Here is a 57,406-nt window from a genome sequence, read left to right on the forward strand (position 1 = left end):
GGCGAGGCCGCCTTCGATGATTCCGCCGAGACTCTTCCAGTCACTCCAGGTGCCGCGCCACGTTTTTTGGTAGACGACACCTCTCGGGCTGCGGGCGAACACGTCGTACTGGCCGTCGTGATACGTCACCGCCGGAGTACCGGCCACCGTCCCACCGAGCGACTCCCAACCGAGCCAGCCCCCGGGTCGCCACGTGTTCTGACTCAACTGACCACTCGGACTGACACCGAACAGGTGGTACTCACCCTCAGCACGAACCACAGCCGGACCACCGACGTCGGTGTTCAGCCACTGGGCGACGGTCTCTCCGCGCAGAACGCTCAGCAGCGCCCTCTTGTTCTCGTAGCTCTCCACCTTGTCGCGATCTTCGCTCAGGTGGATGTGCCACACATGCGACGGGTCATCAGTGGAGGACGGCTGCCGATACCTGAAGTCCCAGCTCTCAACCTCAAGGTCGTTGTCGGTTTGGCCGAAGAACTCGCGCCAACCATTCATACGAGGGTCGTCCGGGTCTCGCCCCGACGCCAGCAGCCGGTTCGAGAAGCGGGCGATGTTGGAGAAGTTGGAAACTTCTGCGGTGACAGTCGACGGAAGATGCTGATCGGCGTGCGGGTCGGTGTCAAGCGAGCGCAGTGCACGGCTCTGGGCCTCGGGGAAGGTCCAGTCGTACGCGGCGGCCTTGTCCGACGGGCCACCCCGGTCTTCGGCATCCTGGACGGAGTAATCGTCTGGTTTGTTAGCCGCGCGGGTGTTGTGGTAGCCGTCCTTGTTGTTGTAGATCCCGCCGTCCTTACTTCCCGGTTGCAGCTTCAGGAGTTCCTGCATCAACCACCAGGAAGCGTCGGTAATTCGCGCCGGGTTGGGGTTGGCGGCGGCTTCCGCCGGAGTGGTCACCACGACCGCACCGGCAACGAGCATCGCGGACGTGACAATGACAGCGCCACGGCGGAGGCGATGCTCAGAACCGGACGGCGGCAGTGCCGACGCCATGGCTGGGATCAGCGTCGTCAATCGACGACGCAAACGTAGTTGCATTTATTCCTCCCCGTCTGGTGCCTGGCCGTCCGCTAGGCACCGAAAGATGGACATGCTCTGTGCGTGACAGTCACTGGCGGCGCTACAGCGGCTTGCGGCTGGTCGGTGATGGCTGGTTGTCAGCCGAGGATTCCGCCGATGGTTTTCCAGTCGCTCCAGGTGCCTTGCCAGGTTTTTGGTAGACGGTGCCGCTTGGGCTGCGGGCGAAGACCTCGTACTGGCCGTCGTGGTAGGTGCCGGCGATCACAAGTCAGCAACGTAGTGAGTCTCGGCGGCGTATCGGTTGAGAGAATGTTGTGGGCCCTTGCGAAAGTCCTGCGGTGGCCACAACTGCCTGAACTCTGCGGCGCACACCGCCCGACAGCGCCTACCGGACGGTGGATCTACCCGTCGACCTCGAACCCACCGGCCGGACACCGGGGCTCGTGCTCATCACCGAGCAGCGGGCCGCCGACGCTCCGCCTCGGCCAACCGCTTCTCCACCTCGAAGCGTTCGGGCATGTCGAGCTCGATCAGGAGTTTCAGGGCTCGTTGCCACAGCACCCGGGCGCGGTGGGGCTCAGTGGCGGCCAGGCAGCAAGCGATGCCGTCGAGAGACATTGCGATCTCCCGACGGTGACCGGTTTCTCGCACCAACTCCAGAGCATGCTCGAAGTGCTCACGTGCCGCCTGCACGTCACCAGAGGCGAGAGCCGCCCGTCCGAGCCCGTTGTGGGCGGCGGATTCGATACCCGGGATTCGCTTGTCCCGCAGCGCGGGGATGACCTCGTGGTACTTCTGCGCGGCCAGGTCTGGCCTACCCTTAGCGAGCTCGTTGGAGGCGAGATCGTTGAGCACCTCGCCCTCGCCCCACCCGGTGTCGAGGCGTCGATAGAGCAGCAGCGATGCGGTGAGGAGACGCTTCGCGTACCTGTGGGCGCCTTGGCGGGAACGGATGGAACCAATGTTGCGGAGAACGCCGGCCACGACCGCCTGGTCACCGTTCTCGACTGCGAGGAACAGCGCACGCCGTAGGTGCAGAAGTCCCTCTTCGTATCGCCCGGTGATCGCGTAGATCTCCCCGAGGCCACTCAACAGACGGGGAACGTCGGGGTCGGGTTCAACCGTGTCACGCAACTCCCGCAGCGCCTGCAACGCGTGCTCGACAGCCTCCGGATGTCGTCCGGCGTTCAAGTAGGCGATGCTCATGTTGCCGTGCAGAACTGCGAGCCATGCCTTGTTCCCGAGCCGCTGCCCCGCTGCCATCGCAGGCTCCAGGAAATCCAGACACCGCTGCGTCCGTCCCTGGCGGAAGTAGGCGGACGCCAGATAGTTGCCGCTCGCCGTGAGCGCCTCGTCGTCGCCAAGCTTCCTCGCAGCAGCCAGCGCCTGCTCCTGCAGGGCGATGAGCTCATCCAGACTGCCGGCGTGGTACAGGTAGCGCCAGCACACTCGCGCCAAGCGCCACACATAGTGATAGCAGCCGGTGTCCATGGCAAGGGCGACGGCCGCGGCCAGGTTCCTGCGCTCCACGGCACACCAGCTGGATGGCAGCGCACCGAGTTCTTCGACGAGGTCGGGGCGGCGGGGGGAACCGGGCGCGAAGAAGCGGCGACTCCTGACCGACTCGATGGACCGGCGGGCGACGTCGGCTGCGTGTAGATAGAAGTCCAGCAGACCCTCGACGGCGGCGTGTCGCTCATCATCGGTGTCCGTGGCGGTGCACAGCTCGAAGGCGTATTCGCGTACGAGGTCGTGCAGCCGGTATCGCCCGACTGTGGGTTCCTCGACGAGGTAGCTGTCGACCAGTTCGTCAAGTAGGTGCTGCGTCCGAGGCAGGGGCAGCCCGACCAGCGCCGCCGCGGCGCAGGCGTCGAAGTCGGCGCCGGTGTGCAGGCTGAGCAGGCGGAACACCCGGTGGGCTGGCGGCGACAGCTGCGCGCACGACAGCGCGAAGGCCGCCGCCACGGTGCGGGTTTCCGCGGTCAGCTCGGGAAGAGTCGGCCCGTCACCTCTCAGCCGTGCGGCCAGGTCGCCGACCCGCCAGTTCGGGCGGTGCGCCAGCCGAGTTCCGGCCAGGCGGATGGCCAGTGGAAGGTAGCCACATCGGTGCACGACCTCGGACGTCGCCGCCGGCTCCGCGGCCACCCGGTCGGAGCCGGCGATACGGGCGAGCAGTTCGGTTGCCTCCGCTGCGGTCATCAGCGGTAACGGCTCGAGTTGTACGCTGTCGAGTCCCAGTCGCCGGCGGCTCGTGATCAGCGTCAGGGAGCCGGGCGCTGTGGGCAGCAGCGGCGCGATCTGCGCCGAGCTTCCGGCGTTGTCCAGCACCAGCACCAGACGACGGCCGGACAACAGGGTGCGCCAGTACGCAACCCGTCCCTCGAAGTCCACGGGCAAGCGGTCCGGCGGGACCTCCATCTGCTGCAGCAGTGCGGACAGTGCGGCCCGGGGATCCATCGGATCTCGTGCACTGTGGCCATGCAGGTCGATGAACAGCTGGCCATCCGGATAGTCGTCCTGGAGCATCACCGCCAGCTGCACGGCCAAGGTCGTCTTGCCGCTGCCGGGCATGCCGTCGATGAGTTGCACCATCGTGGATCGCCGGTCCCCGGCACGTACCGCAGCGGCGACGCGAGCAATGATCTCCGAACGGCCGGTGAAGTCAGGCGCCTGCCGTGGCAGTGTCCGTGGTCGGTGAGTCACGGCGACGTCGGAGCCGGCGATGGTAGTGGGGCCGGCAGCGGGGGCGGAGGTCCCGGTCGCGCGAGGAGCGGGGACTGAAGTGACGGCATCCGTATCGGCCTGTAGCGGCTCACCCCGAAGAATCGAGAGGTGGAGCCGTTGCAGTACCGGACTCGGGTCGACGCCCAGCCCTTCGGCCAACTGTCGGCGAAATCCGGCGTACCTGTCCAACGCCTCAGCGCTACGTCCTGTGGCGTGCAGGGCGCGCATGAACACCTCGACCAACGGTTCGACGAGCGGGTGTTCGGCGGTCAGGCCGGTCAGCTGGGCGAGGACCTCCTCCGGGTTGCCCTGCCGCAGTTCGATACGCGCCCACTCCACCACGGCGTCGACCCGCTCCGCAGTCCAGCCCGCGCGTACCTGGGCAGCCCATTCGCCGGGCACCCCGGCCAGCGGCTGCCCGCGCCACAGCGTCAACGCCTCCCGGATCAGCCGGGTGCGGTCGACGTCGTTCAATCCTTGCCGGTCGCGCGCGGACTGAAGCAGTAGTCGAAACCGATGCCCGTCGATCTGCTCCTCGTCCACCCTCAACAGATAGCCACCCGGCTCACGGGCCAGTCGCGCGGACGTCGACGGTTCCGCGTCTGCCTGTGACAGCAGGTGTCTGACCCGGGAAATGTGCGAGTGCAGCACTCGACGTGCGTGCTCGGGCTGTTCCTCGCCCCACACCCGGTCGATCAGGGTCTCCACCGGAACGACGCGTCCCGCGTCGACGAGCAGCGCGGCCAGAACTGCACGCTGGCGCGGCTGCCCCGTCTCCAGCCGGTGATCCGCCGCCCACAGTTCAATCGGGCCCAAGAGTCGAAACTCCACAGATACCCCACTCGCTGGTCCTAGCCCGGCACCCAACCGATGATCGGCAGCCGAGCCGCGCGGATCGCCCCTGTCCCAGGGCCGCATCGCTGCCCGCTGGCGGGGCGCGGAGCGCGACCGCGTGCGCGGTCAGACGAGGTCGTTTCGAAGGGTGCCCACATCGCCGGACGGGCGACCCGCGCCAGGGTAGGCGTCACATCGCCGGACGGCGGCAACGGGAGCCGCCCGTGTGCGTTGTCGCAGCCGACCGCCGATGCCACAGAGACAGATCTGGATCAAACAGATCGATCTCCGACATGAGGGGAGCCTAGCAGCGCGGGCCACGCGCTGCTGACCGTCGCGGCATGCCCTGCATTCCCCGGAGGGCAGCACGGGGGCCGACCTGGGTGCCCTTCGGTGGCGCTCGTTGTCACGGTCCCCGTCCCAGGTGGGTGCGCCCCGGGGCGGGGACCGTTCGTGACGGACCACGCGCCGGTGTGCGATTGCAGCCACATTGATCCGGCGCCTGCGAGACCCCGTCGACCCCCGTCTCGGCGAATTCTCGCTCGAGCCTCGGCGTCGCCCGTCGATCAGAGTCTGCCTCGCGTGACGGCGGCGATGTTGATATTCCGTGCCATCTGTGGAGGCGCCCAGTGCCAATCCTGCCGGTCCTCGTCACTATCGGGGACATCCGGGCGCTCGTGGTGACGTGCCGCCCGGGGTATACCGCTCAATGGCCGACCGGCTCGGGTCTGCGGGTCAGCCCTTGCCTCTTCACGTGCTCGACCAGCGCTACGAGGACGTCCTTTGACGACTGCCGCTGCCGCGCGTCGCACAACATGACAGGCACTTCGGGGTCGAGGTCCAGGGCTAACCGCACTTCGTCGAGGCTGTATCGGCGGGCATTCTCGAAGCAGTTGACGGCCACGATGAACGGCAGCCGCGCGCGCTCGAAGTAGTCGACGGATGGAAAGCAGTCGGCAAGCCGCCGGGTGTCCGCCAGGACCACGGCACCCAGGGCGCCGATGGTGAGTTCGTCCCAGACGAACCAGAAGCGGTCCTGGCCCGGGGTGCCGAACAGATAGAGGACCAGTTCCTCGCTGATGGTGATCCGGCCGAAGTCCATCGCCACGGTCGTCGTCGACTTGGCCTCGACGCCGGAGATGTCGTCGACACCCACGCCCTGCTCGGAGAGGACCTCTTCGGTCCGTAAGGGCTTGGTCTCGCTGACGGATCCCACGAGGGTGGTCTTGCCTACGCCGAAGCCACCCGCGATGAGTATTTTGATGGCGGTGGGAAGGGTCGCTTGGCCCGTCCGCTCAGAGTTGACGTAGTCCATTGATGAGCGCCTCGAATACGCTGTCGTCGGGAAGGGTGGCGGCTTGGCGAGGGTCGTTGACCTGGACGAATCCCTGAGCGATCAGTCCGTCCAGGAGCACTCGGACGGTGCCGAGGGGCAGGCTGAGATGCGCGGCCACTTCTGCCAGTGCAAGCGGACGTTGGCAGAGGTGAATGATCTTGGCCTGCTCCGGTGCTATCCCCACCTCGGAGGGCGGGGCCGATCGGGTCGACAGGACTAGAGCGACCACATTGAAGCTGTTCGCCGGTTTGGCCCGCCCGCCGGTAACGGCGTATGGCCGGACCACCGGCCCGGCGGCGTCGTCTAACCAGACCGGTTCTTCGTCGGGCATCGTCATGGCGGCCCCTAGTTGTTGGTGTGCTGGCTCGGCCGGGTCGGTGAGGCGAGGAACTTACCGGCTCGCGCAACGACCATCGCCATTTCGTATGCGACAAGTCCGACGTCGGTGTCATCTGCCGCGAGGACGGCCAGGCATGCGTTGCTTCCGGCTGCGGTGACGAATAGGAACGACGACTTCATCTCGATGATGGTCTGTTGAACAGGCCCGCCACCGAACCGCTTGCTGGCGCCCTTCGCGAGGCTCTGGATGCCCGACGCCATAGCGGCCAGATGTTCCGCGTCGTCTCGGCTGAGTTGGGCGGAGGAAGCCATGAGCAGCCCGTCAGCGGAGAGCACGATCGCATGCTCAGCCTGCTTCACACGCCCGACCAGGTCGTCGAGCAGCCAGGCCAGATCGCCCGTGGAATTCTGCTGCACTTGCCCGTTCCTCTTTCTTACCGGTCGGTTTCGGCCGCGGACGTGTTGTCGGCGGCGTTGGGCTGCCCTTCATCGTCGGCGTCGACGAGACGTGCGGCGTCATCGCGCCCGCGGCGGGTGCCGGATTGGTAGGAGGCCATCATCCTGCGAATGTCGTCGGGGGATCGCCCCGCCTCGTCGTCGTCCGGTGCCTGTGTCTGGCCGGGGGACGAGTCCCGCAGTTGTCGCGCGATGTTGGCCTGGCGGACTCTCATGGGCAGCCCGTGCTCAGTGTGCTCGGTGTGTTCGGCGGCAGGTCCGGGTCGTTGCCGGGCGCTGGGCGCGCTCTTGGCCGGTCCGTCGGTGACGGTGGCGGCCGCGTCAGCGGCGGCGCGCAGCGGACGCACCGCCGGCAGTTCCATTGTCTCGCCATGCACAGGGGCGGGCTCGGCCACGGCGACAGAGGACTGCCGCGCGGTGGTGACGCGCTGGGTGTCGCCGGCGGCAACCGTCTCCCTGGACCCGCCCGCGGTGGGTGAGGGCGTGGCGCCGATCGGGTCGGCGGTCGTGACCAGGTCCTTGGGAATGAGCACGACAGCCGTCGTTCCACCATACGGTGACGGCTTCAGCCGCACCGCGATGTGGTGCTTGGCGGCCAGGCGGCTGACCACGAACAGTCCCAGCTTCTTGGCATCGGCGAGGTTGAACTCGGCGGCGGTGGCCAGTTCTGCGTTGGCGGCGGCGACATCGTCCTCGGCCATGCCGAGACCTCTGTCCTCGATCTCGATGGCGAAGCCGTTGGCCACGAGCTGCCCGCGTACCTCGACAGGGGTGCTCTTTGGCGAGAAGGTCAGGGCGTTCTCGATCAGTTCGGCGAGCAGGTGGATGATGTCACCGGCGGCCCGGCCGGCGAGCGCGACGGACCCGAATGGCATCACCTTCACCCGCGTGTAGTCCTCCACCTCCTGCACCGCGGCGCGGGCAACGTCCACCATCGGTACGTTGCGGCGCCAGCCTCGGCCGGGCGTCGCGCCGGAGAGAACAATGAGGTTCTCGGCGTTTCGCCGCATGCGGGTGGCGAGGTGGTCGACGCGGAAGAGGTCTTCGAGCTCGTCGGCGTCCTCCTGCCGGCGCTCCATCTCATCGAGGAGGGTCACCTGGCGGTGGACGAGGGCCTGGGTGCGCCGGGCCAGGTTCAGGAACACATCGCGTACGTTGCGGCGTAGCTCCGCCTGCTCGACGGCGGTACGGACCGCCGTCTCCTGGACGGCGTTGAACGCCTGGCCGACCTGCCCGATCTCGTCGGAGCCGAAGTCGAGAGGTGGCGCTTCGGCGGCGACGTCCACCTTCTCGCCGCGCTGGAGGCGCTCGACCACTGCGGGAAGCCGTTCGTCGGCGAGTTGGTGGGCCGCGTCACGGAGCCGCTGTAGTTGCGCCACGAGCGCGCGGGCGGTGGTGACGGAGACGATGATCGACGCGATGACCGCGAGCAGGCCCAGGCCGGCGGCCAGGACCAGCCGGACGATCACCCCGACCGCGACAGGTACGGCACGCTGCACCAGATTGTCGCCGCTGCCGAGAACCATCTCCTGGAGATGGGCCAGCGCGGCGTCGGTGACTTCGTTCCACTCTTCGAGGGTGACGGCCGGACGATTCGATCCGCTGGCATTGATCACACGATCCTCGAGCTGACGCAGGCTCCTGAACGCCTCACCGTTGACGACCTGGTTGAAGGCGGCCTGATCGGAATCGTTGAGCTCAGTACGGTCCGCGACGAAGCGCTGCGAAATGACCAGCTCGGTGAACCGGAACTGTTCTCCGGCGGTGATCCGAGTGGTGGCGAGCGCCCCGGTGAGCAGGGCGTCCTCCTGCGAAATGATCTCGCGGAGACGGTACAGCTCGATCAGGTTCCGGGTGTCCTGCTGAATCTCGGTGTCATCGAGCGTGCCGACGACATCGTAGATCGCGAACAGCGACTCGACGAGCGTGCTGTAGGTGTTGATGGTGCTTGCCCGGTCGATCGACCGGACGTCAATTGATGTCCGGACGGCGGACAGTTGATCAAGTTCGGCAATTGCGTCGTCGACTCGTTGTTCGGCCTCGCTGCCTGCCGTCAGGCGAGCCAGCCAGCTACGTGCCGTCGATTTGAAGGCCGTGGCGTTCTCGTCGACAGCCTGACGGGCGGCGTCGAGTGCGTTCTTCCGGTCGGTACTGGGACCGCCGAGGTATTCGACAGCCAGGCGTCGCTCGACTTGGAGGTCCAGCAGCAGCGGCTCGCTGGGTGAGACGATCTGGCTGTCGATCGCCTGGACGCCAAGGAGGTTCACGCCGTCTCGGAGGGTGACCCAGGCGGCGAATGCCCAGAGAGCGACGAGCGAGGCGAGGAGCGCGATGACCTTGGTGCGCAGATTGGCGCTGCGAGACCGCATTGAACCGTCCGATGCCGAGCAGAGGAACTTGTCGGCAGAGGCATGCCGACCAAGCCGCCGGTGTAGGCAGACCGACGCACGCTAGCAGTTATCTGACTATTGACTCAAGACCGTGACTAAGGGTTACGTCCACAAGGGATCGTGTGTTACGAGTCGAGTGCGGTGAGGCGTCACCGTCAGCCAGGTAAACGCATTCGGACCGGGAGGTCAGCGGCCTGCCGACGCGATGTCGGGGGGCCGGAACCGTGGCCCGAACGGCTGCGGTCGTCGCTGGACGTCGACAGTTGTCACCGGGGACCCCAGAAGTCGGTGCCGTGATAGAAGCCGGCCGTGAAACCGAGCACCCGCCGCAGGTACATCACCTGTTGCGGGCTGACCTCAGCCAGCGGGTCGAGCAGCTTCTGGCACCTGTCGGCAAGGTCGACCGCCTGCTGACGTACCTCGCTCTCGTCGACGCCCAACATCAGGATGTTCAGGTCGCCGGCCTTGACGTCACGCTTGTAGCTGGCCAGGTCGTTGACCAGCCGCAGCACCTTCTCCACCTCGTAGCTGGCCGTGGCCAGCGTGGCCAGGTGCTCCTCGGACTCCACCGCGCCGGTGGCGATCCAATGGGAGATGTTGACCCAGGTGGCGCCGTAGCCGGCGGCGTTGGCCAGATAGTCACTGGCGGACGGCAGGTCGGCGAGGCTCGTGCTCCGGGCTGCTCTCCACCGCCACTCCTGTAGCTCGGCGTCGAGCATGCGACGCAACTCGTCGCGCCACAGGTGACCCAGACGTGGGAAGAGGGGCGTAGCTGCCAGGTCGTCGCGGATGTCCGCCAGGAACTGCCCGAGCTGGTCGTCGTCGGCTGGTGCGGCGCCCGCTGCCACCGCGAGGCAGGTGGTGACAGTGGCTGCCGCTTCCTCCAGAGAGTCGATCTCAGAGTCGATCCGCCAATCCTCAGCAGTCACCCACAGCGAGGTGCGGTTCGCGGTGCGGAGTTCGGCGGCGCTGCACCAGGGGGCGATGAACGCTGTCGACAGGGCCAGGGCGCTCAGCATCGTCGCATCGACGGGAGGGTCGGGAAACAGCGCGGGATAGGCGGCGACCCGGTCCTGCAGGTCGCGTTGCCCTCTCGCGGCCACAGCACAGATCCGTCCCTGTTCCGCGGTCTGCTCAAGCGTGGCGGCCAGGGTGTCTGGGTGCATCAGTGGCTCCTACCGGCAACAGAGTGGTCGCGACGGGACGGGGTCAGCTCGACTCGACGACGTGGACGCAGGGACGCGGCGACCCGCGGCGCGGGCACAGTGGGGTCGGTGAGTGTGAAACGGAACCTACTGATCAAGGTTGCCACGATCAACAGCGCCTCCACGTTGAACAGATGTTCGCCGAGGCATCTGTGCATGCCGAGCCCGAACGGGTAGTACGCCTGACGACGGCCGGCTTCCGCCTCGGCGCGGCCCGGGGCGAAGCGCTCCGGGTCGAAGGACTCGGCGGTCGGACCCCAGAACGCCTTCATCCGCTGAGTGGCGTACGGAGAGAGGATGACTGTCGCGCCCCGGTCTATCCGCACTCCTCCGAGCACGTCGGGCCCCAGTGCGCGCCGAGGGACGATCCAACCCGCAGGATACAGACGTAGGAGTTCGTTGAGCACCATCTGGGTGTAGGTGAGCTGACGCAGGTGCTCCGCCCGCACCGGCCCGGCCCCGACAACCTCATCGATCTCTGCGTAGAGCCGATCTGCGACGTCGGTGTGGTTGGCGAGGACGGGCCAGAGCCACGTCAACACGACGTAGCTCGTCTCCGTGGTGACGGCCACCATCGACACCAGGTCGTCGCGCATCTGCCGTTCGGTGAGTGGCTGGCCGTCGCGTTGCGCGCGCGCCAAAGTCGACAACACGTCGTCGCCGTCGCCGGGCTGACGCACCGCGGCGCGGAGGACCGGCAGCAGGATGCCGTCGATCGTCTGCACGGAGCGGTGGAAGCGGCGGTCGCCGGGCATCGGAATCCACCACGGCGCGAAGGGGGCCAGCAGACGTGGTGCCATCGAGGTGACGATGTCCTCCTGCGCCGCCATGATGCGCAGCGCGTCGTCGACCGAGACCCGGGAGTCGAAGAACACCCGCATGATGGCGGCGCAGACGAGGCGGGACAGTTCCGTGCCGATGTCGACGACGCTGCCCGCTGCCGCGGCCGTGTCCAGCCGATCGGTGGCCTCGTCGATGGCCGCCGCCATGGTGTCGACGAGCGCGTCGATGCGACCTCGCCGGAACAGTGGGGCCAGGGTCTTGCGGGAGGCCAGCCAGGTGTCACCTTCGGCGAGGATCCCGTCGCCGACGAGTTTGCGGACCGAGCGCCAGAGTGCTGTGTCATCGCCCCGGGGGTAGTTGGCAGCCCGGTCCTGCAACACCTGCCGTACGTGATCGGGATGGGTCACCAGGTACGGGCTGGAAACCCCGAGCCCGAGCCGTACGACCTCGCCACCAGCCGCCTCACCGGCGTCCACAAGGGACTGATGCGCGTCGCGGAGGAAGCTCGGCAACGCCTTCCAGGCGGGCACACTCACGGGTCTGCCGGCTGCCGCTGCCTTCGGTGCCCCCATCGTGGACCCCTCCCTGTGGCTTGCCTTCGAAGTTGTCGAGTGCGCAACTTCCAGGACTTAATCCAGCCTCAGTGTGCAAGTCGTGAAGGCGGACTCGCAATGGGTGACGGCTTTGTCACTCGGCCTTGCGTCATGGCCCTCCGTCTGCAGATCCGCTGCCACGGCGCCGTCACTGCCGAATGCCGGTTCGCGCGGCTCGCTCGACTCTTTCGATCAACCGGCTGTTGTGTGCGGCGTGGCCGAACCCGGGGGTGTGGTGCGTACCGCTGGCGATGTCGCGTGCCAGGCTGGCGTACACCTCGCCCACGTTGATGGACGCGCCGGCCCAGATTTCGGCGGCCGTCGGGCCAACGCCGGTGGCGACAGGTCTGTCCGGCGCGGCGAAGTCCACGCTCGACGACAGCTTCAGGTCGCCGACCTGAACGCCCGCCGGATGATTGCCGGTCAGCTTCAGCCAGCCGTCCGACCCGCGAACTTCGAGGCTGAAGTGCGCCTCGGTGGCGGGCACACCGGCCAAGATCTGCACCCCGACGGGGGCGCCCGACGAGGTCTTGACGATGGCGTCGAGGTGATCCGGCACCTCCCGGACGGAGACCGTTCCGGTGTCTACCAGCTTCACCTCCGGCCAGAGCAGTTCCGTGCGCGCGTCGATCTCGGTGATGTCGCCGAGGACTGCCTCGACTAAGTCCAGGACATGGCCGGCTGCGATCGTCAGGAAGCCGGCGCCCGCTGCCGCCTTGTCGAAGTACTCGTACGCGCTCACCGACTCCGGGCCGTTTCCGAACGTCGTAGCGGTGACCCGCGCCGAGAGCAGTCGCCCGAGTCGCCCCGCTGCGATGAGCTCCGTAGCCCGGCGGACCGACGGGGTGAGCCGGCCCTGAAGGCCGATCGCGGTGTGCCGGGAGCCGGCCGCGTCGGCCATCTCCTCGGTCTGCGCAACTGTCGCTCCCAGGGGCGACTCCGAATACACGGCCTTGTTCGCGGCCAGCGCCGGTAGGACCAACTCCCGGTGAGCCGGGACCTTGACGGCCACCGTGACGAGGTCGATCGACGGATCGTGGATGAGTTCGAGCGGATCGGCGTACCAACGCTTGGCGCCGAAGGTCTCCGCGGCCTCGCGGGCGCTCTGCTCATGACGTGTGGCCACGGCGGCCAGGACGAACTGCGGCTGTGCCGCCAGTGCGGGGATGTGTGCCGCCCCGGCCCAGCTCGCCTTCGTGTCCGCGCCGATGATGCCGACGCGAATCACATTGCTCTGCATGATGTAGGGCTCCTTCATCGACGTGCGACCGCGGCGCGGCCACTTCGTGGTGTCGTGCTCTCACCCGTCGATCGCGGCCATGTCGGGCTCGGCATGGCGATCACCGCTTGCCGGTGTCAGGTTGTTCAGCCGGTCGATCTGGCCGGAGGTGAGTCGGATGTTGTCGGCGGCGCAGTTCTCCTCAAGGCGGTGGACACGCTTGGTGCCCGGGATCGGCGCGATGCCCTCGCCCTGGGCGAGGAGCCAGGCCAGGGCGACCTGCGCGGGCGTGGCCGCCACCTCGTCGGCGACGGCGCGGACCTCGTCGACGATGCGCAGGTTGCGCGTGAGGTTGTCGCCGGTGAACCGGGGGTTGGTACGCCGCCAGTCGGTGGCGTCCAGGCCGTCGAGGGAGCGGATGTCACCTGTGAGAAATCCGTGTCCGAGCGGCGAGTAGGGCACGAAGCCGATACCGAGTTCGCGCAGCGCAGGCAGTACTTCGACCTCAGGGTCGCGGGTCCACAACGAGTACTCCGACTGGACGGCGGCCACCGGATGCACCGCGTGAGCCCGTCGGATCGTTGCTGCGGACGCCTCCGAGAGCCCGATGTGGCGTACCTTGCCCGCAGCCACCAACTCGCTCAACGCGCCTACCGTCTCCTCGATCGGGGTGCCGCGGTCGACCCGGTGTTGGTAGTACAGATCGATGTGATCGGTTCCGAGCCGCCGCAGCGATCCGTCGACAGCCGCGCGGATGTTGCCAGGGGTGCTGTCCGGACCTGGTCGGCCGGTGTGGGACACGAGGCCGAACTTGGTGGCGAGAACGACCTCGTCCCGGCGGCCCCTGATCGCGCGACCCACCAGCTCCTCGTTGACGTACGGCCCGTAGACCTCGGCGGTGTCCAGGTGCGTGACGCCGAGGTCCAGCGCCCGATGAATGGTGCGGATCGCCTCGGCGTCACCACGGTCGGCGCCGGTGTAGTACCCCGACATGCCCATGGCCCCGAGACCGATGCGGGAGACCGCGAGTGCTCCCAGCGGTGTGGATTGCACGCACTTGTCCTTCCTGAAACGGATCATCGATTCGTGCTTCGAGGAGCACGTCGAACTTGACGCATCAAGTTCTACTCCGACGAACTTGATGCGTCAACATGCTGCCCGGTAATGTGAGTCCCGTGACCGAGGAGGAGGTGGCGGGGAAGCCCACGACGGCCGTTGCCGGGACGCGATGGCTGAGCCAGGATGAGCGGGCGGCGTGGTTGGCCAACTCAGCGCTCATGATCAGCCTGCCGGCGGCCCTGGACGCCCGGATGCAGCGCGAGTCCCAGCTGACCTTCTTCGAGTACATGGTGCTCTCGGTGCTCTCCGAGGAGCCGGATCACACGATGCAGATGAGTCGTCTCGCCGCCCGAACGTCGGCCTCGCTGTCCCGGCTGTCGCATGTTGTCGGACGGCTGGAGAAACGCGGGCTGCTCGCGCGGGCCCGCATTCCCGGCCCCGGCAGGCGCACCAACACGACTCTGACCGAGGCCGGTTACGAGGTGGTCGTGGCGGCGGCGCCGGGACATGTCGCGGCCGTCCGCGAGTTCCTGATAGATGAGCTGGAGCCCCACGAACTGGCTACGCTGAACCGGATCGGCACTGCCGTCGAGGCGGCGATCAACCGGGCCGCGGGGTCGACTTCGGTCGAGACGTCCGTGCCGTGACCGCCGGTCCGGCCCGGGTATCGTGCCCCTGCGCCCTGGCCTGACCTGCCCTGTCGAGCGGGGACGTGGAATCGGGGGCCGATGGTGCTCCTGCCCCGGGTGGGTTGGCGGTCAAACGATGCCACCGTTTGTGTAGATGACCTGACCGTTGACCCAGCGCGCCGGCCCGGCGAGGAAGGCTACGGTTTCGGCGATGTCCTCGGGCCTGCCCAGTCGCTCCAGTGGCGGCAGCGAGGCGAGGTGGTCGATCGTCTCCTGGCTCTTCCCGTTCAGGAACAGCGGTGTGGCCGTCGGACCAGGCGCCACGGTGTTGACTGTCACGTCCCGGCCGCGCAACTCGCGGGCGAGGATCAACGTCATCGCCTCCACCGCCGCCTTGGTTGCCGCGTACGCGGCATAGGTGGGGTGGGCGAGCTTCGCCACGCTGGTCGAGAAGTTGATCAGCGCACCGCCCGGCCGCAGGCGTCTTGCTGCCTCCTGGCTGACCACGAATGTGCCCCGCACGTTCGTGCGATGCATCCGGTCGAAGTCCGCCAGGTCGAACTCGGCCACCGGCGCCAGCAACATGATTCCCGCGGTGTTGGCCACCACGTCGACCCCACCGAACCGCCGCTCCGCCTCTTCGAACAGCGTCCGCACCTGATCGGGCTCGGCCACGTCCGCCGGGTGCGCGACCGCCGATCCGCCGCGGCCGGTCACCGCCTTTGCCGTCTTCTCGGCACGCTCGGCGTTGCCCGCATAGTGCACGACCACACTCATGCCGTCGGCGGCGAGTCGTTCCGCGATCGCACGGCCGATACCTCCGGACCCTCCGGTGACGATCGCGACGCGCGGCTGTGAGCGGGTCATGGTGCCTCCTCTGGGCTCGTTGCCTCCTTACTACCCCCGCCCACCGGCTGTGCGGGGCCCATTGTTGCGCGATGAGCCCCGGAAATTGCGGCGGTCACTGACGGAAGAGCGCAGGCGGTAGGCCGTACTCGGCGCGGAAGGCCCGCGCGAACTGGCCGCTGCTCCGGTATCCGCAGCGCAGCGCGATCGACGCCACGCTGTGCGGGGTACGCCGGAGCAACTCCGCAGCCGCTTCGAGCCGCATCCTGCGCAGGTACTGGTACGGGGTGAGCCCGGTTGTCAGCGCGAAGGACCGGATGAAGTGGAACTTGCTAACCCGCACCACCGCAGCGAGATCACCGACTGTGAGGTTGTCCCCGAGGTGCGCACGCATGTGGTCGGCGACCCGCCGGACCTGGGCAACGCTCAACGGAAGGGCAGCCGCGCGCTCGTTCCGGTGCCGTCGCGTCGGCTGCCCGGCCAGGTGCGCCAGGTGGGCGGCCAGACCCTGCGCCAGCGCGTCGGCGTACAGGGCGGGCGCACCTGTGGTCAGTGCCTCACCGAGGGCACGGGCGGACGCGGTGACGTACGGGTCCTCCAGGCTCAGCGCGTCGGGGAAGGCCACCCCCGCCGCCGCAGCCGGATCCAGCTGAAGATGCAGCGACTCCATGGCCTCGGGACGGGCTCCGTGCCACCGCAGCACGCTGGCGTTGCCCGGGGCGGTCACCCCGATCGACCCCGGCCGGTAGGCGGCGGCCCGCCACGAGGATCCGTGCCGGCTCTCGATGTGGTATCGCCCGCTGGTGACGAGCACGACGAGCAGGCCCTCGGCGGTGGTGACGAACGGCTCGGCAACGACCGGATCGACATACGTCAGCGCGCGCACACTGCGCCACCCCAGCGCATCGCTGGAACGGATCAGCCGTGACGGCAGCCCAGCTTCGACCACGATGCGTCCTACGCCCACCGGGCCGTTGCCAGGGCCTGCGCCGCAGGGCTGCCGGGCTCGGCCTGGTAGACGATGAGCTGTTGGCCGGACGCGCCGTCGACGGTGAACGACTCGTACGTCAGGGTCAGTTCGCCGAACTCGGGGTGGTGGAGAAGCTTCGCTTCGTGAGATTTGCCCCGTACGTCGTGTCGGGCCCACAACCGGCGGAAGTCCGGGCTCTTGAGGGACAGTTCGCCGACGAGTTCGGTAAGCCGAGGGTCGTCGGGCATGTTTCCGGCGGCGGCGCGCAACGCACCGAGGCTGGACCGCGCGACCTGGTCCCACTCGGGGTAGAACGACCGGGCCGTCGAGCTGAGGAAGACGAAGCGCACGAGGTTGGGTTCGTCATGCGCCAACACCTCGGCAAAGAGGGCACGCCCCAGCCGGTTCCCAGCCAGCACCTCCATCGTGTGGTCGACGATCAGCGCGGGCGTGTGCGCCCAACCGTCCATCAGCCGGAGCAGACTCGGCCGCACGGTGGCCCGGGCACTCCGGCGAGCGGGACGATGACCGGTCCGGCCCAGCAGGTGCAGGTGCGCCACCTCCTCCGGATCGAGCCGCAGGGTGCGGGCCACCGCGTCCAGCACCTGGCCCGAGGGGTGCCGTTCGCGTCCCTGCTCCAGCCGGGCGTAGTAGTCGGTGCTGACCCCGGACAGCTGAGCAACCTCCTCCCGCCGCAGCCCTGGCGTCCGACGCCGCCCCGACAAGGTCACCCCTGCCCGCTCGGGGCTGGTCATCTCACGCCGTGCCCGTAGGTATTCGCCGAGTGGGCTGCCCATGCACCAAGCCTAGTTCGGTCAGATTCCCTCGGCCTGGCGCAGCTATCCAGGACGCATCGCACCCTGCCTGACCGTCCGCCCGGCGCGGAGGGTGGACCGCATGGAACCCACCACGAAGGTCGTCCTGGTCACCGGCGCGAGCAGCGGCATCGGGGAGGCGGTAGCGCTGCGCCTCGCCGAGGAGGGGCATCAGATCGTCGCGGGCGCCCGACGCCAGGAACGGTTGGACGCCCTCGCGCGGCACCACGACAACATTCGCGTACGGCGACTCGACGTGACCGAGCGTGCTGATGTCGCAGCTTTCGTCGGCAGCGCGGTCGACGAGTTCGGCCGGGTCGATGTGCTCGTGAACAATGCCGGCGTGATGCCGCTGTCCCGGCTCGACGCAATGCTCGTCGACGAGTGGGACCGGATGCTCGACGTCAACGTGCGCGGCCTGCTGCACGGCATCGCCGCCGCCCTTCCCGTCTTTCACCAGCAGCGCGGCGGCCACGTGGTGACCGTCGCGTCAGTCGGCGCGCACGAGGTGGTGCCGACCTCGGCGGTCTACTCGGCCACGAAGTTCGCCGCGTGGGCGATCACCGAGGGACTGCGCCTGGAGGCCGATCCGAGCCTGCGGGTCACCACCATCACCCCGGGGGTGGTCGAGTCCGAGCTGGCCGAAACGATAAGCGACCCGGGCGCCCGTGCGGCGATGAGGGAATACCGCAGGAACGCGATCCCGCCCGACGCGATCGCCCGCGCGGTCTCCTTCGCGATCGCCCAGCCGGCGGACGTCGACGTCAACGAGATCATCGTGCGCCCGACCCGGCAGCGGGCCTGACATGCCCGGAACTGGACGCGGAAAATTGTCCGTAGCGGCGGCCGCCCTGTCCGCGACTGTGGCGCTCGCCGCCTGCGCCGTGGACCGTACGTCTACGGCACAGCCCGTACGGTCCACGGCGCAGGCGCGACCGCCGAGTTCCGAGACCACCCACCCGTACGTCGGGATGTGGGTGACGGCCGACCACCACATCCGACAGGAACTGTTGCCCAACGGCCGGTACGACGAGGCGCGTGGCGAACTGTCGAGCGCCTACACCGGCCGGTACGAGGTGACCGGCGACCAGATCAACTACTGGGACGACAGCGGCTTCACCGCCGACGGTCGTTTTGACGGCGACGTCCTGCACCACGGCGGCTACCTGTTCTATCGCGAGGGCAGCGCGGCCCACCAGCGGGCACGTGCCGCGCGCGAATCCGCCGGACCCCTTCCCTCGTAGCTCCTGGGCGGCGGCCGAACACCCGGGTGGGCTGTGCGCACGGTGTGGGCGGGCTCGGTGGTGTCGAGCCCGCCCGTTTTCCGGTGTCTGGTGGGTTATGCGATGGGTGTGAGTCGGAACTGCTGGTTGGTTTGTCCGTGGCAGTCGTAGAGCTGGATCTGGGCGCCGTTGATTGTGCTCCAGACGTCGAGGCATCGGCCGGACTGGACGCCGGTGATGGTGCCGTTGGAGTTGACGTTCCACTGCTGGTTGGTTCCGCTGTGGCAGCTGTAGATCTGGACGGCGGCGCCGTTGCCGGAGCCGGCGGCGTCCAGGCACATGTTGCCGTACACCTGTAGTTGTCTGTTCGCGGTGTAGGTCCAGGCCTGGTTGGTTTGCCTGTTGCAGTCGTAGAGCTGGACCCGGGTGCCGTTGTTGCGGGAGGCGTTGGGTACGTCGATGCAGCGGTTGGACTGGGTACCGACGATCTCACTCGCCGAGCCGGGCGGAGCGGTGGGGGTGGGTCCCGGCGTGGTGGGGGTGGGTCCCGGCGTGGTCGGCGTCGGCGTCGGCCCGGGGTCGGCGCTGTTCAATGCGTCGAGGGTGGCGGTGTACGCCTGCTTCTTGTTGCCGTTGTTGTCGAACAGCAGCGGGGTGCCGTACGAGCGCCACGAGTCGCTGTCCCGGATGCCCCACACGGTGATGCCGTTGCAGCGGGGCACGGCGAGGCAGTCGTTGACCACGCTGCGGTAGGTGTTGGCCTGCGTGGTGCCGGAGCCCTCGATGTCCAGCTCGGTGATCTGCACGTCCACGCCGAGAGCGGCGAAGCTGGACAGCGTGGTGCGGTAGTTGCTGTTGTACGCCGACTGGGCGTTGAAGTGCGACTGGAAGCCGACGCAGTCGATCGGCACGCCGCGCTGCTTGAAGTCCTGCACCATCCGGTAGACGGCCTGGGTCTTGGCCCAGGTCCAGTTGTCGGTGTTGTAGTCGTTGTAGCAGAGCTTGGCGCCGGGGTCGGCGGCCCGGGCGGCCCGGAACGCGGCCTCGATCCAGTCGTTACCGGTGCGCTGCAGGTTCGAGTCCCGCCGCGCGCCACTGTTGCCGTCCTCGAACGCCTCGTTCACCACGTCCCACGAGTCGATCTTGCCGCGGTAGTAGGTCGCTACCCGGGTGACGTGGTTGAGCATCGCGTTGCGCAACGCGGTGCCCGACATGTTCCGCATCCACTCCGGCTGCTGCGAGTGCCAGGCCAGGGTGTGACCCCGCACCTTCCATCCCCGGGACAACGCGTGGTTGACGATCCGGTCCGCGTTACCGAAGGTGAAGTTGTTCTGCTGCGGTTCGGTCGCGTCGATCTTCATTTCGTTCTCAGGAGTGACGCTGTTGAACTCGCGGTTCAGGATCGTCGTGTACGCGCCGTCGCTGAGCTTGTTGGCCGCCACCGCCGCGCCGAAGTACCGGCCGGACTGGTTCGCGGCGGCAGCGAGGGTGGTTTCGGCCGCCTGGGCGAGACTGGGCAGCAGCGACACGACGAGGACCGCAACTATCGCGGCGGTTCCGGAGGCAGAGAGTGTTCGAAGTCGACGCCTGGGACGGGTTCGGGAGCTCATGCTGATCCTTCACTTGGGCGGTGTGAGTAGCTCGGTCGCTGATTGCGGTGGGAGGCCGTACACGGATGGCGGCGACAGTCGATGTCGGGTCGCCGACCGGGGTCAGAGCCCATGGCAGGCGTCCGCCCGGAGGTGAGTCGGCTCTGGTCACCTGATCAGCAGGTAAGGGATTGGCCCGGTCGCCCTCGGGGTGGTGGTGGCGGTGTTGGGCTCAAGGTGCTGGATGTGTCACCTGTCAGGTGGTACGGCCTGATGGTCGCGTGAGGCGCCTCCCAGGACTCGGCCATCATGTTAGCGATCACATCGATCGATGACTTTAGGCTGGCAGAAGTATCGAGGGTTTTCAGCCGGTAGTTTCAGGCAACGTCCGGTACTTTTCGGCCGACGTTCGGCCCAGGGGTCTGGGATGCCTGGCCAGGTGGTAGATCAGTCCCGGCCCGGGTCAGCTCCTCACCCGACGAGATGAGTGGACTGTCGAGGCTGCCGGCGGGCGGCCGGTGACGAGTTCGGCGCTGGCGTCAGGCCGGGGCGATCAGGGCGTCATCGCCGCCGCGCACGGTGATCGCCTCGACCGGGCACGACTCCGCGGCGTCGATCACCGCGTCGGTCGGCTCGACGACCACCGCGATCGGGACGGCCAGGCCCGACTCCAACCGGAAGTGGCCCGGTGCCATGCCGACGCAGCCCCCCGAGCCGATGCAGCGCCCGGCGTCGACCTCGACGCGCCAGCCGGTGCTCACCAGGCCACCGGCATCCGGGCCAGCCCTCGGACGATCATCCCGCTCTTCCAGGTGAGCTCCGGCTCGGGTACGGCGATCCGCAGCTGGGGCAACCGGGTGATCAGGGTGCCGATGCCGACCTGCAACTCCATCCGGGCGAGCTGGGCACCCAGGCAGTGATGCACACCGTGACCGAAGCCGATGTGCGGATTGGTCTCGCGGCCGAGATCGAGTCGATCGGGGTCGGCGAAGACGGTCTCGTCCCGGTTCGCCGAGGAGAGCGAACCGATCACCGGTTCACCGGCCCGCACCAGCACCCCACCTACCTCGATGTCCTCGGTGGCGTACCTGGCGAACGCGGACGCGACCCCGAGCGGGACGTACCGCATCAGTTCCTCGATCGCGGTCGGTACCCGGGCTGGCTCTGCCCGGAGCCAGGCCAGCTGCTCCGGATGCGTGAGCAGGACGTACGCGAAGTTCGGCAACTGGGTGACTGTGGTTTCGTGGCCGGCGGCGAGCAGCCCGGCGGCGAGCTGCACGACCTCCTGCTCGGTGAACCGGTCCCGGTGCTCGTCGCGTGCCTGCACCATCGCGCAGATCGGGTCGTCGGTGGGCTCCCGACGCCGCTGCTGGACGAGTTCGCCGATGTACCCGTACAGATTGTCGAGGTACTTCTGGATCTGCTCGGGTGACAGCGAAGTGGTCGAGACGATCGCCTCCGACCAGACGTGGAACAGGTGCCGGTCGGCGAAGGGCACCCCGAGCAGCTCACAGATCACCTGGATCGGCAGCGGGGTGGCGAAATGCTCGACCAGGTCCACCGGAGGCCCGGCCGCCACCATGGCGTCGATCAGTTCGTCGACGATCTGCCGGGTGCGGGGCCGGAGCTGCTCGACCCGGCGGGCGGTGAACGCCTTGGCGACCAGCCGCCGCAGTCGGGTGTGCTCCGGCGGGTCCATGGACAGGATGCCGCCCTCGATCTGCCTCGGGGTGAGCCGCGGCTCGTCCCGGCCTACGCTGGCGGCCCGACTGAACCTCGCGTCGCCCAGGACGGTCCGCACGTCGGCGTACCGGGTGGCCAGCCACACCTCCTCGCCGAAAGGCAGCCGTACCCGGGTGAGCGGCTCGACGCGCCGCAACTCGGCGTAGAGGGGGTCGAGGTTGAGCCGATCAGGCGGGCTGAACGGGTACGACCGCGCGACCCCGGCGACGTCTGGCATTGGTCGACCCCCAGAGCAGACCGAATCATCCGCGAAGCAGCAGGATGATCAACCCATTCTGACGCATCGATGGCCGATAGTAGTGGAGAACATTGATCCGTACCAGTGCCCTGCCGTGGCGTAGCGGCCGTTCCGTTCGGACGGGCTGGTAGCCGGAGGCCGAGCCCGCCCGGTGCCGGTGAGTAGCGGGCGTGACCGCGGGTAACCCCTGGACATGGCGCGGTACACGAAGCCCGAGCTGCGGGAACAGCTCAAGGAAGAGATCAAGTCATCCGACCGGGGTGGTCGACCGGGTCAGTGGTCGGCCCGGAAGTCGCAGCTGCTCACCAAGGAGTACCAGAAGCGCGGCGGCGGCTACCAGGGCCCGAAGGACGACCGCCAGAAGTCTCTGCAGCAGTGGGGCGACCAGAAGTGGCGGACCAGGCAGGGCACCACCCGGGCGCGACACGACGGCGAAACCGACCGTTACCTGCCTGACCAGGCATGGAAGCAGCTTTCCGCGGAGCAGCGGCAAGCCACCGACGCCAAGAAGCGGAAGGCGTCGAAATCCGGCAGACAGTACGTCGCCAACACCGGCCCGGCCAAGCGCGCACGCCGGAACGCCGCAGCGGCCGTCTCGCTCACGGATCTGCCGGTCGCCGAGGCGGCCCGCCAGGTCCGTGACCTCGACACCGGTCAGCTCAGGGCGGCGCTACGCGAGGAACGGGCCGGTAAGGGTCGTAAGACGCTCATCCAACGCCTCCAGTCAGCACTCGATCGCCGCTGACCGGGCACCGCACAGCGGACCCTGTGCCGGGCGGCGGATATCGTTTTGGCTCCGGCGCGAGCGGGACGGACAGCAGGGCGGGTACTGTCGGTGTCGGCGGGCAGTCGTCCGCGATCGGGAAACCGCAGCCGGGCTGGTAACGGACGTCGGAATTCACGACGGTGCCCAGCGGTTCATTCCCGCGCCGCACAGGCGCTTCTCCTCAGAAGGATTCGCATGGCATCGAACGGCAATGACGGTTCGGCGTTGTTTCTCGCCGCACCCACCCCCGACGAGCCCACGGGTTCGGGCACGAGTGTCGACGGAAGTGAGGAAGCGATGCGGGCGCTGCGCCACCCGTTCGCGGTGGGCCCCGCTTCGGCGCGGCGGTCCACGTCCACCGCGGGTGAGCGCCTGGAGCAGCGCCACTGATCATTGCTCGGGTTGAGCCGCGTTACGCCGCGAGAGCGTAGCGGTCACCACCGCGGGTACCCGCGAGCCGTGGCTGTGATCAGCGACTACGCGCTGCTCGGTGACTGTCATTGTGCCGCACTTGTCTCCTCGGACGGGTCCGTGGACTGGTGGTGCCCGCCCAGATTCGACGCGCCGAGTGTGTTCGCGCGGCTGCTCGGTGCCACAGGTGGCCACTGGTCGATTCGGCCGCTCGGGCCGTACACGACAGTCCGTCATTACCTCGACGGGACGATGGTGCTCCGTACCGAGTTCCACACCCCGGACGGTGTGCTGCGCCTGACGGACGCCCTCGCTCTCGGCACCGGCGAACGCGGGCACGGGATCGGCTACACGTCCCCACACGTCCTGTTGCGGCAGATCGAGACCGTGGCCGGCACGGTGGAGGTGACGACCGAGGTCGCGGCGCGGCCGGAGTACGGGCTGACAAGCCCCTCGATCGCCGAGACGCCACTGGGGATCGAGATATCCGGCGGCAGCGACCGGCTGGTGCTGACGAGCGATCGTGACCTGACCGTCGACGGTCCAGTGGTGACCGGACGGTTCACCCTCGCCGAGGGCGACAGCGCGGTGCTCGCACTGCATCACCGCCGCGCCGCTGACCAGCAGATCGTGCCGCTGGACGGCCGTGTCGCGCTGCGCGACACCATCGCGGCCTGGCAGTCGTGGGATCGCATCCACCAGGGTTATCAGGGGCCCTACCGGGCGCAGGTGCGGCGAAGCGCCCTGGTGTTGCAGGCGCTGACGTACCAGCCGACCGGTGCGGTGGTCGCTGCGGCCACCACCTCGCTGCCGGAGGAGGTCGGCGGCGCGGCGAACTGGGACTACCGGTTCGCCTGGTTGCGCGACGGCAGCTTCACCCTCAAGGCGCTGTGGGTCGCCGCCTGTCCCGACGAGGCGCGCAGGTTCTTCGACTGGATGGCCGCGTCGATGGGGTCGGTGCGCGGGGCCGACCACGTGCCGATCATGTTCGGTGCTGCCGGTGAGCGTGACCTGACCGAGCACACCCTGGAGCAGTTGGCGGGTCACCGCGGCAGCCAACCGGTGCGGGTCGGTAACGACGCCTGGCAGCAGAAGCAGCTCGACGTCCTCGGCGAGGTGCTGGAATGTGCGTGGGTTCTGCGGGATCAGATGGCGGACCTGTCGCCCGCTGCCGCCGCGCTGCTTCGATCACTTGCCGACCGGGCGGCCGACACGTGGCGGCAGCCGGATGCGGGCATCTGGGAAGGACGTGAGGGCGAGCGGCACTACCTGACCTCGAAGCTGATGTGCTGGGTGGCCCTGGACCGGGCGGTCAAACTGGCCGGGGCGATCGACGCCGAGGCAGCGGTCCCGCGGTGGTCGAAGGCCAGGGACGAGGTACGCGCGGCGATCCTCACCGAGGGTTGGCACCCGTCGAGCGGGGCGTTCACCGGCGCGTTCGGCTCCGACCATCTGGATGCCAGCGTGCTCGGCATGCCGATTCTCGGGTTCCTGCCCGGCGATGACGAGCGGGTCCTCGGCACGGTACGAGCCGTCGAACGCGACCTCACCCGGGACGGCCTCGTGCAGCGCTGGACGGGAGCGGGGGACGAGGGGGCCTTCATCGCCTGCTCGTACTGGTTGGCGTCGGCGCTGGCCCTGGCCGGGCAGATCGACGCGGCCCGGCGGATCTTCGACAGCGTGACCGCCCGGGCGAACGATCTCGGCCTGCTGTCGGAGGAGATCGACCGCCGCGACGGCAGCCAGATCGGGAACTTCCCCCAGGCGCTGTCCCACATCGGCCTCATCAACGCCGCCTGGGTCATCGACCAGGTGGAATCCGGGGTCGGACGGTAGGGCGACACTGCGGTCGCGAGCCGGGGCGGGTGCCTGCCCGCCGGCCCGCGTGCCACTGCGGAGGCGGTCCGATCCCGTTCGGTTAGGACCGGGGCGGGCGGGTAAGCGGCGGTCCGGCAGCGATGGAGGGAGCCCTGATGACCGGACGACTGGCGGGCAGGACCGCCTTGATCACCGGCTCGGACTCGGGAATTGGCCAGGCCACCGCTATCGAGTTCGGCCGCGAGGGCGCCGACGTCGTGGTGCACTACCTGCACGATCACGCGGGCGCCAACCACACGAAGGCCGAGATCGAGAAGGCTGGTCGGCGGGCCGTTGTGGTGCAGGGCGACATAAGCGTCGAGCATCAGGTGGAGGCGATGTTCGACGAGGCCCTCGCGGAGTTCGACAGGCTGGACATCCTGATGAACGACGCGGGCGTGGACGCCTCCGGCATTCCGGTGGCCGACCTGGACACCGAGACCTGGGACCGAGCGATCCGGACCAACCTGTACGGGATGTTCTTCTGCTGTCGACGGTTCGTCCGGCATCGCCGCGACCAGGGCGGACACGGCAAGATAATCAACATCACCTCGATCCACCAGGAGGTGGCCCGGGCCGGTGGCGCCGACTATGACGCCAGCAAGGGCGGCATGCTCGAGTTGGCCAAGAGCATCGCCCTGGAGGTCGCGCCGATGCACATGAACGTGAACAACATCGGTCCGGGCATGGTGCTCACCCCGTTCAACCAGCAGGCGATCGACGACCCGAAGTTCCTGGAGGAGCAGGTGCAGTCGATCCCGTGGAAGCGGGCCGCCCACCCGGAGGAGATCGCCAAGCTCGCCGTCTTCCTGGCCAGCGACGACGCCGACTACGTCACCGGGTCGACGTACTTCATGGACGGCGGACTGATGCAGAACCAGGGCCAGGGCGCGTAGCCGCCCCGGCCCGTCGGTACCCGGCGCCGTCGTCCGGCGACCTGGTGCCCCAGGTGGTGATGCAGTCTGGTGAGGTGAGTGCCCAGGAACCCGCCGACGACGTCCGAATTCCCCGGGCCCAGATCGGTTCCAGTCCGCAACATCTGCTGACGACCCTGCTCGGCGAGTACCTCGACTCGTCGGACGCGGACCTGCCGTCGACGGCTGTCATCGCGATCCTGCGCGAGTTCGGGGTCAGCGAGTCCAGTGCCCGCGCCGCGTTGTCCCGGCTGGTCAAACGCGGCCTGATCGCGACGCGAGGCAACGGGCGGCCACCCGTCTACCACCTCACCGCCCAGGCGATCGCCAAGCACCGCTCCCGGATGCAGTACTTCCTGAACTTCGGTGCCCATCCGCCGGAGTGGACCGGCGAATGGGTGATGGCCTCCTTCTCCATCCCAAGCTCCGGGCACACCTCCCGCCATGCGGTACGCAGGTCGTTGAGCGCCCTCAAGTTCGTGGGCCTGTACGACAGCGTGTGGATCCGGCCGGGATCCGACGCCGCCCCGGTGCGGGAGACGCTGGGTGAGCTGCTGCGACAGGTCGAGGGTGCGCGGTGGTCGGTCATGCACGTCCGCTTCGACGAGGAGTCGGGGCCGCACGGTCCGGCCTCCGCGTACGACCTGACCGTTCTCGCGTCGGCCTACTCGGCCTTCGTCGAGCAGTACGCGGAACTGCGGGTGGCCGCCCGCGCCGGCGAGGTGGACGCGGCCAGCGCGCTCGTCGCGCGAACCTCCGCCATGGACTCCTGGCGCAAGTTCCCGGACATCGACCCGGATCTGCCCCACCATCTGCTGCCGACGCCCTGGCCTCGGCAGCAGGCCAGGGACACCTTCCTGGAGATTCACTCCACGCTCGGTGCGCTCGCGCAGTCGCGCCTGATCCAGGTGGCGGCACCGTACTGGCCGGACGCCGCGTCGTGGATCACGCACTTCCAGGCTTCTGACGATCCCGCGCGGCCGGAGCCGACAGGCGGGAAGCGCGCCAGGCCGCCCGTCGCAGACTGACCGCGGGCGAGGTCCGTGGGGGCTTCGAACGCATTGACACTTTTCATTGCGGGAGTGATAGTAACTGCATACAGCTCCCCTTGGATCGTCTGTGGGGACCGCGGCCGGGCGGTCCACGCGCCCGCGCCGACCTGAGCCGTGGCCAGCGCTGACCACCGCCGTCGGGCGTGAGCGAACAGCCGCCACCGCCACCGCAGGGAGTTCCGTCCCGACATCCGTTGGAGGGTGCATGAGTAGGAGATCGAAGGTCTGCGCGGGCCTGGTGGCCGCCGTCGTCCCGGTCACCGCCGCGATCGTGGCGCTCGGCGCGAGCCCGGCCGGAGCCGCGATCGGTGGTTCCGGCCCTTACCCGGCCGACTACGAGACCTCGGCCAGCCTGGCCAACCACACCATCTTCCGACCGCAGACACTCCCCGCCGAGCGTCTTCCCATCCTCGTCTGGGGCAACGGCGGTTGCTCGGCCAACGGCCTGTCGCAGGGCAACTTCCTTCGCGAGATCGCCTCCCACGGCTTCCTCGCCATCGCCAACGGGGCACCGAACGGATCCGGCTCGACCAACTCCCAGATGCTCACCCAGTCCATCGACTGGGCGGTCGCGGAGAACGCCCGACAGGGCAGCAAGTACTACGGCAAGCTGGACACGACCAGGATCGCCGTCGCGGGGTTCTCCTGCGGCGGGCTGGAGGCCTACGCCGTCTCCAACGACCCACGCGTCACCACCACCGGCATCTTCAGCAGTGGCCTGTTGAATGATGCCGACGACTACCAGCTCAGGAGACTGACCAAGCCGATCGCCTACTTCATCGGTGGGCCAAGCGACATCGCGTACCCCAATGCCATCGACGACTGGGGCAAGTTGCCGGCCGGGCTACCCGCGTTCATGGGCAACCTGAACGTCGGGCACGGCGGCACCTACGACCAGCCCAACGGTGGCGAGTTCGGCCGGGTGGCGGTGCTCTACCTCAAATGGCGGCTGAAAGGCGACACCACCGCCGGAGCCAATTTCGTCGGCGCCAACTGCGGCCTGTGTCGCAGCCAGTGGAGCGTCCAGCAGAAGAACCTGACGCTCGATGGCGACCCGCCGCCCACCACCCCGCCGACCACGCCGCCCACGACCCCGCCGACCACGCCGCCCAGCACTCCGCCGACGACGCCGCCCGGCAGTGGGACTCCCACCTGCACGGCGGCCTACTCGGTGCAGGACCAGTGGAACGGCGGATTCGTCGCGAATGTCAACGTCACGGCGGGAGGCACGGCACTCACCGGCTGGCGGGTGACCCTCAACCTGCCGAGCGGAGCGTCGGTCAGCTCGATGTGGAACGGGGTGAACAGCGGCACCAGCGGCACCATCACCGTCGCGAACCAGAGCTACAACGGGCGACTGGGTGCCGGGCAGGCCACAAGTTTCGGATTCCAGGGCACCGGAAACGGCAGCGGAGCCACCGTCACCTGTACGGGAAGCTGACCCTCGTCGAACCAAGGCCACTCGCCGGGCCGGTGCTTCAAGCACCGGCCCGGCGAGAGTGCCTCCGACGGCTCCCGGTCAGAGGCCGCGGGCCTGCCGGGCCAGCGACCTGCCGACGAAGGCGATCGAGACCAGGGCGGCCACCGCGAGCATGAGCAGATACGGCAGCGCGGACGAGAACCCGTGCAGCAGCGCCTCGCGTAGCGCTGTCACCCCGTACGTCACCGGGTTGACAGCGGCCAGCCAGCGCTGTGGCGTACCCATCGCATCGATCGGGTAGAACGACGGACTGGCGAACAGCAGCACCGGCGCGAGCACGTTGATCAGGACGGTGAACCGCTGGAAATCCTGCACCAGGGTGGCCAGCAGCAGGTACATCCCGTTGAAGGCGCACGCCGCGACAAGCGCACCGCACAGCAGCGCGAGCCACCTGTCGGCCGCCCAGCGTCCCTGGAACAGCACCGCCGTCACCACGAGCGCGGACAGTGTCTGCGCGAGCACCAGCGCCGACCCGGCGAGCAGTTTGCCGAGCACGTACTGGCCGCGGGTAAGCGGATAGGACCACAGTTCCAGCGACATGCCGCTCATCCGCTCCTGAAAGAGGGCGGTGCCGGAGGTGGTGGCGGCGGCGAGCAGGGACGAGAACATCAGCGCCGGGACGGCGAAGTCGGCGTAGCCGATCTGCTGCCCCCGGTAGGTGACGGTGCCGATCAGGTCGGTAAGCGAGGTGGCGAAGAGCGTGATGTAGACAGCCGTCGGCACGATCGCCAGCAGAAGGTTCGTGCGGTTGCGGGTGAGCAGCAGGAACTCGCGGCGCAGGGTCGCGGTCAACCCGGTGCCGTGCCAGGTGGGCGTGCCCGGCCCGGTGGTCGTGGTCATCGGGACGACACCTCCGCGCGGGTCAGGGCCAGGAACGCGTCCTCAAGCGAGGAACTGGTCAACGCCACGCTCTCGATGGCCACCTGGCGTTCGGTGAGCGCGGCGATGAGCGTGGGCAGCCGTCGGCGCAGGTCGTCCCCGGTGAGCACGAACAGCTCGCCGCGGTACTCGGGGGTCAGTCCGGCGAGCCGGGCGCATTCGGCCACCGCCCCCCAGTCGTCCGGGGAGCCGGTACGCAGCTCGGCCGTGACCTGTCCCGCCTCGTCCTTGAGCTGCTCAGAGCTGCCGTCGCGGAGGATCCTGCCGTGCTGCACGACCAGGATCCGCTCGCAGTTCCGCTCCAACTCGTCCATGTGGTGGCTGGTCCACACCAATGTCAGCCCATGCGTCCGACGCAACTCGTCGAGCATGTCCCAGACCCGGCGCCTGCCCTCCACGTCGAGCCCGGCGGATGGCTCGTCCAACAGCAGCAGCTTCGGCACCCGCAGCAGTGCGCGTACCACCTGGAGCCGGCGTCGCTGGCCACCGGAGAGCGTGAAGACCAGGTCGTCGGTCTTGCCGGCGAGATCGAACTCTTCGAGCAAAGCGGCGGCGCGGGAGCGTATCCTGCGCCAGCTCAGCCCCCGGAACGCGGCGGCGATCCGCAGGTTGTCCTGCACCGTGAGCATCATGTCGAACGGGCCGGACTGGTGGACCACCGCGAGGTCCCGCTTCGCCACGCCACCGGGTGCGACGCCGTGCACGAGCAACTGGCCGGCGGTGGGCGGCGAGACACCGCAGATGAGCTTCAGCAGGGTGGTCTTGCCGGCACCGTTCGGGCCGAGCAGCCCGACGGACTGCCCGGTCGGCACGCTGAAGGTCATCTGATCGACGGCCGGCGTCGAAGCGCCCGGGTAGGTCTTGGTCAGGGCGGTCGCGGCAACTGCGTCCTCGTTCACCGGACCGCCCCCTCGCGCTGGCCGAGCGTCTCGGCGACGGCCCGGACCGCGTCCTCCGGGGCCACCTCGGACAGCGGGCTGCCGGCGCGTACGTGCAGGTGGACCGCTTCGGGCGGGAGCAGTGGCAGGCCGCCGGGGTCGTACCCGGTGCGGCTGGCGCCGGCATGGCCGAACCGGATGCCGATCACCACGGTCAGTGGGCCGGGAGAGACGGTACGGAGCGCGGAGAGCGGTCGTACGGCGGCGGCGGACAGCCCGGCGACCGTGCCGCTGACCGAGCGCAACGCGGCGGCGAGTTCGGTCGGCGCGACCTGGCGCAGGCGTACCCCCGGTGGCGCGGTCGGGGTCGGGTGGCCGACCACCCACACGGTCGCCTCGGCGGCGGCTGCCGGCGCGGACGCGGCCGGTGGCAGCGGATCGGGGATGCCGGTGACCCGGCCGAGGAGCGCGGTCGCGGCCACCGGTGGGTCGAACAGCGGCTTGTTGTCGCCGGCCGCGACCAGGTGGTCGCCACGCATCTCGATCACCCGGTGCACGATGACCGCGTCCTCATGCCGGTACGCGACCACGTCGCCGGGCCGGATCCGGGACCAGGCGGCCGGTTCGACAGTCACGACGGAGCCCGGCCGAATGGCCGGCCACATGCTCGACCCGGTGACCGGGATGCGCGCCGGCCGGCCGGCGGAGACGGTGTGTGCGATCAGGTCGGCGAACCCGGCGACAGCCGCCGTCATTGGCCCGGCTCCGAGGTCAAGCCGCTGTCGAGCATGCCCAGTTCGCTCAACTCGGCGACGAACTGCCGGACGTCGCGGTCGATCAACCGTCGGTCGTTGTCGTCCTGCGCCTCGAACTCGACGGCCAGGTCACGCACCACGTCGTCGATCGTGGCCCGGATGGCGATCTTGCGCCAGATCCGCGCCGCTGTCGCGTTCAAGGTCTGGAACTCCCCGGTGCCAGGGTGGTAGAGCCGCACCTCGTCGTCGTTGTCCACCCAGACCACGTCCGGATTCACGCTGAGCATGACGTCGCCCCCGTCTGCTTGGTGAGCACCGGCAGGGTCCGGCGGTGGACCGCTTCGGTCGGGTCGGTGTCGGTGCGCCAGTCGTCGTACACCGGGTGCACGGTGCCGTCCCGGATCAGCCGAGGAACCGTCATGCTTGCCTCGTTCTCCAGCAGGTCGGTACCGGAGAAGCCGTTCGAGCGCCAGATGTTGGTGATCATCGAGTGCCGGAGGATCCGGCAGTGGTGCCGGCTGTTGCGGGTGATCGACCCGGATTCCGCAGCGTGGTAGGCGCGACAACCACCGCCGCACGCGGCCCGGATGTAGCAGCGCCGGCAGTCAGCCAGGTTGTCACCCTCGAACACGGTGCCCGCACGTAGCTGAGCCAGCGCCGGGGTGTCGAAGATGTCGGCCAGGCGCTGTGCACGTACGTTGCCGGCCTTGTGCAGCGGGCCGGTGACCAGCTTGCACGGGTACACGTCACCAAGTGAGTTGATGTATATCTCGGTGCCGCCGAGCCCACAGTTGCCCCGGATCGAACACGGCTTCACCGCCTTGGGGCCCTCGGTGAGGATCTTCCGCGCCACCGGGTTGGTCCAGGTGAACCGTTGCACCTCGCGGTGGTGTTCCCAGGCGAAGTGCACCCCGTCCTCGGCGCCGCGGCCGATGCCTGTGTGGTTCATCAGCCGCACGTTGCCGAACTCGATGCCGTCCAGGAACGTCATGAGCTGGTCCAGGGCGTGGATGTTCTCCGGCGACACGACGTGGTTGATGTCGGGCCTGACCCCGGCGGCGTTGAGGAGCGCGAGGGCGTTCGCGGTACGTGCGAAGGTGCCCTTGCCCCGGGTCCGCTCGTGGACCTCCGCGACACCGCCGTCCAGGCTCACCGTGATCTTGCGGAAGGTGTCGGCCATCCGTCGGGCGGTCTTCTCGTCCGGGATGCGGGTGCCGTTCGTGATGCAGTTGACCCGAAGCCCTCGCGACCGGGCGTGGTCGGCCACGGCGAAGAAGTCCCGCCGCAGCATCGGCTCGCCGCCGGTCAGGATGAGCAGCTCAGCGCCCATGTCGGCGATCTGGTCGACCAGGTCGAGCGACTCGGCTGGCTCAAGCTCGCCCGGCAGCTTGCGGGTGGATGAGGCGTAGCAGTACGGACACCGCAGGTTGCACCCGTCGGTGATCGCGTAATAGACCATTCGCAGCGCTGGCTCGGCCGACCGCACCCGGGGTTGCTGCCCCGGGAGATAGACAAGCCAGTTGAGGACCAGCGTGGCCAGTGCCCGTTCGGTGGCGGCCGGGTCGGCCGGGGGCTCTGAGCCGGACGCGAGCGCTCGGAGCACGTCCATTTCTCCGTCGCCGACGACCGCCCACGCGGCGATGCCGGGGTTCTCCACGAGATAGCGGTCCCGGCACTGAAAGTAGACAAGGTCGTCCGGGACGACCAGCGCTGACCACATCCCCGACAGCTGCATGACAAGATCCCCCTTCCGCGTTCCGAGCGGGAGCCACGGCAGCCGTGGCCCCCGCCACTGGTGTCGGCTGTTGTCAGTTGGCGTGCCCGGAGCCCGCTCCGGCCAGCGCCCCACAGGCGCAGGCGCAGCCGAGCTGCGCCGCGAAGTCGGCCTTACGGATGCTGGGCTTCTCCCACTTGAGCATGTGGGCCCTCCTTTCGCGCGTCGCGGCCGGGCAACGGGCCACTCCCGTGAGACGCCCCGACCACGCGCAGAGGGTTGCTCAGAGTGTCGGCGCGCTTCCAGAGGGCAAAATTGACGTCTTGACAGGACAGTCGCACCGGGAGACGGTGACGCACGTGCGTCCCGAGATCTCGGTTTCCGTGATCGACGATGACCGGATGCTGCTGGACGGCATCAGGGCGTGGCTGGCCGAGGCCCCCGACCTGCGGCTGGTCTGCACCGCCGGTACCGTCGACGAGTTCCTCGCGTCCGAACCGGCTCCGGCCGACGTGGTCGTGCTGGACCTGCTGCTCGCGGACCGCACCGAGCCGGCCGACAACGTGCGCCGGCTGGCCGTCCGAAACCGGCAGGTGCTTGTCGTGAGCGCCGTCCCGTACGTGACGCACGGCGTCGACGTGCTGCGGGCGGGCGCGCTCGGCTACCTGACGAAGGACAACGACCTGGCCACCCTCGCCGCAGCCGTCCGCGACGTCGCGCAGGGCCGCGTCGCCCATTCGCCGGAGCTGGCGTACGCCTGGTCGCACGATTCCCGGCCGGACCGGCCGAAACTGTCGCCGCAGGAACAGGCCGTGCTGGTGGCGTACGCCTCCGGCATGACACTTACCGCTGCGGCGCGACGGGTCGGCATCCAGCCGGCCACCGCCCGGCGTTACCTGGACCGGGTGAAGGCCAAGTACGGCGAAGCGGGCCGACCCACCTACACGAAACTCGACTTGGCCAACCGTGCCCGGGAGGACGAACTTATCCGGTAGCCGGTAAGCGGTCGTGCCACACCAACTCGACGCAGGTGCCCTCGCCGGGATCGGAGAAGACCTGAGCCGAGCCACCGACCTCGCCCATCCGCTGCTTGATCGAGCGGCGCAGCCCGGAGCCGGAGATGACCCGGTCGGGGGTGAACCCCAGCCCCCGGTCGACGATCCGGACGGTGAGCGTCCGGTCGGTCCAGTCCGTGGACACCCAGGCCCGCTCGGTCCCGGCGTGCCGCGCCACGTTGTTGAGGGCCTCTCCGGTCGCGTCGCCGATCCCGTCGAGGACCCGGTCGGGAATCTCGTCCGGCAGCTCGCCGATGAGCAGGTGCACCCGGAGGCCGAGCGCGTCCGCCGCGTCCGCCGCCTCGGCCAGCCGGGCGCCGAGCGAGGTGGTCTGCTCCGGGCGTTCCTCGGCGATCAGCCGCCGCACGTAGTCGGCATCGCGACCGCACCGGGCCCGCACCGCCTCGGTGCGATGGTCGAGACCGCCACGGGAGATCGCGGTGAGGGTGGCCAGCACGGTGTCGTGCAGGTGGCGGAACTGCCGGAGCCGTTCGGCGAACCGGGCCTGGCCGGCAGCGGCCGCGGTCTCGGCGGCGATCCGCCGGGAGGTCGCCGCGTCCACCGCGTCCGCCTGGGCGGTGAGATAGCGGCGCATGAAATGCAGCAGCAGGGCGAACCACAGGCTGGAGTTGACGTGGTTGAGGAACCCGGATTCCAGCGGTGGCAGTCCTCCGGTGCGCAGCGCGATCGCCGCGACGGCCGACAGCACCAGTACCGCCAACGCGACGAACAGTCGGGACACACTCAACACCGCACCGGCCAGCGCCGCGGTGCCGAGCGCGAACTTCGCCATCCAGTTGGCGGCGCTGATCTCGAAGCCGTCGCGTAGGTTGGCGTTCGCCACGAACAGCAGCACACAGGTCACGACGATGTCGATGACGACGTGCCGGATGGTGAACCAACCGCGCCGCCAGACCGCGACCGCCAGGATGGCGTTCCAGGTCACCACCACCGTCACCATCGTCAGGTTGAGCCCCGGACTGCGGTAGTGGGTGGCACCTGTGGCTCCCAGGCTCGACGCGGCGGGCAGCAGGTAGCTGGCGCGATGGGCGAACAGCAGCACGGCGACGAACCGGAGGGCACGGTCGAGGCCGGGCAGCGTGGCCATGGCCCGAGCGTCGATCCAGCCCTGCCAGGTCTCGACGAAGCGCCGGGTCAGCCGGTCGGACAGCCCGGGTACGCGAGGGGCGGCAGCGTCGGAGTGGGCGCTTTCCTCATCACTCGCCGCCTCGTCGCCGGGGCGCGAGCCTGTGTCGCGCAGCGATGTGGGGCGACGGCCGATGCTCATGCGAGAAATCCTCGATGAACGGGGGAGGGCCCACAACGCTCCACAGTGTCGGGTGTCGGTCTGCCGATCGGGGTTTCGAACTCAGGGCAGCCAGCCGGGGCGGACCAGTCCCGCCTCGTACGCGAACACCACAAGCTGGGCGCGGTCCCGGGCAGCGAGCTTGACCATCGCCCGGGACACGTGCGTCTTGGCGGTCGCCGGACTGACCACCAGGCGCGCGGCGATCTCGTCGTTGGACAGCCCGGTGCCGACCAGGGCCACCACCTCCCGTTCCCGTTCGGTCAGCTCGGCCAACCGCCGAGGTGCGGCAGGTGTGGCGGTACCGGCGGCGAACTGCTCGATCACCCGCCGGGTCACACTCGGCGACAGCAGCCCGTCCCCGGCGGCCACCACCCGTACTCCCTGGATCAGGTCGGCCGGCTGGGTGTTCTTCACCAGGAACCCGGCGGCACCGGCGCGCAACGCCGCACCGACGTACTCGTCCAACTCGAACGTGGTGAGCACGACGATCCGCACCCCGGACAGCTCCGGATCGGCGGTGATCTGCCGGGTGGCGGCCAACCCGTCGACACCGGGCATCCGGATGTCCATCAGGACCACGTCCGGAACGGTCTGCCGGGTCAACCGGACCGCCTGTGCACCGTCGCCGGCCTCGCCGACGACTGTGATATCGGGCTCGGCGTCCAGCAACGCGCGAAAACCGGCCCGGACCAGCACCTGGTCGTCGACGAGCAGAACCCGGATCACGATGTAGCCTCCCGCGTCTGGTCGCGCCCCAGCGGCAGGGTTGCGCGCACCCGCCAGCCGCCGCTGCCGTCCGGCGCTGGCCCGGCGGTCAGCTCACCGCCCAACGCGGCAGCTCGCTCCCGCATCCCCGTGATGCCGTTCCCCGCCGGGGCAGGTTCCGGCTGGCGAACGCCGCCACCATCGTCGTCGACCTCGACCACCAACGCATCCTGCCGATATCCGATGGTGACGGTGGCGGCGACCCCCGTCCCGGCGTGCCGGCGGATGTTGGTCAGCCCCTCCTGCACGATCCGGTACGCCGCCCGGTCCACGGCTGCGGGGAGCGGCCGGACCGTACCGTCGATCACCGTCCGGGTCGGCAGTGCGGCGTCGTCGGTCAGCTCGGCGAGCCGGTCCAGCCCGGGCGCGGGGGCTCGCGGAGCGGCCTCGCCGGTCGGGTAGAGCGTGTTGAGCACCGCCTGCACCTCGCGCAGCGCCTCCGCGCTGGACTGCGCTATCGCGTCGAGCGCCGCCCGGGCCTGCTCCGGGTCGCGATCCATCAGGTGCAGACCGACGCCGGCCCTCATGTTGATCAGCGAGAGGTGGTGACCGAGTACGTCGTGCAGTTCGGCGGCGATCAGCAGCCGCTGCTCGCTGGCCCGGCGGCGCTGCCGCTCCTCGGAGAGTCGGCGCTGCTCCGCGATGCCGTCGTGGACCCTGGCGGCGACGAGGCTGCCGAACTCGGTGACCAGGCCGGCACCGGCGATCAGCGCCAACGCCGCCAGCGCCTGGCGCAGGGTGGGGCCGCTGACCAGCACCCAGGTGGCGTACGCCCCGGCGGACGTCGCCGCCACCAGCCACCGGTGCCCGGCGGCCAGCACCGCCGCCGCGCCGATCATCGGTGCCAGCAACGTCACCCCGACCGGCCCGTCCAGCAGGTGGTACGCCACTGTCGCGGCGACCACGATCAGGAAGTTCCGCCTCGGCGACCGGTGCCGGTCGGCAAGCGCCAGCCCACTGAACACCAGCAGCACGTACCCGATGATCCCGACACTGGCGTGCTGCCAACCGGCGATGATCGCGGTGCCGGCCGGCTGCACGAGCGCGGTGAGCACCGCCAGGCCGGGCCCGCGCCGCGCCGGCACCGGCCCGCTGGGCGATGCCAGTTCGGCATCGGCGCTCGACCCGCTCATGCCCGCACTGTAGGCCGACCGGACTCGACAGCGGCAGCCCCGAGGGAGGCATCCCGGCGTACTCCCGGCGGAGTATTCCTGCCGTCCCGCTGCCGCGCGGGGAGTAGCGGCGGTGCCGCCGTCACGGCGACGCGTCGCCAGGTCCGTGCCGACAGGCTCTGTCACAGCGCATCAGACACGTGACGGCGAGGAGATCCTGATGAAAGCGATCGTGCAGCACCGGTACGGCTCCCCCGACGTACTGCGGTTGGGTGAGATCGACACCCCCACACCTGGCGACGGCGAGGTGCTGGTCCGGGTGCGGGCGAGCTCGGTCAACGCGTACGACTGGCATGCCATGCGCGGCGACCCGTACCTGGCCCGGCTGTCGTTCGGGCTCCGCCGGCCCACCGCGATGGTCCGGGGGCAGGACTTCGCCGGCCGGGTCGAGGCGGTCGGCCGCGCGGTTACCCGGTTCCGGCCGGGCGACGAGGTGTACGGCGAGGCAGGCCCGGCCGGTGGAGCGTTCGCCGAGTACGTGTCCGTGGCCGAGAACCTGGTCGAGGCGAAACCGGCGAACCTGAGCTTCGAGCAGGCGGCGGCGATCCCGCTGGCCGCCACCACCGCCCTGGTCTGCCTGTGTGACGCCGCCGGACTTCAGGCCGGTCAGCACGTCCTGATCAACGGGGCGTCCGGCGGGGTGGGCACCTTCGCCGTGCAGTTGGCCAAGGCGTACGGGGCTCAGGTGACGGCGGTGTGCCGGACCCGCAACGTCGACCTGGTCCGGTCGCTCGGTGCGGATCACGTCGTCGACTACACCAGGGAGGACTTCACCCGCACCGACGCGGTAAGTGCCGGCCGTCGCTACGAGGTGCTGCTCGACCTGGTCGGCAACCGGTCGTTGACCGACCTCCGTCGGGTGCTTACCCCGGACGGGACGCTGCTGCTGTCCGGCGGGGGCGTGTTCACCGGCGGCAGTGTCTTCGGGCCGATGAGCCTGCTGGTCCGGGGGCCGATCGTGGCGCGTTTCCTCAGACACCGCATCCTCGCGCCCTCGGCGACGGCGGGTCGTGGGCACCTGGCCACCCTGCGGGAACTGGCCGAGTCCGGCCGGCTGACGCCGGTCATCGACCGGACCTACCGGCTGAGCGAGGTCCCCGAGGCGATCCGGTACGTGGAGAGCGAGCATGCCCGCGCCAAGGTTGTCGTCACGGTGTGAGCCCGGCTCCTGTCGCGGTCCGTCCGCATACCCCCCGCCGCGCGGATCGCCATCCCCGACCTGACCAGGGGGAGGATTCCTGCACAACTCACGGTGATACAGCCCTCGTTTCACCGCCGATCGGTGTTGATGCTGCAACGATGCAAGATGTGGGAACTGTGGAGACCAAGACGCCTGCCATCTCGCCTTTGGCCGGCGAACCGATCAAGCCTGCCGATGCCGAGCGCCTCGCGGGCGTGCTGAAGGCGTTCGCCGACCCGGCCCGGCTGCGACTGCTCAGTCTGATCCAGTCGTCTCCGGACGGGGAGGCGTCAGTGAGTGACCTCACGGCACCGCTCGGGCTTTCTCAGCCGACCGTGAGCCATCACCTTCGGATCCTGACCGAGGCCGGCCTGCTGGAGCGGGACAAGCGTGGCGTGTGGGCGTACTACCGCCTGGTGCCGTCCGCCATCGCGGCGATCGCCGATCTGCTGACGCCGCCCCGCAAGCGGGCCGCGAAGCGGAACCGCTGATCACGCTGGTGCACCTGGATCAGTAGACGCTTCGGGCTTCGGCCCGACGTCGTCGAGCCGATGGCCATTCTCCTGGGCCATCGGCCGCCGGCGTTTGCGGTCGTTGCCGGAGCCATGGCCACAGTGTGGGCGATCGACCCGAATGCCATCGACATTCATCTATAGTGGCGAACGCGTGGATCCCGTCCCATCGATCCAAGTCAGGACAGAGCCATGAAACGCATCCCGCTGAGAGCCATTCTCCCCGTCGGGCTCGCGGTCGCACTGATCGCCGGCCCGCTGGGCGCACCGGCCACCGCGCAGGCGACAGTCCCCATCACGCTCACCGGTGCCAGTGCCACCAGCCCCAGCGCCGACGTCACAGTCTCCGGGCGAGCCGTGACGATCACCGCTCCGGGCACCTACGAGATCAGCGGCACCCTCAACGACGGCTACCTCAACGTCGACACCGCCGCCTCGGGTGACGTGAATCTGATCCTCAACGGCGCCACCATCACCAACTCCAGCAACGCGCCGTTGCAGGTCTCCGACGCCGATCAGGTCGTGATCACGCTGGCCGCCGGCACCACCAACCGGCTTTCCGACGCGACAAGATACGTCTACCCGGATCCGAGCACCGACGAGCCGAACGCCGCCCTGTTCAGCAAGGCCGACCTGCGGATCAACGGAACCGGCGGGTTGACCGTGCAGGGCAACGCGTACGACGGCATCACCAGCAAGGACGGCCTGGTCATCGAGTCCGGCACGATCACGGTGAACGCGGTCGACGATGGAGTCCGGGGCAAGGACTTCCTCGACATCACCGGAGGAAGCCTCGACGTCACCGCCGGTGGCGACGGCATCAAGTCCGACGACACCGAGGCGGACCGGGGCCGGCTGGCCATCACGAACGGCACCGTACGGGTGAACGCGGGTGACGACGCCATCAAGGGTGAGAACACCGTGGCCATCTCCGGCGGTACCGTCACCGTGACCAACTCCTTCGAGGCGATCGAGAGCCGGCAGGTCACCATCAGCGGCGGCACCGTCAACGTCACAGCCCGCGACGACGCGATAAACGCAGTCGAGGACGGGTACGGCGACTTCGACGTGGCACCTAACGCGTTCGTCCGGTTCACCGGCGGGACCACCCTCGTCAACTCCAGCATCGACGGCATCGACTCCAACGGATCGGTGACCTTCGCCGCCGGCACGGTCGTGGTCAGCGGGCCGAGCACCGGCAGCCCCGGCGAGGGCGCGCTCGACTCGAACGGGCCTGTCTACTTCAACGGCGGCACGGTGCTCGGGGCGGGATCGACCTCGATGGCGGTGCTGAGCCTGCCGCCGACCTCGGGCCAGGGTTGGGTCGCCCCGCAGCTGTCCAGCAGCCAGCCGGCCGGCACCCTGCTCCACCTGGTCTCCGGCGGCCAGGTGCTCGCCTCCTACCGGGCCCCCAAGAACTTCCGGGAGGTGGTCTTCTCCTCCAACCGGATCCAGCACGGGCAGACGTATGAGGTCTACCTGGGTGGCAGCCTCACCGGCACGACCGTCGGCGGCATGGCCACCAGCGGCGGCAGCATCGCCGGTGCCACCCGGCTGATGACCGTCACCGCCGGGCAGTACCGGGGCGGCCTCGTCGGCTGGCCGCCCGGCGGGCCGGGTTGGCCGCCGCCGACCACCCCACCGCCCACCACCCCGCCGCCGAACCCGACCACGCCGCCGCCGAACCCGACGACCCCGCCGCCGAGCACTGGCGGCTGTACGGCGACATACAGCGTCGTCGGCCAGTGGCAGGGCGGCTTCCAGGGCGAGGTACGGGTCACCGCCGGCTCCGCCGCGATCAGGGGTTGGCGGGTGACCTGGACCTTCGCCAACGGTCAGACGATCACCCAGTCGTGGAACGCGACGATCAACGCCAGTGGCTCGGCGGTGACGGCCACGAACGTCTCCTTCAACGGCTCCCTCGCCGCGGGTACCAGCGCCACATTCGGCTTCCTCGGCAACTGGAACGGCAGCAACACGGTTCCGACGCTTACCTGCACCGCGACCTGAGCAGGCCCGTCCACCGTCTGATCGGGGGTCCGGCACCCATTCGGTGCCGGGCTCCCGGCTGCCAGACTGCTCGCATGCTGCCCCCGCGCTGCCACGTCTGCCATCTCGAACCAGGTCAGTCACCGTCCGACGGTGCTCGTGGCAAGTTCGTCCTGGTGTACTTCGCGGACGCGGTCAACCCCCCGCCCGGCTGGGTCGGGCATCCCGCCGGCGCTGTCTGGTTCTGCCCGGAGCACGCCCCACTCGGCGCGGAACGGGAGCATCTGGCCAGCGACACCGCACTGCGCGACATCGACGCGGTGCTCGGCCGCCTGCCGAGACGACTGCCCGAGGCATACCGATAACGAGCCCTGGCGTCCTCGGTCAGGCCGGGAATCGCTGTACGGCAGGTGTTCGCCTGACCGATGACCCAGCTTGGTGGCATTGTCAGGTAGAGACATGTTCATGTTTGCCTATGAGTGCACATCATCCCCACCACTGTCACCACGACCACCGATCCGACGACGAGGTGCCGTACGGTCAGGTGAACGTCGCGCCGACCCTGGGCCGGCGGGCGCTGCTTGCCGGCACCGGCGGCGCGTTGATGCTGGCCGCGCTGCCGACCTCGGCCCGAGCGTCCCACACCACGACGGCCAGTGCCCCGACCGCGACCGCCGGTGCCGCCCGGACCTCCCTGGTCAGCCAGGGCACGATGCTGGTCCACGCCGACATGCACAACCACACGGTCGCCTCGGATGGCGACGGCAGCCCCGAGGCCGCGTTCGCCTCGATGCGTGAGGCAGGTCTGGACGTCGCCGCGCTCACCGACCACGCCACGCTCTTCGCCATCGAGGGCCTCAGCTCGTCCGAGTGGCGGACCACCGGCGACCTCGCCAATGCCGCAAACGATCCGGGTCAGTTCACGGCGATCCGTGGGTTCGAGTGGTCGCACCCGTTGCAGGGGCATATCAACGTGTGGAACACCTCCGACTTCGCCGACCTGCTGCGCGCCGGCAGCCCCGGGAGCCTGTACAACTGGCTCACCGGGCGGCCCGGCGGTCTGGCCAGCTTCAACCATCCCGGCCGGGAGCTGGGCCGGTTCAACAACTTCTCGTTCAGCGCCTCGGCCCGTGACCAACTGGTCGGGTTGGAGATGTTCAACCGCACCGACGACTACCTGTTCGAGGGCTTGTCGTCCGGGCTGACGTCGCCGTTGGTGGCCTGCCTCAACGCCGGCTGGCGGCCGGGCCTCACGGGCGTCACCGACGAGCACGGCACCACCTGGGGCTTCCACGAGGGCAAGGGCCGTAGCGGGCTGTGGGTCACCGAGAACACCCGGGCGGCGGTGTTCGAGGCGATGGCGGCTCGTCGTTCCTTCGCCACCCGCGTCTCAGGGCTACGGGTGGACGCGACGGCCAACGGCGTACGCATGGGCGGCGTGCTGAACGTGACCTCCGGCGACGTACGGTTCCTGCTGGACCTCGACCGTGGTCCGGTCTGGGACGGCAAGCCGCTGCGGATCCAGGTCCTGCGGCCCGGAACGTCAGTGCCGACGGTCGTCGACGTCATCGACACGGTGAACGGTCGGGTCACCGACTTCACGGTGCCGCTCAACGTCGCCGACGGCGACTGGGTGGTGCTCCGGATCTCCGACCCGTCGCTGACCAACGGCACACCCGGACCGGCCGGTCATCCGTGCAACGACTTCGGAGTGGCCTACACCAGCCCGTGGTGGCTACGCTCCTGAGCCGATCCGTCCCGACGCGGGTCACAAGTGGTGGGCCGACGACGAGGTCGCCGGCCCACCACATCGCGTGTCAGCGGACCCGTAGCTGCTGGTGGACCCCAGCGGCGGGCGCGTAGTTCCGGTCACCGGAGTAGGCGACGTGGACCGGGTACACACCCGCCGACAAGCCGGTGGTCGGCAGCTTCACCATGGCCTTTCCGCCGGCCAGCGGCACCACGTGAGTGCCGCCACCGAAGGTGACGGTGATTTCGCCAGTCACCGTCGGCGCCTTCTTGTGCCGGGTCTGTGCCCGCACGTCGACGTGCAGCTTGAAGGTGCCACCACTGGCGATCGACGCCGGCGTGGCCTTCGCCTTGATTACTGTCCGCGCCGTGCCCACGGTGTCGACCTCCGACCACAGGTGGTCGCGGGCGAAGATCGTGAACAGTTGGCTCGCCGTCATGCCGTCGTGCGCGCCGGGGACCTGGGTCGTCCGCGCGGCGTATCCCCGAGCCCGGAAGTTGTCCGCGATGGCGTTCTGGGCGTTGAGGTTGCCTTCGAAGACACCGTTGCCGAGGAACACGAAGAGGTCGTCGTCCCCGACCGCGGCGGCGACGTTGTCGTAGTCCTGAGCGGACAGGGACGGGTTACCGGAGAAGTGACCGTAGTAGGCGAACGTGGTCGGGTAGCCCCTGATGACGTGGGCGCCCGTCATGCCGCCGTAGGAGAACCCGGCGTAGGCGCGACCTTCCCGCTCGGTCGAGACGTTGTACTTCTCCTCGATGAGCGGAAGGATCGTCTGGACCAGGTTGTTGGCGGCGTTCGTCTGGTTGTAGGAACCGAAGCCGAGGCTGGTGCCGGTGAAGTGGTTCCCCATGGTGACCACCACGGTGGGCTCGATCTCGCCCTTGGCCGTCATGTTGTCCAGGATGTTGGGGACGTTCGCCGGGACCATGAAGTCGGTCTCGTCACCGAAGATGCCGTGGGCGAGGTACGCCACCTTGTACGGCTCGGCCCGCTTGGGGTTGTAGTTGGCCGGCAGGTAGACACCAAGGTAGTGGCCGCTGTCGCCGAGGATCGTGGTGTAGGGGATGTAGCTGACGGTGCCCCGCTTCTTGCGGTCCGCGATCGGGAGCTCGTACTCCGCACGCCCCTTCAGCACCGGGTCGTTCTGCTTCTTGGCGTACGGCACGTACACCGCGTCGAGGACGTCGTTGTTCCGCACCCGGAACGACGATTCGCCAGGCGGGCGAGGGTTCGTCGAGGCGGGATCCCAGATCCGCTTGTTCTCCCAGCCCTGCGTCGGGTCCCAGACCCGGTACCAGTAGCTGATCCCACCGGCGTGCAGCGGCAGGGAGACCGACCAGTTCCCCTTCGAGTCCTTCGTCATGTCCCGGAGGAACTCGGTACCTCCGGCGTGGTAGCGCCCCGGCTGCCACTCCTCCGGCTGGTACCGGGTGTTCCCCGTGGCGATGTCGAGCAGAGTCAGGTCTCCGGCGAGGCGGACCTGGGTCGCGTTGGGGTTGCGGTAGACGAACGTGACTGTGTAGCCGGTCGGTGAACCGCGATCCGCCTTGACGGTCGCGCCTTCCACAATCGGGCGCTTGCCCGCGATGGCGGCCGGTGCGGAGATGGCGGCGCTGGCCCCCGCGCCGAGTGACATGATCGCGAGTAACGAGATCGCGCGGCTGAGCCGGCGTCTTCCGGTCGCTTTCCTCATCTGGGACTACTCCTCTGTGGTCTCTCGCGGCCTCGTGGGGATCTACGGTCTTTTTCGGACATTGGCCACCGAAGGGCTTTCGACGTCACCTCCAGCCGGATTGCCGCAGGGCGCGGCCGAGTGCCGGTCCGGCGCGGGTGGAGCATCTGTGGTGCATGTCAGCTAAATCGAATTAGCATCCGTAGTGTGGCCGGGCTCACCTTTGGGTGTCAAGGGTGTTGCGACGGTGTTACGGGATCGGCTCTCCTGGTCACGGCCCCGTCGGGGGCCTACGCCCCGCGCCTCGGTGTGCTCGACGCGACCGGCCCGCCACGGCCCTCCGCGCCGCCGGATCGACAACCTTCACGGCCGGCCCGGTCGGGTGCGGCCACCCGCGTGCTCGGGTTTTCGGCTGCCCGTAGTGGCGGGCGTCACCCGGTCACGGAGGCGCTGTGAAAAGGGCGTTAATAATCGCCGGCTCGCTGTGATGGTTGCGTGATAGCCCCTGTCGGCTGAGCACGCGCCCGGATGTGATTGCGCGGCGTGGCCCATCGGCTGCGTGACGAGGTGTCCCGAATCAAGGAGTCAGACGTGTCTGACGTGGTGTTCGTGGTGTTGACGGTGGCGCTGTTCGCGGCGCTGGCCCTGCTGGTGAGGGGCGTGGAGAAGCTGTGAGCGCCGTCAACGCCGTCGGTCTGCTGCTGGCGATCGGCCTGGCCGTGTTCCTGGTGGTCGCCCTGTTGTTCCCGGAGCGGTTCTGATGACCGCGACGACAGCCGGGGTGCTGTTCATCCTGTCACTGGTGGCCGCGCTGGTCGCCGTGCACAAGCCGTTCGGCGACTACATCTACCGGGTGGTCTCCGGGTCCGAGCAGTCCCGCATGGAGCGGGGCATCTACCGCCTGGTCGGGGTCAACCCTGCCGCCGAGCAGTCCTGGGGCGTGTACGCCCGCAGCGTGCTGGCCTTCTCGGCAGTGTCGATCCTGTTCCTGTACGGGTTCATGCGGTTGCAGAACCATCTGTGGCTCTCGCTCGGACTCGATCCGGTGATGACACATGGCGCGTGGAACACGGCGGTGTCGTTCGTGACCAACACGAACTGGCAGTGGTACTCGGGTGAGTCGACCATGGGTCACCTGGTGCAGATGGCCGGTCTGGCGGTACAGAACTTCGTCTCCGCCGCCGTGGGCATCGCGGTGGCCGTCGCGCTGGTCCGGGGGTTCGCCCGCAGCCGGACCGGCGATCTGGGCAACTTCTGGGTCGATCTGACCCGGATCACGTTGCGGATCCTGCTGCCGATCTCGGTGCTCGGCGCGCTCGTGCTGATGGCCGGCGGGGTGGTGCAGAACCTGTCGGCGGGCACCGAGATCACCACCCTGACCGGTGGCAGCCAGACCATCACCGGCGGGCCGGTGGCCAGCCAGGAGGTCATCAAGGAACTGGGCACCAACGGTGGCGGTTTCTACAACGCCAACAGCTCCCACCCATTCGAGAACCCGACGACCTGGACGAACTGGCTGGAGATCTTCCTGCTGCTGGTGATCCCGTTCTCCCTGCCCCGGGTCTTCGGCCGGATGGTCGGCCAGGTGCGGCAGGGCTACGCGATAGCCGCGGTCATGGCGGTCCTGGCGCTGGCCAGCATCACCTTGACGAACATGTTCGAGTTGACAGGCAACGGCACCGTGCCGCAGGCCGTGGGCGCGGCGCTGGAGGGCAAGGAGGTCCGGTTCGACGTGTCGAACTCGGCCACCTTCGCCGCCGCCACCACGCTCACCTCCACCGGCGCGGTGAACTCGTTCCACGACTCGTACACCGCGCTGGGCGGCATGATGCCCCTGGTCAACATGATGCTCGGCGAGGTCGCCCCCGGTGGGGTCGGTGCCGGCCTGTACGGCCTGCTGATCCTCGCGGTGATCACGGTGTTCGTGGCCGGACTGATGGTCGGTCGGACCCCCGAGTACGTCGGTAAGAAGATCGGCTCCCGCGAGATCAAGCTCGCGTCGCTGTACTTCCTGATCACCCCGGCGCTGGTGCTGATCGGAACAGCCGCGGCGTTCGCCACCGGCAACAACTCGACGGCGCTCAACGTCGGGCCGCACGCGATGTCCGAGGTGCTCTACGCGTTCACCTCGGCGAGCAACAACAACGGATCCGCGTTCGCCGGCATCACCGTGAGCACGCCGTGGTGGAACACCGCGCTGGGCCTGTGCATGCTGCTCGGCCGCTTCCTGCCGATCATCTTCGTGCTCGCCCTGGCCGGCTCACTGGCTCGCCAACAACCCACCCCCGCCTCCGAGGGCACCCTGCCCACGCACCGACCCCTGTTCGTCGGGATGGTCGTCGGCGTCACGGTGATCCTCGTCGCGCTGACCTTCCTGCCCGCCCTCGCGCTCGGTCCCCTGGCTGAGGGGCTGTGACCATCATGAGAGAGAAGGACATGACCACCTCCACGTCGGCACCGCACGGCACCGCCGACGCGGCGACCGCCGGCACCCCCGCCACCCAGGGCAACCGGGGCGGCGGCCTGCTCGATCCGCGGCAACTGCTCCGGTCGCTGCCCGACGCGGTACGCAAGCTCGACCCGCGCATCCTGTGGCGCAACCCGGTCATGCTGATCGTCGAGATCGGAGCGCTCTTCACCACCGTCCTCGCGGTGGCGGACCCGTCGGTGTTCGCGGTCGCGATCACCGTCGTGCTGTGGCTCACTGTGGTTTTCGCGAACCTGGCCGAGGCCGTGGCCGAGGGTCGGGGCAAGGCTCAGGCCGCCGCCCTGCGCCGGGCGAAGACGGACACAGTCGCCCTTCGTGCTCTGGGCTGGACCGCGGGCGCCGCCCCCGGCACCTACCGCACCGAGTCGGTGCCCGCTCCACAGTTGAAGCAGGGCGATGTGGTCGTCGTCGAGGCCGGCGAGATCATCCCCGGTGACGGCGACGTGGTCGAGGGCATCGCCAGCGTCGACGAGTCGGCGATCACCGGTGAGTCCGCCCCGGTGATCCGGGAGTCCGGCGGCGACCGTAGCGCGGTCACCGGCGGCACGAAGGTCCTCTCCGACCGGATCGTCGTGATGATCACGCAGAAGCCGGGGGAGAGCTTCATCGATCGGATGATCAATCTGGTCGAGGGGGCAAACCGGCAGAAGACGCCGAACGAGATCGCGCTGAACATCCTGCTCGCCGCGCTCACGATCGTCTTCCTGCTGGCCGTCGTCACCCTTCAGCCACTTGCCATCTTCTCGAAGGACTACCAGGGCGCGGCCCCGGACACGCAGGCGATCACCGACGCCGGTGTCAGCGGAATAGTGCTGGTGTCGCTGCTAGTCTGTCTCATCCCGACGACGATCGGGGCGCTGCTGTCGGCGATCGGCATCGCCGGCATGGACCGCCTCGTCCAGCGCAACGTGCTCGCCATGAGCGGGCGTGCTGTCGAGGCCGCCGGCGACGTGAACACCCTGCTGCTGGACAAGACCGGCACCATCACCCTGGGCAACCGGCAGGCCGCCGAGTTCCTGCCCGCCGACGGCCTCGACGCCGCAACGGTCGCCGACGCCGCGCAGCTGTCCAGCCTCGCCGACGAGACCCCCGAAGGGCGCTCGGTCGTGGTGCTCGCCAAGAACGAGTACGGGCTGCGCGAGCGGGAGCCCGGCCTGATCCCGCACGCCACATTCGTGCCCTTTACCGCTCAGTCCCGGATGAGTGGCGTCGACCTGACCCCGGACGCGACCGTGGACGGGGGCATCGCCGGGCCGGCGCGCCGCATCCGCAAGGGCGCCGCCGCCGCGGTGATGAAGTGGGTACGCGAGAACGGCGGCCACCCGACCGAGCAGGTCGGCCAGCTCGTCGACGAGATCAGTGGCACCGGCGGCACCCCACTTGTGGTCGCCGAGCACGTCGACGGCGAGCTAGCCCGCGCCCTGGGCGTCATCCACCTCAAGGATGTGGTGAAGGCCGGCATGCGGGAGCGTTTCGACGAGATGCGCGCGATGGGCATCCGTACCGTGATGATCACAGGTGACAACCCGCGGACCGCCAAGGCCATCGCGGACGAGGCGGGAGTGGACGACTTCCTCGCCGAGGCCACCCCGGAGGACAAGCTCGCCCTGATCCGTAAGGAGCAGGAGGGTGGCCGCCTGGTCGCGATGACCGGCGACGGCACCAACGACGCCCCGGCGCTCGCCCAGGCCGACGTCGGCGTCGCCATGAACACCGGCACGTCGGCCGCCAAGGAGGCCGGCAACATGGTCGACCTCGACTCCGACCCGACCAAGCTGATCGAGATCGTTGAGATCGGCAAACAGTTACTGATCACCCGAGGCGCACTCACCACCTTCTCGATCTCCAACGACATCGCGAAGTACTTCGCGATCATCCCGGCCATGTTCGCCGGCATCTATCCCGGTCTGGACACGCTCAATGTCATGCGGCTGTCCAGCCCGGAGTCGGCGATCCTGTCCGCTGTCGTCTTCAACGCGATCATCATCGTCGCGCTGATTCCACTCGCCCTGCGCGGCGTGCGTTACCGACCCGCCGCTGCATCCAAACTGCTCAGCCGCAACCTGCTTGTCTACGGCCTCGGCGGCATCGTCGTGCCGTTCCTCGGCATCAAACTCATCGATCTGCTCCTCCAGCTCATCCCCGGGATCTCCTGATGCGCCTACCGAACTGGCTCGCCCAGCACCTGGCCGCCCTGCGCGCGCTGCTCGTCTTCACCGTTCTGCTCGGCCTCGCCTATCCGCTCGCTCTCGTCGCGGTCGGTCGGGTCCCCGGTCTCGCCGAGAAGGCGGACGGGTCGCTCGTCGCCGCAGACGGGCGGACCGTCGGCAGTGCGCTGATCGGTCAATCCTTCACCGACCCGGACGGCAACCCCGTCCCGCGTTACTTCCAGTCCCGTCCGTCCGCCGCCGGCGACGGTTACGACCCCACCGCGACCGCCGCCAGCAACCTCGGCCCGGAAAGCGTCGTCGACACCATCTCCAACGACCCCGAGGAGTCGACGCGGAGCCTGCTCACCCAGGTCTGCGCGCGCAGCAGGGCGGTCGGGGAACTGGACGGTGTCGATGGACGCCGTCCGTACTGCACAGTCGACGGGGTCGGCGCGGTGCTCGCGGTGTTCCGCGCCGACGGACTGAGTGGTCCGGTCACCCGGGTCGTCAGCGTCAACCAGGTCGCTCCGGCCACGCCGTTCCTCACCAGCTACGAAGGGGTGCCTGTGGAACTGGCCCAGCCCGGTGAGGACTACGTGGCAGCCGGTGGGCTGGTCACCCCGATCCGGGGCGACGCACCGGCCGACCCCGCAGTCCCCGCCGACGCCGTCACCGCCAGCGGCAGCGGTCTCGACCCACACATCTCCCCGGCGTACGCCGAACTGCAGGTGAACCGGGTGGCGCGCGAGCGCGACGCGGACCCGGCGGAGATCCGCCGCCTCGTCGGAGAGCACACCACCGGCCGGTCGCTCGGCTTCATGGGCGAGCCCGGCGTCAATGTGCTGGAACTCAACCTCGCGCTCGATCGGGAATTCCCCGCCCGCTGACCGAGGCCGGGGCTGGACCATCGAAACGGTTGGTCCAGCCTGGCCCGGTCCGGCCGCCGGATGCCTGGCGGCCATGTCACCAGAGAGGATGTTCGGGTGCCACGAGGCGAGCTCCGCATCTACCTCGGCGCCGCTCCCGGCGTGGGGAAGACGTACGCGATGCTGGAGGAGGCGCACCGACGCGCGGAGCGCGGCACCGACGTCGTGATCGGGTTCGTCGAGACCCACGGCCGCCGGCACACCGCCGCCATGATCGGTGAGCTGGAGCAGGTGCCCCGGCGCACCATCGCCTACCGAGGCGCCGAGTTCACCGAGATGGACCTGGACGGGGTGCTCGCCCGGCGGCCCGAGGTGGCGGTCGTCGACGAGCTGGCCCACACGAACGTCCCCGGATCCCGCAACGAGAAGCGCTGGCAGGACGTCCAGGAACTGCTGGACGCGGGGACGACTGTGCTCACCACTGTCAACATCCAGCACCTGGAGTCGCTGAACGACGTCGTCGCCCAGATCACCGGCACCATCCAGCGGGAAACCGTCCCGGATGCCGCGGTCCGCGCCGCCGAACAGGTCGAACTCGTCGACATGACGCCCGAGGCGCTGCGCCGACGGATGGCGCACGGCAACATCTACCGCCCAGACAAGATCGACGCCGCGCTCGGCAACTACTTCCGCGTCGGCAACCTCACCGCTCTGCGGGAGCTCGCGCTGCTCTGGCTCGCTGACAAGGTCGACGAGCAACTCGACGCGTACCGCGCTCAACAGGGCATCTCCGCCACCTGGGAGGCCCGTGAACGGGTCGTCGTCGCGTTGACCGGTGGGCCCGAGGGGGAGACGCTGATCCGGCGGGCGGCCCGCGTCGCCGCCCGCAGCAAGGGCGCCGACCTGCTCGCCGTACATGTCGCCCGCAGCGACGGGCTGGCCGGCGCCGACCCCGCGCAGCTCGCCCGGCAGCGAGTGCTGGCCGAGAGCCTCGGCGGCACCTACCACCAGGTTCTCGGCACCGACATTCCCGCCGCGCTGCTGGACTTCGCCCGGGGCGTCAACGCGACCCAACTCGTGCTCGGTGCCAGCCGTCGGGGGCGTTTCGCCCAACTGTTCTCCCGTGGCGTCGGGGTCACCACCACCGCGCTGTCCGGCCCCATCGACGTACACCTGGTCACCCACGCCGAGGCCGGTCGTGGTCGGCGCGGTCGGGCGGTGCCGGCCGCGCTGTCCCGGCGGCGCAGGCTGTACGGATTCGCGCTCACCGTCGTGGGCATGCCCGCTCTGACAGCACTGCTCAAGGCGTTGCCGGACCTGACCCTCACCAACGACATTCTGATCTTTCTCGCCGCTGTCGTCGGCGTCGCGCTCGTCGGCGGACTCTGGCCGGCGCTGCTCGCCGCTCTCGGTGGCTCCCTCCTGCTGAACTGGTTCTTCACCGCGCCCTTCCACACGCTGACCATCGCCGAGGCGGACAATCTGCTCGCCCTCGGCGTCTTCGTCGCGGTCGCCGTCGCGGTGAGCTGGGTGGTGGACGTGGCGGCGCGGCGCACCCGCGAGGCGGCCCGCGCGTCCGCCGACGCGCAGACCCTCGCCACCGTCGCCGGCAGCGTCCTGCGCGGACAACGCCCGCTGCCGGCGCTGCTGGAGCGGCTCCGGGAGACCTTCGCGCTGCGGGCGGTGAGCGTCCTGGAACAGGCCGCCGAAGCTGCCGGGCGCCCCGGCCGGGACCGGGAGGAAGGCGCCTGGCGGCTCGTCGCCAGCGTCGGTGCGGCACCAGCCCGCACCCCGAGCGCCGGCGAAACGGCGGTACCCGTCGATGAGCGGCTCACCGTCGTGCTCTCCGGCCGACGGTTGGCGGCCGCCGACCGGCGCATCGTCGAGGCGTTCGCCGCGCAGGCCGCTGTCGCGCTCCGGCAGGAACGTCTCACCGAGGAGGCCGCCGCCGCCCGACCGCTCGCCGAGGCGGACCGGATGCGCACCGCGTTGCTCGCCGCGGTCAGCCACGACCTGCGCACACCGCTCGCCTCGGCGAAGGCCGCCGTGTCCAGCCTGCGCAGTCCGGACGTCGAGTTCGACATCGAGGATCGGGAGGAACTGCTGGCCACCGCGGACGAGTCCCTCGACCGGCTCGGCCGGCTGGTGGCCAACCTGCTCGACATGAGCCGACTACAGGCCGGGGCACTCGGCATCACCGTCGCGTCGATCGGTCTGGAGGACGTCGTACCCCGGGCCCTGGACGAACTCGGTAAGCCCGCCGCCGACGTCACCACCGACATCCCCACCGACCTGCCCGCGGTCGCCGCCGACCCGGGCCTGCTGGAGCGGGTGCTCGTCAACCTCGTCGCGAACGCCCTGCGACACAGCCCACCCGGACAACCACCCACCATCACCGCCAGCGCCCACTCCGGTCAGGTCGAACTCCGCGTCATCGACACCGGCCCCGGCATCCCGGAGGACCAGTGGGACCACGTCTTCCTGCCGTTCCAGCGGCTCGGCGACCGTGACACCACCACGGGCGTCGGCCTCGGCCTGGCCCTGTCCCGTGGCCTCGCCGAGGCCATGGGCGGCAGCATCAACCCCGAGACCACCCCCGGTGGAGGACTGACAATGGTGCTTCGCCTGCCTGCCGCGACACCTACCGCACCCACGGAGGGCCCGCAGGAATGACCCGGATCCTCGTCGTCGACGACGAACCCCAGATCCTGCGCGCCCTGCGCATCAACCTGCGGGCACGCGGCTACGAGGTCGACGTCGCCGCCACCGGGACGGCCGCGTTGAAGGCCGCCGGCAGTCACCCACCCGATCTCGTCGTGCTGGACCTCGGCCTGCCCGACCTGGACGGCGTCGACGTCATCCGGGGGCTCCGTGGCTGGACCACCGTCCCGATCATCGTGCTGTCCGGCCGCGCCGGCAGCAACGACAAGGTCACCGCCCTCGATGCCGGCGCCGACGACTACGTCACAAAGCCCTTCGGCGTCGACGAACTCCTCGCCCGCATCCGTGCCGTCACCCGCCGACACACGAGCGCCGCCGACGCGGCCAGCCCCACCGCCCAGCTCGGTCGGCACACCGTCGACCTCGCCGCCCACACCGTCATCCGCGATGACGGCGTGGAAGTCAGACTGACCCCGACGCAGTGGGGGGTACTCGAAACGCTGCTGCGTAACCCGGGCAAACTGATCAGCCAACGCCAACTGCTGCACGACGTGTGGGGGCCGGGGTACGAGACTGAGACCGGCTACCTGCGCCAGTACCTGGCCCAGTTGCGCCGCAAACTCGAGCCCGACCCCGCCCGACCCCGTCATTTGATCACCGAACCCGGCATGGGCTACCGCTACCAGCCCTGAACCGGGCGTCCGGGCCGTGGCGCGCCGTCGGCGATTCCGGCGCGACTGAGCCGACCGGGACGGCATTCCTGTCGGTCGCGATGGTCAGACAAGCGTGGTGCGGGACACACAGCAACGTCCCAGCGTGCCTGCCTACGCTGGCCGGCATGTCCAGCGACGGTGAGCCTCCCAGTCCTGAGCAGCCCGAGGGTCGAGCGAGGGCCCGCCGGTGACCGAGTGGCTGCTGCTGGCCGTCGCGGTCCTGCTGATCGCGGCGAACGCGCTGTTCGTGGCCGCCGAGTTCGCCTTCGTCACGGTCGACCGGGCGACGGTCGAGCGCGGGGCGCAGGCTGGCGACCGCAAGGCCGCTGGACTGCTCAAGGGGCTGCGGACACTGTCCACCCAACTGTCCGGAGCGCAGTTGGGCATCACCGTCACCAGCCTGGTGGTCGGCTTCCTGGCCGAGCCGTCGCTGGCCAAGCTGCTGCGCGGCCCGCTCGGGCTGGCCGGATTGTCCGATTCGACGGTCACCGCCGTGTCGGTGATCCTGGCGCTGGCAATGGCGACCGGCTTCCAGATGGTCTTCGGTGAGCTCGTACCGAAGAACTGGGCGATCGCCGAGCCGTTGCGCGTCGGCCGCGCCGTGGCCGGAGCACAACGTGGCTTCACCACCGCCGCCGGGCCGCTGATCCGCTTTCTCAACGGCACGGCGAATCGTATTCTGCGCCTGATGGGCATCGAGCCCACCGAGGAACTGGCCTCGGCGCGCTCCCCGCAGGAACTCGCCTCACTTGTCACCCGGTCCGGCCGGGAGGGCACGCTCGACGCGCGTACGGCGGAACTCGTCGCGCGCTCGATCGACTTCGGCGGGCGTACCGCGGCCGACGTCATGACCCCGCGTAATCGGGTCCAGTTCGTCTCCGCCGACGCGCCCGCCGGGGAGGTGTTGACCCTCGCGGCAGTAAGCGGCCACGCCCGATTCCCGGTCACCGGTGCCGGCGTGGACGACGTCGTCGGCGTGGTGCACTTCAAGCACGCCCTGGCGGTGCCTACCGCCGAGCGGACCACCCGTCCGGTCCGGGCGATCATGGTGGACCTTCCCGAGGTGCCCGAGACCGTGCCGCTCGACCCGCTGCTGGCGGTACTACGCGGGCACGGGTTGCAGGTGGCGGCCGTCGTCGACGAGTACGGCGGAACCGCTGGTGTCGTCACCCTCGAGGATCTCGTCGAGGAGATCGTCGGTGAGATCACGGATGAGCAGGACGGACCCCACCGCCGCCACCACCGGGCCGCCGACGGTACCTGGACGCTCTCCGGTCTGCTGCGCCCCGACGAGGCGTCCCGGCTGATCGGCCTCGACCTCCCGGAGGCGCGGGACACCGACACCCTCAGCGGGTTGGTGACCGAGCGTCTCGGCCGCTTCCCGCAGGTCGGCGACACCATCACGGTGTCCGTCGCCGACCGGAACCATCCCGATGCCGATGGCCTGCCCACCTCTGCCCAGGCGGAACTCGCGGTCATCCGGCTCGACGGCCGCCGGGTCGACCGACTCACCCTGCGCCTCCACGCCGACCACCAGCTCAGCGAGGAAACCCGGTCATGAGTGACGTCACCGCGATCCTGCTGGCCGTGGTGCTGCTGGCCGGCAATGCCTTCTTCGTCGGGGCGGAGTTCGCCCTGATCTCCGCCCGCCGTACGCAGATCGAGCCCCGCGCGGCGGCCGGCTCGTCCGTCGCCCGCGTGACGCTGCGAGCGATGGAGAACGTCTCGCTGATGATGGCCGGCGCGCAACTCGGCATCACCGTCTGCTCGCTCGGCCTCGGTGCGATAGGTGAACCCGCAGTGGCGCACCTGCTGGAGCGGCCCTTCGCCGCCGTTGGCGTGCCCGAGGCGCTGCTGCACCCCATCGCGTTCACCATCGCCCTGGCCGTCGTCGTGTTCCTGCACATGGTGCTCGGTGAGATGGTGCCCAAGAACATCGCCCTCGCCGGTCCGGAGCGCTCCGCGCTGATCCTGGGGCCGGTCCTGTACGGCATCGTCACCGTTCTCCGCCCACTGATCTGGCTGCTCAACCAGATCGCCAACGCGGTTCTGCGGTTGCTCCGGGTGACCCCGAGAGACGAGGTCGCCTCCAGCTTCACCAATGAGGAGATCAGCGGCTTCATCGCCCAGTCGCGGCAGGAAGGGCTTATCGACCAGCACGAGCACGATCTGCTGACCGGTGCGTTGGCCTTCAACGACCAGGCCGCCGCCACCGTGGCGCTTCCGCTGGCATTACTTGTCACCCTGCCGCAGGACACGACAGTGGCAGAGCTGGAACGCCAGTGCGCGGCAACCGGATTCTCCCGTTTTCCGCTCACCGACCCGGATGGCGAGCTCACCGGGTACGTCCACGTCAAGGACATCCTCGGACTGCCAGCGGAACAGCATCACGAGCCGCTCGACCCGGCACTGATCCGTCCGCTCGCCACCCTGGACGCCGAACGGCCGCTGCGCGACGCCCTGACCGCCATGCAGCACCGCGGCGCCCACCTCGCCACGATCGTCGACTCGACAGGCCAACTCCTCGGTCTGGCCGCCCTGGAGGACGTGGTGGAGAAGCTCGTCGGCGAGGTTCGCGACGCGACCCAGCGCAGCCCCGACCAGGTCCTGGCCCGCTGACCGGCGTCCCGGCCGTCGCCGGGGCACGAACCGTTCCGACGCGCAAATTGTCGATCAATGAATACCGCCGTTCCTGGATATTCGAGGTGGCGGCGTGACGTGCTGATCAAGATGGTGACTCCGGCGAATCTGAACAACGGATATCAATAGACGATCATTGATATCTTGTCCGAATGGTGTGATACTCGCTGGAAGCGCTCCCAAACCCGTCCCGGTGAGCGCCTCAGAAAGGGAGGACGTACCGTGCGTTCACACCATCCCCACCAGTCCGGCCGGCGATCCCGGCCGACCGTCCGGGCACTGGTCCTGGCCCTCGCCGTGGTGGCCGCCCTGCTGCCCTGGACGGGTGCCGCCCAGGCACACGGCACCGTGATCAACCCGGCGACCCGCGCCTACCAGTGTTGGCAGAACTGGGGCCACCGGCACATGGATCCGGCGATGCAGACGCAGGACCCGATGTGTTACCGGGCGTTCCAGGCCAACCCCGACACCATGTGGAACTGGATGAGCCAGCTGCGGGACGGCCTCGGCGGGCAGTACCAGGCCCGTACGCCCGACGGGCAGCTCTGCAGCAACGCCCTCTCCAGGAACGACACCGTGAACCAGCCGGGGGCCTGGAAGGCGACGAACGTCAGCCGCAACTTCACGCTCCGGTTCTACGACCAGGCCAGCCACGGCGCTGACTTCTTCCGGGTATACGTCACCCGGCAAGGGTTCAATCCGAACTCACAGCGCGTCGGTTGGGGCAACATCGACCAGATCCTGCAGACCGGGCGCTACGCGCCGACCCAGAACATCTCGTTCAACGTCTCGATCCCGTCCGGGCGTAGCGGCCAGCACGTTCTCTTCGTGATCTGGAAGGCGTCGCACATGGACCAGACCTACATGTGGTGCAGCGACATCAACATCGTCTGATCCACGGCCGTCTGGCACAGCTTCGGCTCCGGTCCGGGAGGTTCTTCCGGGCCGGAGCTGAAGCGGGTCCGCCCGGGATGGGCTGATGACCTCTCGTTAGCGGCACCGCCTGCACCTGGCGAGGTAGCCTCGGGCGGGTGCGGATCATCGCGTTCCTGGCCATCTCCATCGTCGTGCTGGCCGCCGTCCTCCTGGTGTCCGTGGTCCTGACCGGCGGTGCCCGACGCCGACGCCATGCCGCGCAGGCGTCCGCCCGCTGGGCGGTGCGCCACTACGCCATACCGGGACGTGGGCACACAGTCGTCGGGGTCACCCTGACTGACGCGGACGGGCGGGTGCACGGCGAGCACGTGGTGGCCCGCATCCCGGACGGTGCCGAAGACTGGCAGCGCGACTTCATCGCGGCGCGCCAGGAGGCCGAGGAGCGCGCCTTCCACCTCAACATGGACCGCCCGCCGATCGAGGGCTGACGGCGGACCGCGCGGCAGAATCGACGGCCGACGTCAGGCCGCCCGCCCGAACGGCGACCCGGCGTCGGACAGGAAGGCCCGCAGTGTCCGTGCCGGCCGTCCGGTCACCCGCTCGACGGAGTCGGTGACCGCCGCGAAACTGCCCGCCCGTACGCGCTCGAAGGTGAGCGCGAAGAGCTCCCGTTCGAAGCCGGTGGTCCCGTCGACGACCTCGTCGACAGTCAATTCCCGAAGGGCCACGGGATGGCCGGCCGCGGCGGAGAGCAGCTCGACGGTCTGCGGCAGGGAGAGCGCCTCCGGGCCGGTGAGCTCGTACACCTGGCCGGCGTGCCCCTCGTCCAGCAGTGCCCGCTCGGCGACCGCGGCGATGTCCCGGGCGTCGATCCAGGCCAGCCTTGCGCCA

53 protein-coding genes and 1 pseudogene (1 of these 54 cut by a window edge) are annotated in these 57,406 nt (G+C 69.1%); 26 read left to right on the forward strand and 28 right to left on the reverse strand.

Annotation, left to right across the window (positions count from 1 at the left end; genetic code table 11):
• The 11 genes and pseudogenes from Van01_RS33965 to Van01_RS18395 form a co-directional block, all read right to left on the reverse strand.
• Positions 1-261, reverse strand: a 261-nt coding sequence (locus Van01_RS33965) for a DUF8189 domain-containing protein (RefSeq protein WP_505745409.1), incomplete at its 3' end; no start/stop codon positions are given.
• Positions 262-288: 27 nt separating this feature from the next.
• Positions 289-990, reverse strand: a pseudogene (locus Van01_RS18350) (hypothetical protein); the annotation flags it as partial.
• A 477-nt stretch (positions 991-1,467) separates the two neighbouring features.
• Entirely contained in the window at positions 1,468-4,557 is a 3,090-nt protein-coding gene (locus tag Van01_RS18355) for an AfsR/SARP family transcriptional regulator (RefSeq protein WP_204008696.1), read from the reverse strand.
• 724 nt (positions 4,558-5,281) lie between these two features.
• A complete protein-coding gene (locus Van01_RS18360) occupies positions 5,282-5,890 on the reverse strand; it encodes a GTP-binding protein (RefSeq protein WP_204008698.1) in 609 nt (202 codons plus the stop codon).
• Entirely contained in the window at positions 5,871-6,248 is a 378-nt protein-coding gene (locus Van01_RS18365) for a DUF742 domain-containing protein (RefSeq protein WP_204008700.1), read from the reverse strand. Before Van01_RS18365 ends, Van01_RS18360 begins: the two co-directional genes overlap by 20 nt.
• 8 nt (positions 6,249-6,256) lie before the next feature.
• Positions 6,257-6,667: a roadblock/LC7 domain-containing protein gene (locus tag Van01_RS18370; protein ID WP_204008702.1), complete on the reverse strand. Its 411-nt coding sequence runs from the start codon at positions 6,665-6,667 to the stop codon at positions 6,257-6,259.
• Positions 6,668-6,684: 17 nt separating this feature from the next.
• The gene (locus Van01_RS18375; RefSeq protein ID WP_204008704.1) at positions 6,685-9,075 is read right to left on the reverse strand and encodes a sensor histidine kinase; all 2,391 of its coding nucleotides are present in this window, start codon (positions 9,073-9,075) and stop codon (positions 6,685-6,687) included.
• 287 nt (positions 9,076-9,362) lie between these two features.
• The gene (locus tag Van01_RS18380) at positions 9,363-10,262 is read right to left on the reverse strand and encodes a terpene synthase family protein (RefSeq protein ID WP_204008706.1); all 900 of its coding nucleotides are present in this window, start codon (positions 10,260-10,262) and stop codon (positions 9,363-9,365) included.
• Positions 10,262-11,614 (reverse strand): cytochrome P450, encoded by a 1,353-nt coding sequence (locus tag Van01_RS18385; RefSeq protein ID WP_204008939.1) that lies wholly within the window; start codon positions 11,612-11,614, stop codon positions 10,262-10,264. The genes Van01_RS18380 and Van01_RS18385 overlap by 1 nt, the downstream gene beginning before the upstream one ends.
• 211 nt (positions 11,615-11,825) lie before the next feature.
• Positions 11,826-12,917: a Gfo/Idh/MocA family protein gene (locus Van01_RS18390; protein WP_204008708.1), complete on the reverse strand. Its 1,092-nt coding sequence runs from the start codon at positions 12,915-12,917 to the stop codon at positions 11,826-11,828.
• Between the two features lie 60 nt (positions 12,918-12,977).
• Positions 12,978-13,949, reverse strand: coding sequence for an aldo/keto reductase (locus tag Van01_RS18395; protein ID WP_204008710.1), 972 nt, complete (start codon positions 13,947-13,949; stop codon positions 12,978-12,980).
• Positions 13,950-14,071: 122 nt separating this feature from the next.
• Here Van01_RS18395 and Van01_RS18400 point away from each other — a divergent pair, with 122 nt between their 5' ends.
• A complete protein-coding gene (locus Van01_RS18400) occupies positions 14,072-14,602 on the forward strand; it encodes a MarR family winged helix-turn-helix transcriptional regulator (RefSeq protein WP_204008712.1) in 531 nt (176 codons plus the stop codon).
• 111 nt (positions 14,603-14,713) lie between these two features.
• Here the strand turns inward: Van01_RS18400 and Van01_RS18405 are convergent, their stop codons facing one another.
• The 3 genes from Van01_RS18405 to Van01_RS18415 all read right to left on the reverse strand — a co-directional run bounded on the left by Van01_RS18405 (position 14,714) and on the right by Van01_RS18415 (position 17,197).
• Complete coding sequence (locus Van01_RS18405) at positions 14,714-15,451, reverse strand: SDR family oxidoreductase (RefSeq protein WP_204008714.1); 738 nt, start codon at positions 15,449-15,451, stop codon at positions 14,714-14,716.
• Positions 15,452-15,545: 94 nt separating this feature from the next.
• Positions 15,546-16,379: a helix-turn-helix domain-containing protein gene (locus tag Van01_RS18410; RefSeq protein WP_204008717.1), complete on the reverse strand. Its 834-nt coding sequence runs from the start codon at positions 16,377-16,379 to the stop codon at positions 15,546-15,548.
• An 8-nt stretch (positions 16,380-16,387) separates the two neighbouring features.
• Positions 16,388-17,197 carry a helix-turn-helix transcriptional regulator gene (locus Van01_RS18415; protein WP_204008719.1) on the reverse strand — a complete coding sequence of 270 codons (810 nt, stop codon included), beginning with the start codon at positions 17,195-17,197 and terminating at the stop codon, positions 16,388-16,390.
• Positions 17,198-17,297: 100 nt separating this feature from the next.
• Here Van01_RS18415 and Van01_RS18420 point away from each other — a divergent pair, with 100 nt between their 5' ends.
• The gene (locus Van01_RS18420) at positions 17,298-18,020 is read left to right on the forward strand and encodes an SDR family oxidoreductase (RefSeq protein WP_204008721.1); all 723 of its coding nucleotides are present in this window, start codon (positions 17,298-17,300) and stop codon (positions 18,018-18,020) included.
• Position 18,021: 1 nt separating this feature from the next.
• Complete coding sequence (locus tag Van01_RS18425) at positions 18,022-18,459, forward strand: Atu4866 domain-containing protein (RefSeq protein WP_204008723.1); 438 nt, start codon at positions 18,022-18,024, stop codon at positions 18,457-18,459.
• A gap of 95 nt (positions 18,460-18,554) precedes the next feature.
• Here the strand turns inward: Van01_RS18425 and Van01_RS18430 are convergent, their stop codons facing one another.
• The 3 genes from Van01_RS18430 to Van01_RS18440 all read right to left on the reverse strand — a co-directional run bounded on the left by Van01_RS18430 (position 18,555) and on the right by Van01_RS18440 (position 21,987).
• Complete coding sequence (locus tag Van01_RS18430; protein WP_239099151.1) at positions 18,555-19,967, reverse strand: endo-1,4-beta-xylanase; 1,413 nt, start codon at positions 19,965-19,967, stop codon at positions 18,555-18,557.
• Positions 19,968-20,566: 599 nt separating this feature from the next.
• Entirely contained in the window at positions 20,567-20,788 is a 222-nt protein-coding gene (locus Van01_RS18435) for a ferredoxin (protein WP_204008727.1), read from the reverse strand.
• Positions 20,785-21,987, reverse strand: a complete 1,203-nt coding sequence (locus Van01_RS18440; RefSeq protein ID WP_204008729.1) for a cytochrome P450 — start codon at positions 21,985-21,987, stop codon at positions 20,785-20,787. Before Van01_RS18440 ends, Van01_RS18435 begins: the two co-directional genes overlap by 4 nt.
• 214 nt (positions 21,988-22,201) lie before the next feature.
• On the opposite strand from Van01_RS18440, the gene Van01_RS18445 reads away from it, so the two are divergent.
• The 6 genes from Van01_RS18445 to Van01_RS18470 all read left to right on the forward strand — a co-directional run bounded on the left by Van01_RS18445 (position 22,202) and on the right by Van01_RS18470 (position 28,449).
• A complete protein-coding gene (locus tag Van01_RS18445) occupies positions 22,202-22,753 on the forward strand; it encodes a hypothetical protein (RefSeq protein ID WP_204008731.1) in 552 nt (183 codons plus the stop codon).
• Positions 22,754-22,969: 216 nt separating this feature from the next.
• The gene (locus tag Van01_RS18450) at positions 22,970-23,164 is read left to right on the forward strand and encodes a hypothetical protein (RefSeq protein ID WP_204008733.1); all 195 of its coding nucleotides are present in this window, start codon (positions 22,970-22,972) and stop codon (positions 23,162-23,164) included.
• A 69-nt stretch (positions 23,165-23,233) separates the two neighbouring features.
• Positions 23,234-25,021: a glycoside hydrolase family 15 protein gene (locus Van01_RS18455; protein ID WP_204008735.1), complete on the forward strand. Its 1,788-nt coding sequence runs from the start codon at positions 23,234-23,236 to the stop codon at positions 25,019-25,021.
• Between the two features lie 137 nt (positions 25,022-25,158).
• Entirely contained in the window at positions 25,159-25,938 is a 780-nt protein-coding gene (locus Van01_RS18460) for an SDR family oxidoreductase (protein WP_204008737.1), read from the forward strand.
• 74 nt (positions 25,939-26,012) lie between these two features.
• Positions 26,013-26,984, forward strand: coding sequence for a PaaX family transcriptional regulator (locus Van01_RS18465; protein ID WP_204008739.1), 972 nt, complete (start codon positions 26,013-26,015; stop codon positions 26,982-26,984).
• A 229-nt stretch (positions 26,985-27,213) separates the two neighbouring features.
• On the forward strand, positions 27,214-28,449 hold the full coding sequence (locus Van01_RS18470; protein ID WP_204008741.1) for a cellulose binding domain-containing protein: 1,236 nt from the start codon (positions 27,214-27,216) through the stop codon (positions 28,447-28,449).
• 78 nt (positions 28,450-28,527) lie between these two features.
• On the opposite strand, the gene Van01_RS18475 is transcribed toward Van01_RS18470, so the two are convergent.
• From Van01_RS18475 to stsA, 6 genes are all read right to left on the reverse strand, one after another.
• The gene (locus Van01_RS18475) at positions 28,528-29,328 is read right to left on the reverse strand and encodes an ABC transporter permease (RefSeq protein ID WP_204008742.1); all 801 of its coding nucleotides are present in this window, start codon (positions 29,326-29,328) and stop codon (positions 28,528-28,530) included.
• Positions 29,325-30,266, reverse strand: coding sequence for an ABC transporter ATP-binding protein (locus tag Van01_RS18480; protein WP_204008743.1), 942 nt, complete (start codon positions 30,264-30,266; stop codon positions 29,325-29,327). Before Van01_RS18480 ends, Van01_RS18475 begins: the two co-directional genes overlap by 4 nt.
• The gene (locus Van01_RS18485) at positions 30,263-31,000 is read right to left on the reverse strand and encodes a signal peptidase I (RefSeq protein ID WP_204008744.1); all 738 of its coding nucleotides are present in this window, start codon (positions 30,998-31,000) and stop codon (positions 30,263-30,265) included. The genes Van01_RS18480 and Van01_RS18485 overlap by 4 nt, the downstream gene beginning before the upstream one ends.
• Complete coding sequence (locus Van01_RS18490; protein WP_204008745.1) at positions 30,997-31,287, reverse strand: PqqD family protein; 291 nt, start codon at positions 31,285-31,287, stop codon at positions 30,997-30,999. Before Van01_RS18490 ends, Van01_RS18485 begins: the two co-directional genes overlap by 4 nt.
• The gene (stsB, locus tag Van01_RS18495; RefSeq protein ID WP_204008746.1) at positions 31,275-32,735 is read right to left on the reverse strand and encodes a StsB family radical SAM/SPASM domain sactipeptide maturase; all 1,461 of its coding nucleotides are present in this window, start codon (positions 32,733-32,735) and stop codon (positions 31,275-31,277) included. The genes Van01_RS18490 and stsB overlap by 13 nt, the downstream gene beginning before the upstream one ends.
• Positions 32,736-32,808: 73 nt before the next feature.
• Entirely contained in the window at positions 32,809-32,919 is a 111-nt protein-coding gene (stsA, locus tag Van01_RS33805) for a StsA family sactipeptide RiPP (protein ID WP_336245214.1), read from the reverse strand.
• A 118-nt stretch (positions 32,920-33,037) separates the two neighbouring features.
• Here stsA and Van01_RS18500 point away from each other — a divergent pair, with 118 nt between their 5' ends.
• Positions 33,038-33,709, forward strand: a complete 672-nt coding sequence (locus tag Van01_RS18500; protein WP_239093714.1) for a response regulator transcription factor — start codon at positions 33,038-33,040, stop codon at positions 33,707-33,709.
• On the opposite strand, the gene Van01_RS18505 is transcribed toward Van01_RS18500, so the two are convergent.
• From Van01_RS18505 to Van01_RS18515, 3 genes are all read right to left on the reverse strand, one after another.
• The gene (locus Van01_RS18505; protein WP_204008748.1) at positions 33,699-35,057 is read right to left on the reverse strand and encodes a sensor histidine kinase; all 1,359 of its coding nucleotides are present in this window, start codon (positions 35,055-35,057) and stop codon (positions 33,699-33,701) included. The two genes, Van01_RS18500 and Van01_RS18505, sit on opposite strands and share 11 nt — an antisense overlap.
• 81 nt (positions 35,058-35,138) lie before the next feature.
• Positions 35,139-35,804, reverse strand: a complete 666-nt coding sequence (locus Van01_RS18510) for a response regulator transcription factor (RefSeq protein ID WP_204008750.1) — start codon at positions 35,802-35,804, stop codon at positions 35,139-35,141.
• Entirely contained in the window at positions 35,801-36,976 is a 1,176-nt protein-coding gene (locus Van01_RS18515) for a sensor histidine kinase (protein ID WP_204008752.1), read from the reverse strand. Before Van01_RS18515 ends, Van01_RS18510 begins: the two co-directional genes overlap by 4 nt.
• 199 nt (positions 36,977-37,175) lie before the next feature.
• Here Van01_RS18515 and Van01_RS18520 point away from each other — a divergent pair, with 199 nt between their 5' ends.
• From Van01_RS18520 to Van01_RS18540, 5 genes are all read left to right on the forward strand, one after another.
• Positions 37,176-38,174 carry an NAD(P)-dependent alcohol dehydrogenase gene (locus Van01_RS18520; RefSeq protein ID WP_204008754.1) on the forward strand — a complete coding sequence of 333 codons (999 nt, stop codon included), beginning with the start codon at positions 37,176-37,178 and terminating at the stop codon, positions 38,172-38,174.
• 140 nt (positions 38,175-38,314) lie between these two features.
• Positions 38,315-38,686, forward strand: coding sequence for an ArsR/SmtB family transcription factor (locus Van01_RS18525; RefSeq protein ID WP_099848741.1), 372 nt, complete (start codon positions 38,315-38,317; stop codon positions 38,684-38,686).
• Positions 38,687-38,899: 213 nt separating this feature from the next.
• Positions 38,900-40,717 (forward strand): carbohydrate-binding domain-containing protein, encoded by a 1,818-nt coding sequence (locus Van01_RS33655; protein WP_204008756.1) that lies wholly within the window; start codon positions 38,900-38,902, stop codon positions 40,715-40,717.
• A 74-nt stretch (positions 40,718-40,791) separates the two neighbouring features.
• On the forward strand, positions 40,792-41,061 hold the full coding sequence (locus Van01_RS18535; RefSeq protein WP_204008758.1) for a hypothetical protein: 270 nt from the start codon (positions 40,792-40,794) through the stop codon (positions 41,059-41,061).
• 110 nt (positions 41,062-41,171) lie between these two features.
• The gene (locus Van01_RS18540) at positions 41,172-42,443 is read left to right on the forward strand and encodes a CehA/McbA family metallohydrolase (protein WP_239099152.1); all 1,272 of its coding nucleotides are present in this window, start codon (positions 41,172-41,174) and stop codon (positions 42,441-42,443) included.
• Positions 42,444-42,513: 70 nt separating this feature from the next.
• On the opposite strand, the gene Van01_RS18545 is transcribed toward Van01_RS18540, so the two are convergent.
• A complete protein-coding gene (locus tag Van01_RS18545; RefSeq protein ID WP_204008760.1) occupies positions 42,514-44,142 on the reverse strand; it encodes an alpha/beta hydrolase-fold protein in 1,629 nt (542 codons plus the stop codon).
• Positions 44,143-44,664: 522 nt separating this feature from the next.
• Here Van01_RS18545 and Van01_RS33500 point away from each other — a divergent pair.
• The 11 genes from Van01_RS33500 (at position 44,665) to Van01_RS18595 (ending at position 57,003) form a co-directional block, all read left to right on the forward strand.
• Complete coding sequence (locus Van01_RS33500) at positions 44,665-44,796, forward strand: hypothetical protein (protein ID WP_275410364.1); 132 nt, start codon at positions 44,665-44,667, stop codon at positions 44,794-44,796.
• Entirely contained in the window at positions 44,793-44,882 is a 90-nt protein-coding gene (kdpF, locus tag Van01_RS18550; RefSeq protein WP_204008763.1) for a K(+)-transporting ATPase subunit F, read from the forward strand. The genes Van01_RS33500 and kdpF overlap by 4 nt, the downstream gene beginning before the upstream one ends.
• Complete coding sequence (gene kdpA / locus Van01_RS18555) at positions 44,882-46,537, forward strand: potassium-transporting ATPase subunit KdpA (protein ID WP_204008771.1); 1,656 nt, start codon at positions 44,882-44,884, stop codon at positions 46,535-46,537. Before kdpF ends, kdpA begins: the two co-directional genes overlap by 1 nt.
• 20 nt (positions 46,538-46,557) lie before the next feature.
• Entirely contained in the window at positions 46,558-48,765 is a 2,208-nt protein-coding gene (gene kdpB / locus Van01_RS18560; protein ID WP_204008773.1) for a potassium-transporting ATPase subunit KdpB, read from the forward strand.
• Positions 48,765-49,646, forward strand: a complete 882-nt coding sequence (locus tag Van01_RS18565) for a potassium-transporting ATPase subunit C (protein WP_204008775.1) — start codon at positions 48,765-48,767, stop codon at positions 49,644-49,646. Before kdpB ends, Van01_RS18565 begins: the two co-directional genes overlap by 1 nt.
• Before the next feature lie 96 nt (positions 49,647-49,742).
• Positions 49,743-52,298, forward strand: a complete 2,556-nt coding sequence (locus tag Van01_RS18570; protein ID WP_204008777.1) for a DUF4118 domain-containing protein — start codon at positions 49,743-49,745, stop codon at positions 52,296-52,298.
• Positions 52,295-52,978, forward strand: a complete 684-nt coding sequence (locus Van01_RS18575) for a response regulator (RefSeq protein ID WP_204008779.1) — start codon at positions 52,295-52,297, stop codon at positions 52,976-52,978. The genes Van01_RS18570 and Van01_RS18575 overlap by 4 nt, the downstream gene beginning before the upstream one ends.
• A 208-nt stretch (positions 52,979-53,186) precedes the next feature.
• The gene (locus tag Van01_RS18580) at positions 53,187-54,560 is read left to right on the forward strand and encodes a hemolysin family protein (RefSeq protein WP_204008781.1); all 1,374 of its coding nucleotides are present in this window, start codon (positions 53,187-53,189) and stop codon (positions 54,558-54,560) included.
• Positions 54,557-55,618, forward strand: a complete 1,062-nt coding sequence (locus Van01_RS18585; RefSeq protein WP_204008783.1) for a hemolysin family protein — start codon at positions 54,557-54,559, stop codon at positions 55,616-55,618. The genes Van01_RS18580 and Van01_RS18585 overlap by 4 nt, the downstream gene beginning before the upstream one ends.
• 243 nt (positions 55,619-55,861) lie before the next feature.
• Positions 55,862-56,533 carry a lytic polysaccharide monooxygenase auxiliary activity family 9 protein gene (locus Van01_RS18590; protein WP_204008785.1) on the forward strand — a complete coding sequence of 224 codons (672 nt, stop codon included), beginning with the start codon at positions 55,862-55,864 and terminating at the stop codon, positions 56,531-56,533.
• Positions 56,534-56,670: 137 nt separating this feature from the next.
• Complete coding sequence (locus Van01_RS18595; protein WP_099848752.1) at positions 56,671-57,003, forward strand: hypothetical protein; 333 nt, start codon at positions 56,671-56,673, stop codon at positions 57,001-57,003.
• A gap of 33 nt (positions 57,004-57,036) precedes the next feature.
• Here the strand turns inward: Van01_RS18595 and Van01_RS18600 are convergent, their stop codons facing one another.
• On the reverse strand, positions 57,037-57,406 hold the 3' end of the coding sequence (locus Van01_RS18600) for an NAD(P)H-binding protein (RefSeq protein ID WP_204008787.1). The gene runs 500 nt beyond the window's last position; 370 of the gene's 870 nt are visible here — the last part of the coding sequence; its start codon lies off the right edge, out of view; its stop codon occupies positions 57,037-57,039.

The organism is Micromonospora andamanensis (assembly GCF_016863495.1).
GTDB lineage: Bacteria > Actinomycetota > Actinomycetes > Mycobacteriales > Micromonosporaceae > Micromonospora > Micromonospora andamanensis.

Bases quoted from the DNA above. Each gene is read 5' to 3' on its own strand.
- Van01_RS18360 (WP_204008698.1), bottom strand. From the start codon at position 5,890: ATGGACTACGTCAACTCTGAGCGGACGGGCCAAGCGACCCTTCCCACC.
- Van01_RS18365 (WP_204008700.1), bottom strand. From the start codon at position 6,248: ATGACGATGCCCGACGAAGAACCGGTCTGGTTAGACGACGCCGCCGGG.
- Van01_RS18375 (WP_204008704.1), bottom strand. From the start codon at position 9,075: ATGCGGTCTCGCAGCGCCAATCTGCGCACCAAGGTCATCGCGCTCCTC.
- Van01_RS18380 (WP_204008706.1), bottom strand. From the start codon at position 10,262: ATGCACCCAGACACCCTGGCCGCCACGCTTGAGCAGACCGCGGAACAG.
- Van01_RS18390 (WP_204008708.1), bottom strand. From the start codon at position 12,917: ATGCAGAGCAATGTGATTCGCGTCGGCATCATCGGCGCGGACACGAAG.
- Van01_RS18405 (WP_204008714.1), bottom strand. From the start codon at position 15,451: ATGACCCGCTCACAGCCGCGCGTCGCGATCGTCACCGGAGGGTCCGGA.
- Van01_RS18415 (WP_204008719.1), bottom strand. From the start codon at position 17,197: ATGGGCAGCCCACTCGGCGAATACCTACGGGCACGGCGTGAGATGACC.
- Van01_RS18420 (WP_204008721.1), top strand. From the start codon at position 17,298: ATGGAACCCACCACGAAGGTCGTCCTGGTCACCGGCGCGAGCAGCGGC.
- Van01_RS18425 (WP_204008723.1), top strand. From the start codon at position 18,022: ATGCCCGGAACTGGACGCGGAAAATTGTCCGTAGCGGCGGCCGCCCTG.
- Van01_RS18440 (WP_204008729.1), bottom strand. From the start codon at position 21,987: ATGCCAGACGTCGCCGGGGTCGCGCGGTCGTACCCGTTCAGCCCGCCT.
- Van01_RS18445 (WP_204008731.1), top strand. From the start codon at position 22,202: ATGGCGCGGTACACGAAGCCCGAGCTGCGGGAACAGCTCAAGGAAGAG.
- Van01_RS18450 (WP_204008733.1), top strand. From the start codon at position 22,970: ATGGCATCGAACGGCAATGACGGTTCGGCGTTGTTTCTCGCCGCACCC.
- Van01_RS18460 (WP_204008737.1), top strand. From the start codon at position 25,159: ATGACCGGACGACTGGCGGGCAGGACCGCCTTGATCACCGGCTCGGAC.
- Van01_RS18470 (WP_204008741.1), top strand. From the start codon at position 27,214: ATGAGTAGGAGATCGAAGGTCTGCGCGGGCCTGGTGGCCGCCGTCGTC.
- Van01_RS18475 (WP_204008742.1), bottom strand. From the start codon at position 29,328: ATGACCACGACCACCGGGCCGGGCACGCCCACCTGGCACGGCACCGGG.
- Van01_RS18485 (WP_204008744.1), bottom strand. From the start codon at position 31,000: ATGACGGCGGCTGTCGCCGGGTTCGCCGACCTGATCGCACACACCGTC.
- Van01_RS18490 (WP_204008745.1), bottom strand. From the start codon at position 31,287: ATGCTCAGCGTGAATCCGGACGTGGTCTGGGTGGACAACGACGACGAG.
- stsB (WP_204008746.1), bottom strand. From the start codon at position 32,735: ATGCAGCTGTCGGGGATGTGGTCAGCGCTGGTCGTCCCGGACGACCTT.
- stsA (WP_336245214.1), bottom strand. From the start codon at position 32,919: ATGCTCAAGTGGGAGAAGCCCAGCATCCGTAAGGCCGACTTCGCGGCG.
- Van01_RS18505 (WP_204008748.1), bottom strand. From the start codon at position 35,057: ATGAGCATCGGCCGTCGCCCCACATCGCTGCGCGACACAGGCTCGCGC.
- Van01_RS18515 (WP_204008752.1), bottom strand. From the start codon at position 36,976: ATGAGCGGGTCGAGCGCCGATGCCGAACTGGCATCGCCCAGCGGGCCG.
- Van01_RS18520 (WP_204008754.1), top strand. From the start codon at position 37,176: ATGAAAGCGATCGTGCAGCACCGGTACGGCTCCCCCGACGTACTGCGG.
- Van01_RS18525 (WP_099848741.1), top strand. From the start codon at position 38,315: ATGCAAGATGTGGGAACTGTGGAGACCAAGACGCCTGCCATCTCGCCT.
- Van01_RS33655 (WP_204008756.1), top strand. From the start codon at position 38,900: ATGAAACGCATCCCGCTGAGAGCCATTCTCCCCGTCGGGCTCGCGGTC.
- Van01_RS18535 (WP_204008758.1), top strand. From the start codon at position 40,792: ATGCTGCCCCCGCGCTGCCACGTCTGCCATCTCGAACCAGGTCAGTCA.
- Van01_RS18540 (WP_239099152.1), top strand. From the start codon at position 41,172: ATGAGTGCACATCATCCCCACCACTGTCACCACGACCACCGATCCGAC.
- Van01_RS18545 (WP_204008760.1), bottom strand. From the start codon at position 44,142: ATGAGGAAAGCGACCGGAAGACGCCGGCTCAGCCGCGCGATCTCGTTA.
- kdpA (WP_204008771.1), top strand. From the start codon at position 44,882: ATGACCGCGACGACAGCCGGGGTGCTGTTCATCCTGTCACTGGTGGCC.
- kdpB (WP_204008773.1), top strand. From the start codon at position 46,558: ATGACCACCTCCACGTCGGCACCGCACGGCACCGCCGACGCGGCGACC.
- Van01_RS18565 (WP_204008775.1), top strand. From the start codon at position 48,765: ATGCGCCTACCGAACTGGCTCGCCCAGCACCTGGCCGCCCTGCGCGCG.
- Van01_RS18575 (WP_204008779.1), top strand. From the start codon at position 52,295: ATGACCCGGATCCTCGTCGTCGACGACGAACCCCAGATCCTGCGCGCC.
- Van01_RS18585 (WP_204008783.1), top strand. From the start codon at position 54,557: ATGAGTGACGTCACCGCGATCCTGCTGGCCGTGGTGCTGCTGGCCGGC.